At 69.4% G+C, this 53,575-nt stretch carries 58 protein-coding genes, 1 tRNA gene and 1 riboswitch (2 of these 60 running past the window's edge); of the genes, 30 read left to right on the forward strand and 29 right to left on the reverse strand.

The genetic code is table 11. The features are described from left to right. Window positions 1–33: transfer RNA gene (locus TSO352_RS33155), tRNA-Arg, on the reverse strand (it extends 67 nt beyond the left edge of the window). A 99-nt stretch (window positions 34–132) separates the two neighbouring features. Here TSO352_RS33155 and aroC point away from each other — a divergent pair. After that, window positions 133–1,209, forward strand: coding sequence for a chorismate synthase (gene aroC, locus TSO352_RS05550; protein WP_109106318.1), 1,077 nt, complete (start codon window positions 133–135; stop codon window positions 1,207–1,209). Between the two features lie 220 nt (window positions 1,210–1,429). Here the strand turns inward: aroC and cobW are convergent, their stop codons facing one another. From cobW to TSO352_RS05565, 3 genes are read right to left on the reverse strand one after another with little or no spacing between them, the layout of a single operon-like run. Beyond that, window positions 1,430–2,491: a cobalamin biosynthesis protein CobW gene (cobW, locus tag TSO352_RS05555; RefSeq protein ID WP_109106319.1), complete on the reverse strand. Its 1,062-nt coding sequence runs from the start codon at window positions 2,489–2,491 to the stop codon at window positions 1,430–1,432. Between the two features lie 14 nt (window positions 2,492–2,505). Then, a complete protein-coding gene (locus TSO352_RS05560) occupies window positions 2,506–3,264 on the reverse strand; it encodes a CbtA family protein (protein ID WP_109106320.1) in 759 nt (252 codons plus the stop codon). Between the two features lie 10 nt (window positions 3,265–3,274). Beyond that, the gene (locus tag TSO352_RS05565; protein WP_109106321.1) at window positions 3,275–3,481 is read right to left on the reverse strand and encodes a CbtB domain-containing protein; all 207 of its coding nucleotides are present in this window, start codon (window positions 3,479–3,481) and stop codon (window positions 3,275–3,277) included. Window positions 3,482–3,519: 38 nt separating this feature from the next. Continuing rightward, window positions 3,520–3,740: riboswitch (cobalamin riboswitch) on the reverse strand. A 321-nt stretch (window positions 3,741–4,061) separates the two neighbouring features. On the opposite strand from TSO352_RS05565, the gene TSO352_RS05570 reads away from it, so the two are divergent. From TSO352_RS05570 to TSO352_RS05610, 9 genes are all read left to right on the forward strand, one after another. Beyond that, window positions 4,062–4,826, forward strand: a complete 765-nt coding sequence (locus tag TSO352_RS05570) for an ABC transporter ATP-binding protein (protein ID WP_109106322.1) — start codon at window positions 4,062–4,064, stop codon at window positions 4,824–4,826. After that, complete coding sequence (locus TSO352_RS05575; protein ID WP_109106323.1) at window positions 4,819–5,541, forward strand: ABC transporter ATP-binding protein; 723 nt, start codon at window positions 4,819–4,821, stop codon at window positions 5,539–5,541. The genes TSO352_RS05570 and TSO352_RS05575 overlap by 8 nt, the downstream gene beginning before the upstream one ends. A 167-nt stretch (window positions 5,542–5,708) precedes the next feature. After that, window positions 5,709–6,917 (forward strand): ABC transporter substrate-binding protein, encoded by a 1,209-nt coding sequence (locus TSO352_RS05580; protein ID WP_109106324.1) that lies wholly within the window; start codon window positions 5,709–5,711, stop codon window positions 6,915–6,917. A gap of 127 nt (window positions 6,918–7,044) precedes the next feature. Further along, the gene (locus TSO352_RS05585) at window positions 7,045–7,932 is read left to right on the forward strand and encodes a branched-chain amino acid ABC transporter permease (RefSeq protein WP_109106325.1); all 888 of its coding nucleotides are present in this window, start codon (window positions 7,045–7,047) and stop codon (window positions 7,930–7,932) included. A 3-nt stretch (window positions 7,933–7,935) separates the two neighbouring features. Continuing rightward, complete coding sequence (locus TSO352_RS05590; protein ID WP_109106326.1) at window positions 7,936–8,919, forward strand: branched-chain amino acid ABC transporter permease; 984 nt, start codon at window positions 7,936–7,938, stop codon at window positions 8,917–8,919. A 364-nt stretch (window positions 8,920–9,283) separates the two neighbouring features. Beyond that, the gene (locus tag TSO352_RS05595; RefSeq protein ID WP_247871909.1) at window positions 9,284–10,711 is read left to right on the forward strand and encodes a sigma 54-interacting transcriptional regulator; all 1,428 of its coding nucleotides are present in this window, start codon (window positions 9,284–9,286) and stop codon (window positions 10,709–10,711) included. Between the two features lie 116 nt (window positions 10,712–10,827). Next, window positions 10,828–11,643, forward strand: coding sequence for an IclR family transcriptional regulator (locus TSO352_RS05600; RefSeq protein ID WP_109106328.1), 816 nt, complete (start codon window positions 10,828–10,830; stop codon window positions 11,641–11,643). A 97-nt stretch (window positions 11,644–11,740) separates the two neighbouring features. Beyond that, window positions 11,741–12,667, forward strand: a complete 927-nt coding sequence (locus TSO352_RS05605; RefSeq protein WP_109106329.1) for a pyridoxal-phosphate dependent enzyme — start codon at window positions 11,741–11,743, stop codon at window positions 12,665–12,667. 105 nt (window positions 12,668–12,772) lie between these two features. Beyond that, window positions 12,773–13,432 (forward strand): DedA family protein, encoded by a 660-nt coding sequence (locus TSO352_RS05610; protein ID WP_109106330.1) that lies wholly within the window; start codon window positions 12,773–12,775, stop codon window positions 13,430–13,432. Here TSO352_RS05610 and TSO352_RS05615 read toward each other — a convergent pair. Further along, a complete protein-coding gene (locus TSO352_RS05615) occupies window positions 13,429–14,070 on the reverse strand; it encodes a LysE family transporter (RefSeq protein ID WP_247871910.1) in 642 nt (213 codons plus the stop codon). The two genes, TSO352_RS05610 and TSO352_RS05615, sit on opposite strands and share 4 nt — an antisense overlap. Before the next feature lie 222 nt (window positions 14,071–14,292). On the opposite strand from TSO352_RS05615, the gene TSO352_RS05620 reads away from it, so the two are divergent. Together TSO352_RS05620 and TSO352_RS05625 are read left to right on the forward strand one after the other, a co-directional pair. Next, entirely contained in the window at window positions 14,293–15,270 is a 978-nt protein-coding gene (locus TSO352_RS05620) for a BMP family ABC transporter substrate-binding protein (protein WP_109106332.1), read from the forward strand. An 11-nt stretch (window positions 15,271–15,281) separates the two neighbouring features. Beyond that, the gene (locus TSO352_RS05625; RefSeq protein WP_109106333.1) at window positions 15,282–16,829 is read left to right on the forward strand and encodes an ABC transporter ATP-binding protein; all 1,548 of its coding nucleotides are present in this window, start codon (window positions 15,282–15,284) and stop codon (window positions 16,827–16,829) included. Window positions 16,830–16,990: 161 nt separating this feature from the next. Here TSO352_RS05625 and TSO352_RS05635 read toward each other — a convergent pair whose 3' ends face one another. Beyond that, window positions 16,991–17,419 carry a VOC family protein gene (locus tag TSO352_RS05635; RefSeq protein ID WP_109106334.1) on the reverse strand — a complete coding sequence of 143 codons (429 nt, stop codon included), beginning with the start codon at window positions 17,417–17,419 and terminating at the stop codon, window positions 16,991–16,993. A gap of 130 nt (window positions 17,420–17,549) precedes the next feature. Between TSO352_RS05635 and TSO352_RS05640 the strand changes: the two genes are divergently transcribed. Then, window positions 17,550–18,434 carry a LysR substrate-binding domain-containing protein gene (locus TSO352_RS05640; RefSeq protein WP_109106335.1) on the forward strand — a complete coding sequence of 295 codons (885 nt, stop codon included), beginning with the start codon at window positions 17,550–17,552 and terminating at the stop codon, window positions 18,432–18,434. A gap of 42 nt (window positions 18,435–18,476) precedes the next feature. Here TSO352_RS05640 and TSO352_RS05645 read toward each other — a convergent pair whose 3' ends face one another. From TSO352_RS05645 to rpoH, 4 genes are all read right to left on the reverse strand, one after another. Then, the gene (locus TSO352_RS05645; protein ID WP_109106336.1) at window positions 18,477–19,337 is read right to left on the reverse strand and encodes a DUF1989 domain-containing protein; all 861 of its coding nucleotides are present in this window, start codon (window positions 19,335–19,337) and stop codon (window positions 18,477–18,479) included. A 38-nt stretch (window positions 19,338–19,375) separates the two neighbouring features. Next, window positions 19,376–20,824, reverse strand: a complete 1,449-nt coding sequence (locus TSO352_RS05650) for a tetratricopeptide repeat-containing glycosyltransferase family protein (protein ID WP_109106337.1) — start codon at window positions 20,822–20,824, stop codon at window positions 19,376–19,378. After that, window positions 20,821–21,030, reverse strand: coding sequence for a hypothetical protein (locus tag TSO352_RS05655; protein ID WP_109106338.1), 210 nt, complete (start codon window positions 21,028–21,030; stop codon window positions 20,821–20,823). Before TSO352_RS05655 ends, TSO352_RS05650 begins: the two co-directional genes overlap by 4 nt. A 182-nt stretch (window positions 21,031–21,212) precedes the next feature. Then, window positions 21,213–22,088 (reverse strand): RNA polymerase sigma factor RpoH, encoded by an 876-nt coding sequence (rpoH, locus tag TSO352_RS05660; protein WP_109106339.1) that lies wholly within the window; start codon window positions 22,086–22,088, stop codon window positions 21,213–21,215. Window positions 22,089–22,326: 238 nt separating this feature from the next. Here rpoH and TSO352_RS05665 point away from each other — a divergent pair, with 238 nt between their 5' ends. Beyond that, window positions 22,327–22,707, forward strand: coding sequence for a NifB/NifX family molybdenum-iron cluster-binding protein (locus tag TSO352_RS05665; RefSeq protein WP_109106340.1), 381 nt, complete (start codon window positions 22,327–22,329; stop codon window positions 22,705–22,707). An 18-nt stretch (window positions 22,708–22,725) separates the two neighbouring features. On the opposite strand, the gene TSO352_RS05670 is transcribed toward TSO352_RS05665, so the two are convergent. Next, window positions 22,726–23,457, reverse strand: a complete 732-nt coding sequence (locus TSO352_RS05670) for a sensor histidine kinase (RefSeq protein ID WP_109106341.1) — start codon at window positions 23,455–23,457, stop codon at window positions 22,726–22,728. A gap of 211 nt (window positions 23,458–23,668) precedes the next feature. On the opposite strand from TSO352_RS05670, the gene TSO352_RS05675 reads away from it, so the two are divergent. Beyond that, on the forward strand, window positions 23,669–24,733 hold the full coding sequence (locus tag TSO352_RS05675) for an esterase-like activity of phytase family protein (protein ID WP_109106342.1): 1,065 nt from the start codon (window positions 23,669–23,671) through the stop codon (window positions 24,731–24,733). 148 nt (window positions 24,734–24,881) lie between these two features. Next, on the forward strand, window positions 24,882–25,787 hold the full coding sequence (locus TSO352_RS05680) for a DMT family transporter (RefSeq protein ID WP_109106343.1): 906 nt from the start codon (window positions 24,882–24,884) through the stop codon (window positions 25,785–25,787). Window positions 25,788–25,806: 19 nt separating this feature from the next. On the opposite strand, the gene TSO352_RS05685 is transcribed toward TSO352_RS05680, so the two are convergent. The 3 genes from TSO352_RS05685 to TSO352_RS05690 form a co-directional block, all read right to left on the reverse strand. Then, entirely contained in the window at window positions 25,807–27,594 is a 1,788-nt protein-coding gene (locus TSO352_RS05685; protein WP_247871957.1) for an ATP-binding protein, read from the reverse strand. 168 nt (window positions 27,595–27,762) lie between these two features. Continuing rightward, on the reverse strand, window positions 27,763–27,885 hold the full coding sequence (locus TSO352_RS34225) for a hypothetical protein (RefSeq protein ID WP_282183828.1): 123 nt from the start codon (window positions 27,883–27,885) through the stop codon (window positions 27,763–27,765). 124 nt (window positions 27,886–28,009) lie between these two features. Beyond that, complete coding sequence (locus TSO352_RS05690) at window positions 28,010–28,189, reverse strand: DUF3553 domain-containing protein (protein WP_109106345.1); 180 nt, start codon at window positions 28,187–28,189, stop codon at window positions 28,010–28,012. Between the two features lie 169 nt (window positions 28,190–28,358). Here TSO352_RS05690 and TSO352_RS05695 point away from each other — a divergent pair, with 169 nt between their 5' ends. Further along, on the forward strand, window positions 28,359–29,042 hold the full coding sequence (locus TSO352_RS05695) for a histidine phosphotransferase family protein (RefSeq protein WP_109106346.1): 684 nt from the start codon (window positions 28,359–28,361) through the stop codon (window positions 29,040–29,042). Window positions 29,043–29,051: 9 nt separating this feature from the next. Here the strand turns inward: TSO352_RS05695 and TSO352_RS33430 are convergent, their stop codons facing one another. Further along, entirely contained in the window at window positions 29,052–29,225 is a 174-nt protein-coding gene (locus TSO352_RS33430; protein WP_199231492.1) for a hypothetical protein, read from the reverse strand. A 203-nt stretch (window positions 29,226–29,428) separates the two neighbouring features. Here TSO352_RS33430 and TSO352_RS05700 point away from each other — a divergent pair, with 203 nt between their 5' ends. The 5 genes from TSO352_RS05700 to TSO352_RS05720 all read left to right on the forward strand — a co-directional run bounded on the left by TSO352_RS05700 (window position 29,429) and on the right by TSO352_RS05720 (window position 35,229). Further along, a complete protein-coding gene (locus TSO352_RS05700) occupies window positions 29,429–32,206 on the forward strand; it encodes a hybrid sensor histidine kinase/response regulator (RefSeq protein ID WP_109106347.1) in 2,778 nt (925 codons plus the stop codon). Next, the gene (locus TSO352_RS05705) at window positions 32,203–32,703 is read left to right on the forward strand and encodes a chemotaxis protein CheW (protein ID WP_109106348.1); all 501 of its coding nucleotides are present in this window, start codon (window positions 32,203–32,205) and stop codon (window positions 32,701–32,703) included. The genes TSO352_RS05700 and TSO352_RS05705 overlap by 4 nt, the downstream gene beginning before the upstream one ends. Window positions 32,704–32,773: 70 nt before the next feature. Continuing rightward, window positions 32,774–33,139 carry a response regulator gene (locus tag TSO352_RS05710; protein ID WP_109106349.1) on the forward strand — a complete coding sequence of 122 codons (366 nt, stop codon included), beginning with the start codon at window positions 32,774–32,776 and terminating at the stop codon, window positions 33,137–33,139. A 93-nt stretch (window positions 33,140–33,232) separates the two neighbouring features. Next, the gene (locus TSO352_RS05715) at window positions 33,233–34,393 is read left to right on the forward strand and encodes a chemotaxis response regulator protein-glutamate methylesterase (RefSeq protein WP_109106350.1); all 1,161 of its coding nucleotides are present in this window, start codon (window positions 33,233–33,235) and stop codon (window positions 34,391–34,393) included. Further along, window positions 34,390–35,229 carry a protein-glutamate O-methyltransferase gene (locus TSO352_RS05720; protein WP_109106351.1) on the forward strand — a complete coding sequence of 280 codons (840 nt, stop codon included), beginning with the start codon at window positions 34,390–34,392 and terminating at the stop codon, window positions 35,227–35,229. The genes TSO352_RS05715 and TSO352_RS05720 overlap by 4 nt, the downstream gene beginning before the upstream one ends. Before the next feature lie 108 nt (window positions 35,230–35,337). On the opposite strand, the gene TSO352_RS05725 is transcribed toward TSO352_RS05720, so the two are convergent. From TSO352_RS05725 to TSO352_RS05740, 4 genes are all read right to left on the reverse strand, one after another. Then, window positions 35,338–35,541, reverse strand: a complete 204-nt coding sequence (locus tag TSO352_RS05725) for a hypothetical protein (RefSeq protein ID WP_348770548.1) — start codon at window positions 35,539–35,541, stop codon at window positions 35,338–35,340. 76 nt (window positions 35,542–35,617) lie between these two features. After that, window positions 35,618–35,860 carry a hypothetical protein gene (locus TSO352_RS05730; RefSeq protein WP_109106353.1) on the reverse strand — a complete coding sequence of 81 codons (243 nt, stop codon included), beginning with the start codon at window positions 35,858–35,860 and terminating at the stop codon, window positions 35,618–35,620. 96 nt (window positions 35,861–35,956) lie between these two features. Then, complete coding sequence (locus TSO352_RS05735; protein WP_045583537.1) at window positions 35,957–36,166, reverse strand: cold-shock protein; 210 nt, start codon at window positions 36,164–36,166, stop codon at window positions 35,957–35,959. A 249-nt stretch (window positions 36,167–36,415) separates the two neighbouring features. Next, window positions 36,416–37,150: a response regulator transcription factor CtrA gene (locus TSO352_RS05740; protein WP_109106354.1), complete on the reverse strand. Its 735-nt coding sequence runs from the start codon at window positions 37,148–37,150 to the stop codon at window positions 36,416–36,418. Window positions 37,151–37,404: 254 nt separating this feature from the next. On the opposite strand from TSO352_RS05740, the gene fliI reads away from it, so the two are divergent. Together fliI and TSO352_RS05750 are read left to right on the forward strand one after the other, a co-directional pair. After that, on the forward strand, window positions 37,405–38,742 hold the full coding sequence (fliI, locus tag TSO352_RS05745; RefSeq protein WP_109106355.1) for a flagellar protein export ATPase FliI: 1,338 nt from the start codon (window positions 37,405–37,407) through the stop codon (window positions 38,740–38,742). After that, the gene (locus tag TSO352_RS05750) at window positions 38,739–39,173 is read left to right on the forward strand and encodes a flagellar export protein FliJ (RefSeq protein WP_109106356.1); all 435 of its coding nucleotides are present in this window, start codon (window positions 38,739–38,741) and stop codon (window positions 39,171–39,173) included. Before fliI ends, TSO352_RS05750 begins: the two co-directional genes overlap by 4 nt. Window positions 39,174–39,262: 89 nt before the next feature. Here TSO352_RS05750 and ahpF read toward each other — a convergent pair whose 3' ends face one another. Both ahpF and ahpC read right to left on the reverse strand, forming a co-directional pair. After that, on the reverse strand, window positions 39,263–40,861 hold the full coding sequence (gene ahpF, locus TSO352_RS05755) for an alkyl hydroperoxide reductase subunit F (protein WP_109106357.1): 1,599 nt from the start codon (window positions 40,859–40,861) through the stop codon (window positions 39,263–39,265). 365 nt (window positions 40,862–41,226) lie between these two features. Then, window positions 41,227–41,790, reverse strand: coding sequence for an alkyl hydroperoxide reductase subunit C (gene ahpC, locus TSO352_RS05760; protein WP_109106358.1), 564 nt, complete (start codon window positions 41,788–41,790; stop codon window positions 41,227–41,229). Between the two features lie 193 nt (window positions 41,791–41,983). Here ahpC and TSO352_RS05765 point away from each other — a divergent pair, with 193 nt between their 5' ends. Together TSO352_RS05765 and TSO352_RS05770 are read left to right on the forward strand one after the other, a co-directional pair. Then, complete coding sequence (locus tag TSO352_RS05765; protein ID WP_109106359.1) at window positions 41,984–42,889, forward strand: hydrogen peroxide-inducible genes activator; 906 nt, start codon at window positions 41,984–41,986, stop codon at window positions 42,887–42,889. Between the two features lie 146 nt (window positions 42,890–43,035). Then, window positions 43,036–43,926: a prephenate/arogenate dehydrogenase family protein gene (locus tag TSO352_RS05770; protein ID WP_109106360.1), complete on the forward strand. Its 891-nt coding sequence runs from the start codon at window positions 43,036–43,038 to the stop codon at window positions 43,924–43,926. 113 nt (window positions 43,927–44,039) lie between these two features. Here TSO352_RS05770 and TSO352_RS34230 read toward each other — a convergent pair whose 3' ends face one another. Next, on the reverse strand, window positions 44,040–44,663 hold the full coding sequence (locus TSO352_RS34230) for a cold-shock protein (protein WP_109106361.1): 624 nt from the start codon (window positions 44,661–44,663) through the stop codon (window positions 44,040–44,042). A 268-nt stretch (window positions 44,664–44,931) separates the two neighbouring features. Then, window positions 44,932–45,450, reverse strand: a complete 519-nt coding sequence (locus TSO352_RS05780; protein ID WP_109106362.1) for a YchJ family protein — start codon at window positions 45,448–45,450, stop codon at window positions 44,932–44,934. 231 nt (window positions 45,451–45,681) lie between these two features. Between TSO352_RS05780 and TSO352_RS05785 the strand changes: the two genes are divergently transcribed. From TSO352_RS05785 to lhpI, 4 genes are all read left to right on the forward strand, one after another. Further along, window positions 45,682–46,335 carry a ribonuclease HII gene (locus TSO352_RS05785; protein WP_109106363.1) on the forward strand — a complete coding sequence of 218 codons (654 nt, stop codon included), beginning with the start codon at window positions 45,682–45,684 and terminating at the stop codon, window positions 46,333–46,335. Window positions 46,336–46,424: 89 nt separating this feature from the next. Continuing rightward, entirely contained in the window at window positions 46,425–47,507 is a 1,083-nt protein-coding gene (locus TSO352_RS05790) for a DNA methyltransferase (protein ID WP_109106364.1), read from the forward strand. Between the two features lie 78 nt (window positions 47,508–47,585). Beyond that, window positions 47,586–47,969 carry a dihydroneopterin aldolase gene (locus TSO352_RS05795; protein WP_109106365.1) on the forward strand — a complete coding sequence of 128 codons (384 nt, stop codon included), beginning with the start codon at window positions 47,586–47,588 and terminating at the stop codon, window positions 47,967–47,969. Window positions 47,970–48,018: 49 nt separating this feature from the next. After that, complete coding sequence (lhpI, locus tag TSO352_RS05800) at window positions 48,019–48,924, forward strand: bifunctional Delta(1)-pyrroline-2-carboxylate/Delta(1)-piperideine-2-carboxylate reductase (RefSeq protein WP_109106366.1); 906 nt, start codon at window positions 48,019–48,021, stop codon at window positions 48,922–48,924. Between the two features lie 39 nt (window positions 48,925–48,963). On the opposite strand, the gene pcaG is transcribed toward lhpI, so the two are convergent. From pcaG to pcaF, 6 genes are all read right to left on the reverse strand, one after another. Next, the gene (gene pcaG / locus TSO352_RS05805; protein WP_109106690.1) at window positions 48,964–49,521 is read right to left on the reverse strand and encodes a protocatechuate 3,4-dioxygenase subunit alpha; all 558 of its coding nucleotides are present in this window, start codon (window positions 49,519–49,521) and stop codon (window positions 48,964–48,966) included. 5 nt (window positions 49,522–49,526) lie between these two features. Further along, window positions 49,527–50,249, reverse strand: coding sequence for a protocatechuate 3,4-dioxygenase subunit beta (gene pcaH, locus TSO352_RS05810; RefSeq protein WP_109106367.1), 723 nt, complete (start codon window positions 50,247–50,249; stop codon window positions 49,527–49,529). Between the two features lie 129 nt (window positions 50,250–50,378). Beyond that, entirely contained in the window at window positions 50,379–51,761 is a 1,383-nt protein-coding gene (locus TSO352_RS05815) for a 3-carboxy-cis,cis-muconate cycloisomerase (protein ID WP_109106368.1), read from the reverse strand. A gap of 3 nt (window positions 51,762–51,764) precedes the next feature. Continuing rightward, window positions 51,765–52,172, reverse strand: coding sequence for a 4-carboxymuconolactone decarboxylase (gene pcaC / locus TSO352_RS05820; RefSeq protein ID WP_109106691.1), 408 nt, complete (start codon window positions 52,170–52,172; stop codon window positions 51,765–51,767). Between the two features lie 20 nt (window positions 52,173–52,192). Further along, on the reverse strand, window positions 52,193–52,993 hold the full coding sequence (gene pcaD, locus TSO352_RS05825) for a 3-oxoadipate enol-lactonase (RefSeq protein WP_109106369.1): 801 nt from the start codon (window positions 52,991–52,993) through the stop codon (window positions 52,193–52,195). A gap of 174 nt (window positions 52,994–53,167) precedes the next feature. Next, window positions 53,168–53,575, reverse strand: the 3' end of a protein-coding gene (gene pcaF / locus TSO352_RS05830) for a 3-oxoadipyl-CoA thiolase (protein WP_109106370.1). It continues 792 nt past the right edge of the window; the window shows 408 of its 1,200 coding nt (coding positions 793–1,200); its start codon lies beyond the right edge, outside the window; it ends in the stop codon at window positions 53,168–53,170.

The raw sequence follows: 53,575 nt of genomic DNA on the forward strand, positions 1-53,575 counted from the left end.
TCCCCCTTTTAAAAACTCCCCCGCCATTGGCGCATCGCCTCCTTGACCTTGCCGCCGAAAGGCCGCAAGAAACGCGCGCGTTTTCACAGTTGTGAAGTCGCAGGCGCGGGTTCGTTTCGGGAGGATGTCACCATGGCCGGCAACAGCTTCGGCACGCTTTTCCGCTTCACCACCTGGGGCGAGAGCCACGGCCCGGCCATCGGCGTCGTGGTGGACGGCTGCCCGTCGCTGCTCGACCTGACCGAAGCGGACATCCAGCCCTGGATGGACAAGCGCCGGCCGGGCCAGTCGCGCTACACCACCCAGCGCCAGGAACCCGATCAGGTGAAGATCCTGTCCGGCGTGTTCGAGGGCAAGACGACCGGCACGCCGATCTCGCTGCTGATCGAGAACACCGACCAGCGCTCCAAGGACTACAGCGACATCGCGGCCAAGTTCCGGCCGGGCCACGCCGACTACACCTACTGGCAGAAATACGGCATCCGCGATTATCGCGGCGGCGGCCGCTCCTCGGCGCGGGAAACCGCCTGCCGCGTCGCCGCCGGCGCGGTGGCGCGCAAGGCGCTGGGCGCCGCCATCCAGGTGCGCGGCGCGCTGGTGCAGATCGGCCCGCACAAAATCGACCGCAGCCGCTGGGACTGGGCGGAGATCGACAACAACCCCTTCTTCTGCCCCGACCCGGTGATGGCGGCGCAGTGGGCCGAGTATCTCGACGGCATCCGCAAGAGCGGCTCGTCGGTCGGCGCGGTGGTGGAGGTCGTGGCCTCCGGCGTGCCGGTCGGCCTCGGCGACCCGCTCTACGACAAGCTGGACAGCGATCTTGCCCGCGCGATGATGACGATCAACGCGGTGAAGGGCGTGGAGATCGGCAACGGCTTCGCCGCCGCCGAGCTGACCGGGGAGACCAACGCCGACGAGATGCGCATGGGCGCCGACGGCCGGCCGCAGTTCCTGTCCAACCAGGCCGGCGGCATCCTGGGCGGCATTTCCACCGGGCAGGACGTCGTCGTCCGCTTCGCGGTGAAGCCGACCAGCTCCATCCTGACGCCGCGCCAGACGGTGGATACCGCCGGCAACGACACCGACATCCTGACCAAGGGCCGCCACGACCCCTGCGTCGGCATCCGCGCCGTGCCGGTCGGCGAAGCGATGATGGCCTGCGTGCTGGCCGACCACCTGCTGCGCCGGCGGGCCGAACGGCGGGAGTGAAGGGGCGGCAGTCCCGGATGCCCCCTCCCCATCCCTCCCCCGCCTTCGGCGGTGGAGGGGGTAGGACACTCGTCAGCGCAAAGCTCCGCAAAGGAACGGCGGAGTTCCCTCTCCCTCCGCTCTCGCGCCAGCTACGCTGGCGCTGCCGCGTCAGACGGACCTTCGGTCCGCTGAGAGCGGGGGAGGGTTAGGGAGGGGCGGGCGCCGCAGCAATTGCACGTTACCCGGCAATCGCCCGCGTCACCGCCTCGCGGTCCAGCCCTGTCTCGCCGATCACCACCAGACGGCTGCGGCGGTCCTCGCCGGGCTTCCACAGGCGGTCGTAGTGGGTCTGCACCCGGGCGCCGACGCCCTGCACCAGCAGGCGCATCGGCTTGCCGGGCACGTCGACGAAACCCTTCAGCCGCAGCACGCCGTGCAGGGCGGCGACCCGTTCCAGCGTCGCCGCCAGGGTGGCGGGGTCGGGCTGGGGCGGCAGATCCACGATGAAGCTGGTGAAGTCATCGTGGTCGTGGCCCTCTTCCCCGTCATGGTGGCTGGGCCGGTTGGCGAGGTCGTCCTCCACCGCGGCGCCGACGCCGAGCAGCACCAGCGGATCCACCGCGCCGTGGGACGCGCGCACCAGCTTGGCGTCGCGGTGGACCACCTCGTTGAGGGCGCCGCGGATCAGATCCTCGACGCGGGCGAGGTCGGACGCCGCCACCAGATCGGTCTTGTTGAGGATGATCAGGTCGGCGCAGAGGATCTGGTCCTCGAACACCTCTTCGATCGGCGTTTCGTGGTCGACCGTGCCGGCGGCGTCGCGCTGGGCGGCCAGCGCCGCCGGATCGGGGGCGAAACGACCCTCCGCCGCCGCGGCGGCGTCGACCACGGCGATGACGCCGTCGACCGTGACCCGGGACTTGATCGCCGGCCAGTGGAAGGCCTGGATCAACGGCTTGGGCAGGGCGAGGCCGCTGGTTTCGATGATGATGTGTTCCGGCGGTTCCGACCGGTCCAGCAGCTTTTCGATGGCCGGGACGAAATCGTCGGCGACGGTGCAGCACAGGCAGCCGTTGGCCAGCTCGATCACGTCGTCTTCGGTGCAGGTCGGGTTGCCGCAGGCGCGCAGGATGTCGCCGTCGATGCCGACGTCGCCGAACTCGTTGATGATCAGCGCCAGCCGGCGGCCGTCGGCCTTTTCCAGCAGGCTGCGGATCAGCGTGGTCTTGCCGGCGCCGAGGAAGCCGGTGATGACGGTGGCCGGAACCTTGCCGGCGGCCGTCTTCAGGGATGCGGACATGGGTCTTCCTCTCCTTAGCGCGAGCCGGCCTGGGGCGCCACGGTCGATTGCCGCTCGGCAGCCGTACCGGCCGTGGTCCCGACGAGGAGGCCGCTCATCAACCAGCCGCACACCGCGCCCAGCACCGCCCAGAACAGGGCGGCGGCGCCGAGCGACGAGGTGACGAAATGGGCCGCCAACTCCGGCGGGACGGCGCCGTCGATGGTTTCCGGGTGGGGGGCGCCGACCAGATGGGGCAGGGCGGCGACGACGACCCCGGCGGCCACGGCCAGCCGGTGACGGGCGAAGGCCATGGCCAGCAGCCCGCCGCCGGCGCACAGCGCCGCCGCCAGCCACCACATCTGCCGCGCCTCCAGCGCCGCGCCGGCCATGCCCGGCAGCTCCGGCGGCAGGCCGAAGGCGGGGGCGAGCGCGAAGGCGACGAAGCCGCCGGCACCCCAGACCAGGCCGCGACGGGCGTCGACCGGCCGGCCGACCAGCAGCATGACGCCGCCGACCAGCAGGGCGTAGCCGACCCCGGCCAGCAGGTTGGCGACGATGGTCAGCCCGACCCGCTCCATCGCCTCGCCGGTGGTGACCGGCACGCCGTCGCCGACGTTGCGCACGGGGGCGTGCTGGTGACCGTCCGCGCTGGGCGGCTGGGCCAGCACCTCGTATTTTTCGGCTTCCAGGATCAGCGGGACGGTGGTCGCCTGCTGAACGACGGACGCGGCCGTGCCGGAAAGCACGCCCGCGACCAAGGCGGCTGTGAACAGCCGCCGAACCAGATCCATGGTCCTGCGCTTAGTGGCAGGGGAACGCGAAGGAGTGGCGGGCATCGTGCGCCGCGTCGTGGATCTGCTGCGGCTGGGCGAAGCCGACGCCGTACAGCAGGAAGCTGCCGAACAGGATCGCGGCAAAGGCGGCGGCCGCGGTCTGGGCGGCGCTGCGGGTCGCGGAACCGGCGGCGGTGTTGATGGCGGGCGTGGTCTGGATCGACTGGGTCGTCATCGTGATCTCCTTCTCCCGCCTCACCCGGCGGGTCGGAAAAGGGTGAACGGTCCGTCGGCAGGTTTCCTGGCTCGCGGGTCGCCGCTCCGCCGTCCGCCTTCCCGGTCCGGGGACCAGTGGCATGATGGACGCAAAGCTCGCCGCACACAGTTGCGGGGGCAGCCGCGGCATGAGGCCCGGCAAGCCGAACCCGAACCGCATTCCCTATTATCCCCGCCGCCCAAGGGGCGGACGGGGCACCGTCGGTCCGCCACCATCGCAGTGCGTCCGGTGTTTGGCAAGCGCAATAAGGCGTTCGCTAAACAGATGATCTTGCATACAGACTCTTTGGATGCTGTCATGTTTGCCGGACAGAGTGTCCGGGATTCCGACACTTTCTGGCGCAAGGGCCTGACGGGCGGCGCGGCGTGGAGGCGCCGCGGCGGCAGGAAACAAAGGAATCACCGCCTCGGTCGTAACAATCCGCACCGTGGCACGCTTCGTGCGTACCATCGTCGGCAAAACGTCCTGCCGCGCCGCGGACCGAAACCATAAGGACGAACCGGCCGCAACGGGCCAAGGGGAGGAGACTTCGCGACCGATGACCGCCGCACCCAACGACATCATCCTGGAAGCGCGCAACCTGACGAAGGAGTTCAAAGGCTTCGTCGCGGTGAAGGAGGTGAACCTGCAAGTGCGGCGGGGCACCATCCACGCGCTGATCGGCCCGAACGGCGCCGGCAAGAGCACGGTGTTCAACCTGCTGACCAAGTTCCTGACGCCGACCCGCGGCCAGATCCTCTACAAGGGCCGTGACATCACCCGGACCAAGCCGGCCGACATCGCGCTGATGGGGCTGGTGCGGTCCTTCCAGATCTCGGCGGTCTTCCCGCATCTCAGCGTGCTGGAGAATGTCCGCGTCGCGCTGCAACGGCCGCTCGGCACCAGCTTCCACTTCTGGAAGTCCGAATCGACGCTCTACGACCTGCACGACCGGGCGCAGGAGCTGATCGAGGCGGTGAACCTGACCCCCTGGGCCAACCACACCGCCGCCGAGCTGCCCTACGGCCGCAAGCGCGCGCTGGAGATCGCCACCACCCTGGCGCTCGACCCGGAGGTGATGCTGCTCGACGAGCCGCTGGCCGGGATGGGCCACGAGGACATCGAGGGCACCGCGGCGCTGATCAAGCGGGTCGCCGCCGACCGCACCGTGCTGATGGTGGAGCACAATTTGTCGGTCGTCGCCCATCTGTCGGACACCATCACCGTGCTGCGCCGCGGCGAGATCCTGGCGGAGGGGCCGTACGAGGTCGTGTCGAAGAACGCGCAGGTGATGGAAGCTTACATGGGGACCGGACATGCCTGACGGCGCGATCACGAAAACCGCCATGCTGGAGATCGCTGACCTCCACGCCTTCTACGGCGAGAGCCACGTCCTGCACGGCGTCAGCCTGGAGGTGCGGCAGGGCGAGGTGGTGACGCTGCTGGGCCGCAACGGCGCCGGCAAGACCACGACCATGCGCTCGATCATGGGGATCGTGTCCAAGCGCAGCGGCTCCATCCGCTTCCAGGGCACCGAGCTGGTCGGCATGGCCCAGCACAGGATCCCCCGCCTCGGCATCGGCTATGTGCCGGAGGAGCGCGGCATCTTCTCCAGCCTCAGCGTCGACGAGAACCTGACGCTGCCGCCGGTGGTGAAGGACGGCGGCATGACGGTCCAGCAGATCTACGACCTGTTCCCCAACCTGAAGGGCCGCGGCTCGACGCAAGGCACCCGCCTGTCGGGCGGCGAGCAGCAGATGCTGGCGATCGCCCGCATCCTGCGCACCGGCGCCAACCTGATCCTGCTGGACGAGCCGACCGAGGGGCTGGCCCCGGTCATCATCGAGCAGATCGGCGTCGCGGTGCGGGCGCTGAAGGCGCGCGGCTTCACCATCGTGCTGGTGGAGCAGAACTTCCGCTTCGCCGCCACCATCGCCGACCGCCATTACGTGATGGAGGAGGGGCATGTGGTGGACATGATCCCGAACGACCAGCTCGACGCCAACATGGACAAGCTCCACACCTATCTCGGCGTCTGAGCGGAGTTTTCCCAAACCATCGCAACGCAACCGCCGCTCCGCCCCCCTCCTGTTGGAAATATTGGGGCCGGGGCGGCGGCACGCCCGGCCTTTGCCCGGCCGGATCCCCAAAGCCGCATCCCCAAACCAAGAACCAACGCACAAGATCACGAGGGAGAGACCCGTCCATGCGCAGCCTTCTTCTTGCCGGCACCGCCCTGCTGACGCTCGCCGCCGCCGCCGCTCCGGCCGCCGCCCAGGTGTCGGACAACGTCGTCCGCATCGGCGTGCTGAACGACCGCTCCGGCATCTACGCCGACCTGGCCGGTGAAGGCTCGGCCATCGCCGCGCGGATGGCGGCGGAGGAGTTCGGCAACAAGGTCGCTGGCGCCGCGGTCGAGATCGTCGTCGCCGACCACCAGAACAAGGCCGACATCGCCGCCTCGAAGGCGCGCGAGTGGGTGGACACCGGCGGCGTCGACGTGATTGCCGACGTGCCGAACTCCGCCGCGGCGCTCGCGGTGCAGGGCATCGCACGGGACAAGAAGCGCATCTTCCTGATGTCCGGTCCGGGCGCCACGGCGTTGAGCGGCGCCCAGTGCAGCCCCTACGGCTTCCAGTGGACCTACGACAACTACGCCATGGCCGCCGGCACCGGCCGCGCGCTGTACGAGCAGGGCAAGAAGAAGTGGTTCTTCGTCACCGCCGACTACGCCTTCGGCCAGTCGCTGGAGGAGGAGACCACCAAGATGGTCAAGTCGCTGGGCGGCACCATCGCCGGGGCGGTCCGGCATCCGCTCGGCACCTCCGACTTCTCCTCCTTCCTGCTGCAGGCGCAGGGGTCGGGCGCCGACGTGATCGGGCTGGCCAACGCCGGCGGCGACACCGTCAACGCCGTCAAGCAGGCGGCGGAGTTCGGCATCACCCAGTCGGGCCAGAGCCTGGCCGGCCTCTTGATGTTCATCACCGACGTGAACGCGCTGGGCCTGCCATCGGCGCAGGGGCTGATGCTGACCACCGGCTTCTACTGGGACATGGACGACCAGACCCGCGACTGGTCGAAGAAGTTTGAGGCCAAGGCCGGCAAGAAGCCGACCATGGTGCAGGCCGGCGTCTATTCGGCGGTGAAGCATTACCTGAAGGCGGTCGAGGCGGCGAAGACCGACGACGCCGACAAGGTTGTCGCCAAGATGCGCGAGTTGCCGGTGGAGGACATGTTCGCCAAGAAGGGCAAGATCGCCGCCAACGGCCGCATGTTCCACGACATGTATCTGGCCCAGGTCAAGACCCCGGCCGAGTCGAAGGGGGCCTGGGACTATTACAAGATCGTCAAGACCATCCCGGCCGACACCGCGTTCATGGACCCCAAGCAGAGCGGCTGTCCGCTGGTGAAGTGAGGGGCGCGCGCATTGCCATTGCCCCCTCCCTAACCCTCCCCCGCTAACGCGGGAGGGATGGGGAGGGGGCCTGCGACGCAACAACCAAAACAACAACCAACACCAACACACCGGGAGAGACGCGGACATGTTCAACCTGCTGGGGGTGCCGCCCCAAGTGCTGTTCGGCCAGCTGCTGCTCGGCCTGATCAACGGATCCTTCTACGCGCTGCTCAGCCTGGGGCTGGCGGTGATCTTCGGCATGTTGAACGTCATCAACTTCGCCCATGGCGCGCTCTACATGGTCGGGGCCTTCGTGGCGTGGCTGCTGCTGACCTATCTCGGGCTCGGCTACTGGTGGGCGCTGCTGGTGGCGCCGACGGTGGTCGGGCTGGTCGGCATCGCGCTGGAAAAGACGATGCTGTCGCGGCTGTACAAGCTCGACCACCTCTATGGGCTGCTGCTGACCTTCGGGCTGGCGTTGATCTTCGAGGGCGCCTTCCGCCACCAGTACGGCGTGTCGGGCCAGCCCTACCCGATCCCCGACGCGCTGAAGGGCGGGCAGAATCTGGGCTTCATGTTCCTGCCCAACTACCGCGGCTGGGTCGTCGTCGCCTCGCTGGTCATCTGCTTCGGGACGTGGTTCGCCATCGAGCGGACCAAGCTCGGCGCCTACCTGCGCGCGGCGACGGAGAACCCGACGCTGGTCCAGGCCTTCGGCATCAACGTGCCGGTGATGGTGTCGCTGACCTACGGCTTCGGCGTGGCGCTGGCCGGGCTGGCCGGGGTGCTGGCGGCGCCGATCTACCAGGTGTCGCCGCTGATGGGCACCAACCTGATCATCATCGTCTTCGCCGTGGTGGTGATCGGCGGCATGGGCTCCATCCTGGGCGCCATCGTCACCGGGCTGGGGCTGGGCATGCTGGAGGGGCTGACCAAGGTCTTCTACCCGGAGGCGTCCAACATCGTCGTGTTCGTCGTGATGGCGATCGTTCTTCTCATCAAGCCCGCGGGCCTCTTCGGACGGGAGCGCTGAGCCATGACCGCCAAAACCCACCTTCTGGGCAGCCGGCCCGCCGCGCTGACGGTGCGCGGCACCGCCACCGGCACCGCGCTGCTGTTCGGCGTCGGGCTGGCCGCCGCCGTCGCGGCGCCCTTCCTGCTGTACCCCGTCTTCCTGATGAAGGTGCTGTGCTTCGCGCTGTTCGCCTGCGCCTTCAACCTGCTGATCGGCTTTGCCGGGCTGCTGAGCTTCGGCCACGCCGCCTTCTTCGGCTCGGCCGCCTACATCGCCGCCCACGCGGTGAAGGAATGGGGCTGGGCGCCGGAGTTCGGGCTGCTGGCCGCCACCGGTGGCGCCGCCTTGCTGGGGCTGGTCTTCGGGCTGGTCGCCATCCGCCGCCAGGGCATCTATTTCGCCATGATCACGCTGGCGCTGAGCCAGATGGTGTTCTTCCTGGCCCTGCAACTCCCCTTCACCCATGGCGAGGACGGCATCCAGGGCGTGCCGCGCGGCCTGCTGTTCGGGCTGTTCGATCTCGGCCAGCCGCTGACCATGTACTACACCGTGCTGGCGATCTTCATCGCCGGCTTCGCCATCATCTGGCGCACCGTGCACTCGCCGTTCGGGCAGGTGCTGAAGGCGATCCGCGAGAACGAGCCGCGGGCGATCTCGCTCGGCTACCGCACCGACCGCTACAAGCTGCTGGCCTTCGTGCTGTCCGCAAGCCTCGCCGGGCTGGCCGGTGGGACCAAGGCGCTCGTCTTCCAGCTCGCCAGCCTGACCGACGTGACGTGGCAGATGTCGGGCGAGGTGGTGCTGATGACGCTGCTGGGTGGCATGGGCACGCTGTTCGGCCCCGTGGTCGGTGCCGGGCTGGTGGTGACGCTGGAAAGCTACCTTGCCTCCACCAGCCTGCCGGTGCCGGTCGTCATCGGCTTCATCTTCGTCGTCTGCGTCCTGCTGTTCCGCCGCGGCATCGTCGGCGAGCTGCTCGCCCGCCTGCCGGGCCGGAGCCGCTGAGTCCGAGCCGCCGAGTCCCGTCTCCATCCAAAACTCCCCCAGGGGGGACCGCGAGGTCCCCCTCTTTTTCCCGTCTCAAATCGGGGGCGTGTATCGGGCAGCCGATGGGTCCTATAGCGTAAGTTGTATGATCCGGGGCCGGCTCGCCAAAGCGAAAAAACGCGGGCCGGCGGCCAGAACGCCAAGACAACGCCGTGAACCGGAGGCGGAAACAACCCGCCCGTCCCGGCGATCCTGCGCGCCTTCCCTTTAATCCGACGGATGGGCTACTATGTTGACCTCTGATATTGTTGGCAAAATGCGCTGCGTTGCAGCAGGCCTCGATGCCGGGACAGCAAGACTCGGTCCTGTTTGGGAGGGTGACGTGGGCGACACCGTCGATTTCGAAGCGCTGCGCCAACGCGCCGTGCACTCCCTCTTCGAACATCTGGAGTCCATGTGCGTCGGCGCCGTCGCGGTCGACCACAACGCCCGCATCGCCTGGATGGACGACAAGTACAAGGCGCTGCTGGGTGTCCCCGGCGACCCGCGCGGCCGGCCGGTCGAGGACGTCATCCCCAACAGCCAACTGCGCCGGGTGATCGACAGCGGCCAGCCCCAGCCGCTCGACATCATGGAGTTCGGCGACCGCTCCTTCGTCGTGACGCGGATGCCGCTGTTCGGCACCGACGGGTCGATCATCGGCGCCATCGGCTTCGTGCTGTTCGACCGCGCCGAATATCTCCGCCCGCTGGTCCGCAAATACGAGAAGATGCAGGAGGAGCTGGCCCGCACCCAGCAGGAGCTGGCGCACGAGCGCCGGGCCAAATACTCCTTCTCGCAGTTCCTGGGCGCCAGCGAATCGATCCGCGAGATCAAGCGGCTGGGCCGCCGCGCCGCGCAGATGGACAGCACCGTCCTGCTGCTGGGCGAAACCGGCACGGGCAAGGAACTGCTGGCCCAGGCCATCCACGCCGCCAGCCCGCGGGCGTCCCGGCCCTTCGTCGGCGTCAACGTCGCCGCCATCCCGGAAACCCTGCTGGAGGCGGAGTTCTTCGGCGTCGCCCCCGGCGCCTTCACCGGCGCCGACCGCCGCCACCGCGAGGGCAAGTTCCAGCTCGCCAACGGCGGCACCCTGTTCCTGGACGAGATCGGCGACATGCCGCTGCCGCTGCAGGCCAAGCTGCTGCGCGTGCTGCAGGAGCGCGAGATCGAGCCGCTCGGCTCCAACAAGGTGGTGCGGGTCGATGTCCGCATCATCGCGGCGACCAGCCGCGACCTGCACGCGCTGGTGAAGGAGAAGCAGTTCCGCGCCGACCTCTATTACCGGCTGAACGTGGTGCCGATCACCCTGCCGCCGCTGCGCGACCGGCCGGAGGACATCGAGAGCATCGCCGACCGCATCCTGGAACAGCTGGCGATCCAGCAGGGCACGCCACCGCGCGAACTGCTGGAATCGGCGGTGCAGGTGCTGCGCGACTACGACTGGCCCGGCAATGTGCGCGAGCTGTACAACACGCTGGAACGGGTGGTGGCGCTGACCGACGCGCCGATCCTGACCGCGCCGCACATCCGCAGCGTCCTGCCCGGCCAGCATCCGGCCGGCGCCTCCGCCCTGCCGTTTGGTTCCCTGCCGCTGGCGGCGGGAGCGCGGCCGTTGCAGGAGGTGCTGCACGCCGCCGAACGCCACGCCATCGCCGCCGCGCTGGAGGAGGCCAACGGTGTCAAGGCCCGCGCGGCGAAGCTGCTGGGCATCTCGCGCGCGTCGCTGTACGAACGGATGATGACGTTGGGGCTGGGGGCCACGCCGTAGTGCTCCACCCATGGTAAATTCCGCATCACGGAACGGCGTTTCATTGACGCCCGCCGCCGCCGCTGGCAGGATCGCCCGATGGCTCCATCCCGGGCCGATGGTGGGAGTGACGTGTCATGCGCAGGCGGGAAGAGGCTCTGGTCGCCGACGATCCGATGGCGGACGAGGAGAAGGACCCCCGCTTCGTCACCGCGCTGGCCCGCGGGCTGGAGCTGCTGCGCGCCTTCCGCCGCAACGAATCGATGCTGGGCAACCTGGAACTGGCGCAGCGCACCGGCCTGCCCAAGCCGACGGTGTCGCGGCTGACCTACACGCTGGCCAAGCTGGGCTACCTTGCCTACGACCAGGGCACCGGCAAGTACCGGCTCGGCACCTCGGTGCTGGCGCTGGGCTATGCCAGCCTGTCGGGGATGGGCATCCGCCAGGTGGCGCGGCCGCTGATGCAGGATCTGGCCGACCAGACCGGGCTGGCGGTGGCGCTGGGCGGGCGCGACCGGCTGAGCATGATCTATCTGGAATGCTGCAAGGGCACCGGCCCGATCACGCTGTCGCTCGACGTCGGCTCCCACATCAAGCTGTCGACCACCGGCATGGGCCGCGCCTACCTCGCCGCCCTGCCGGAGGCGGAGCGCGCGCCCTTGATGGCCAAGCTGGAGGAGCATGAGGGCGACCGCTGGCCCGCCATCCAGGACGGCATCCTGCAGGCGATCGAGGATTACCGGACGCGCGGCTTCTGCCGCTCCATCGGCGCCTGGAAGTCGGAGGTGCACGCCATCGGCGTCCCCTTCGTGCCGCGCGACGGCTCGCAGGTGCTGGCCTTCAACTGCGGCGGCCCGGCCTTCCTGGTCGACCTGAAGCGGCTGGAGGAGGAGTTCGCCCCCCGTCTGGTCGCCATGGTCCGGCGGATCGACGCGACGCTGTTCAACGGGTGAGAATGGCGCGACTCCATCATCGACCCGCCGGCCCAGCGCTGCCAGGAATGGGAGCGGTATGTCCGGGAGGCCTTTCCACACAACGTCCGGAATCATCATGAAGCCGCTGCACATCGAGACGCCCCTGATCGAATCCCGCCCGCTCTCCGCCGCTGCGGAGCGCGCTGTGTGGCTGAAAATGGAAGCGTTGCAGCCGCCCGGGTCCTTCAAACTGCGCGGCATCGGGCGTGCCTGCCAGGAATACGCGCGGGCCGGGGCCGCCCGCTTCATCTCCTCGTCAGGGGGCAACGCCGGCATCGCGGTGGCTTACGCCGGCCGTCAACTTGGCCGGCCGGTGACGGTCGTGGTGCCCGAAACGACGTCCGATCACGCGAAGGCGCTGCTCCGCCAGGAAGCGGCCGAAGTGATCGTGCACGGCCCTTCCTGGCAGGAGGCCAACGCGCACGCCCAGTCGCTGATGGGCGAGGGTGACGCGTTCCTGCATCCCTTCGACAATGAATTGTTGTGGGACGGCCACGCCACCATGATCGACGAGGTCGCGCGGACCGGCTGGCGGCCCGACGCGGTCGTGGTGTCGGTCGGCGGCGGCGGGCTGATGTGTGGCGTGGTCGAGGGGCTGCGCCGCAATGGCTGGGCGGATGTGCCGGTGGTCGCCGTCGAGACGCACGGAGCCGACTCGCTGGCGCAGTCCATCGCAGCGGGGCACCGTGTGGAACTGCCGGGGATCACCAGCGTCGCCACCTCGCTCGGCGCCCGTCAGGTCTGCGCGCGGGCCTTCGAGTTCGCCGCGGCGCATCCCGTGGTCAGCGTCGTGGTTTCGGACGGCGAGGCCGTTCAGGCCTGCCTGGGCTTTCTGGACGACCATCGTGTGCTGGTCGAGCCGGCTTGCGGCGCCTCGCTGGCGTTGGCGTACCGGCGGCATGCCGCCTTGCAGCCCTTCGAGAAGGTGCTGGTGATCGTCTGTGGCGGAGCGACCGCGACCGTCGAGACGCTGCAGGCTTGGTCGTCGCAATTCGGGGGATAGCCGGCCGCTCAATCCTCCCCTGCCATTGGGGGCGGGAACCGCCCACCGCGGCAGGCCGTTTTCATGACACGGGTCATGGCGACCGGTGGCGGAGGGCGGAGCGGCATGGATGGCGGTTTGACGGACTGGCTGGTGCAGGTGATGCACCACCTCCACTACATCGGGATTTTCCTGCTGGTGGCGCTGGCGCGGGTGTTCCCGCCGCTGCCGGCCGAGTCGGTGATCCCGCTGGCCGGGATCGGGGCGGCGACCGGCGAGTTCACGCTGGTCGGCGTGGCGCTGGCCGGCGGGTTGGGCTCGCTGGCCGGGCAACTGGTGTGGTTCCTGCCCAGCCGGCTGATGAGCCGCGAGCGGCTGGAAGCGTTCCTGAAGCGATACGGGCCCTGGCTGACCATCGACCCGAAGAAGGTCCGGCGCAGCACCGACTGGTTCGCCAAGCGCGGCGGGCTGGCCGTGCTGTTCTCGCAGCCGGTGCCGGGGGTGCGCACCCTGATCTCGATCCCGGCCGGGGCGTGCAAGATGTCGATCCTGAACTACTCGCTGGCCTCGGGGATCGGGTCGGTGCTGTGGACGCTGCTGCTCGCCTGGACCGGCTACATGCTGTCGACCTGGCCGTTCGCCCACCGGCTGGTGGGGTACGTCACCGTCGGGCTGCTGGTGGTGCTGGTCGGGCTGTATCTGTGGCGGCTGGCCACCAACCTGCACCTGCTGCGCAAGGGCCGGGCGGCGGCGGCCCCGGTGTCGTCGACATCCGGCGGCTGTTAGGTCCCTGCCGCCATGGCGGCGATGCCGGTGGCGGCCATGCCCAGCGCCCACAGGCCGAAGGCGCCCAGCGCCACGCCGGTGCAGTGGTTCAGCATGGTCAGGCCGCGGTCGGAGATGCGGTGGCGCACCGCCGCCACGCCGGTGGACAGCGTGAACCACCACAGCGACGAGCCGATGAAGACCCCCAGCACCAGCGTCGACGCCTCCAGCCGGTCCAGCGTGCCGCCCAGGCCGAAGCCGGCGAAGATGGCGATGAAGGCCATGATGGTGGCCGGGTTGGTCAGGGTCAGCGACAGGCCGGTCATGAAGCCGGTGAACCACGACTTGCTGTCGGGGGCCGCCGCCGCCTCGCGCTCCTCGGCGTCGGGCTGCTGGCGGAAGGTGCGGACCGCCACCACCAGCAGGAAGATGCCGCCGATCAACTGGAAGGCGATCTCGTGCCCGCGCAGGAAGCTGAGCGCGGCCGACACGCCGAAGGCGGCGATGGCGCCGTAGATGGTGTCGGCGACGGCGGCGCCGAACCCGGTGAAGAAGCCCATCAGCGGGCCGTGCTGAAGCGTGCGGCGGATGCACAGCAGACCGATCGGTCCGACGGGTGCGGCGATGGCGAATCCCAGAACGATTCCCTGCAAGAGCACCCAGACTTCGTCCACCGAGCGTCGCCCCCCGAAGCTGTTTTCATGGTCCCGGCGTCGATTGACCGCACCGGTGTACCGGCCGGGGTCATAAACGTCCCCGTCCCTGTCGTCAACCGGGGCCGCCACGAATTGCTGCACCGGGGCGGACGCTTTCCCTGTTGTGTGGAATGATGGCGCGGTTATCCTTTGGGTCAAGTTTCCGCATTCGGGAGTGGGTGGGACATGAAGACGCGTATTCTTGCCGCCATGGTGGCGATGACGGCGCTCTGCGCACAGGCGCGGGCGGAGGACTTCGCGCCGGCCGTGGTGTTCGACCAGGGCGGCAAGTTCGACAAGTCCTTCAACGAAGCGGCCTACCACGGCGCCGAGCGGTTCAAGACCGAGACCGGCATCGCCTACCGCGAGTTCGAGATCACCAACGAGGGCCAGCGCGAGCAGGCGATGCGCACGCTGGTGCGCCGCGGCGCCTCGGTGATCGTCGCCGTCGGCTTCTCGCAGACCGCGGCGGTCGACAAGGTCGCCAAGGAATCGCCCAAGACCAAGTTCTGCCTGATCGACGACAAGCTGGACGCCCCCAACGTCCAGTCCGTGACCTTCAAGGAGGAGGAGGGCTCCTTCCTGACCGGCATGGCGGCGGCGCTGGCGTCGAAGACCGGCAAGGTCGGCTTCATCGGCGGCATGGACATCCCGCTGATCCGCAACTTCCTGACCGGCTACGAGCAGGGCGTGAAGCACGTCGCGGCGAACGACGAGGTGTTCGTCAACATGACCGGCACCACGCCGGCCGCCTGGAACGACCCCGGCCGCGGGGCGGAGCTGGCCAAGAGCCAGTTCTCCCGCGGCGCCGACGTGGTCTTCGCCGCGGCGGGCGCCACCGGCCTGGGCGTGCTGCAGGCGGCGGCCGACGCCGGCAAGCTGGCGATCGGCGTCGACAGCAACCAGAACCACGTCCATCCCGGCAAGGTCCTGACCTCGATGGTCAAGCGGGTCGACGTGGTGGTCTACGACTGCATGAAGTCGGCCAAGGACGGCAGCTGGAAGCCCGGCCACCGGGTCGTCGGCCTGAAGGAGGATGGCGTCGGCTACGCGCTGGACGACAACAACCGCAAGCTGATCACCCCGGAGATGGAAGCGAAGCTGGAAGAGGCGAAGAAGCAGATCATCGCCGGGTCGCTGACGGTGAAGCCCTACCAGCCGTAAGCGGGTCCTTGATGACGCAGGCAAACGCGCCGGCCGCTCCGGAGCCGATCGCCCTGGAAACGGTGGCGATCAACAAGTGGTTCGGCGCCAACCACGCCAACCGCGACGTGTCGCTGGCGATTCCCGCCGGGACCATCCACGGCGTGATCGGCGAGAACGGCGCCGGCAAGTCGACGATCATGAGCATCGTCTACGGCTATCTGCGCGCCGACGGTGGCGAGATCCGGGTGAACGGCCGGCCGGCCGCCATCCGCTCGCCGCGCGACGCGCTGGCCGCCGGCATCGGCATGGTCCACCAGCACTTCATGCTGGTCGAGCCGTTCAGCGTGCTGGAGAACGTGCTGCTGGGGGCGGAGGGCGGCGTCACCCTGTCGGCCGGCCTCGCCCACGCCCGGGCGGAGCTGACGCGGCTGGCCCGCGACTATGGGCTGGAGGTCGACCTCGACCGCCCGGTCGGCGAGCTGCCGGTCGGCGCCCAGCAGCGGGTGGAAATCCTGAAGGCGCTGTACCGCGGCGCCGACATCCTGATCCTCGACGAGCCGACCGGCGTGCTGACCCCGCAGGAGGCCGACCACCTGTTCCGCATCCTGCGGGCGCTGCGCCAGCAGGGCAAGACGGTGGTCATCATCACCCACAAGCTCCGCGAGATCATGGAGCTGACCGACAACGTCACGGTGATGCGGCGCGGGCAGGTGGTGGCCAACGTCGCCACCCGCGACACCAGCCGCGAGCGGCTGGCCGAGCTGATGGTCGGCCGCAAGGTGCTGCTGCGGGTCGACAAGACCCCGGCCCGGCCGGGCGCCGAGGTGCTGCGGGTGGAGGGGCTGACCGTTCGCGACCCGTCGGGGGTGGAGCGGGTGAAGGGCGTCGCCCTGTCGGTGCGGGCCGGCGAGATCGTCGGCATCGCCGGCGTGTCCGGCAACGGCCAGTCGGAACTGCTGGAGGCGCTGGCCGGCATGCGCCCCATCGCCGGCGGCTCCGTCCGCCTGCGCGGGGAGGAGTTGTCCGGCCGCCCCGACCGCTTCAACGCCCGGGCGCTGCGCCGGCTCGGCGTCGGCCATGTGCCGGAGGACCGGCAGAAGGTCGGGCTGGTCACCAGCTTCTCGGCGGAGGAATGCTCGATGCTGGGGTTCCAGGACGATCCGGCCTGGAACGGCGGCGTGCTGCTCGACCGTGGCGCGATCGCCGCCAACTGCGCCCGCCAGATGGAGGATTACGACACCCGCCCGCGCGACGGCTCGCTGGCGGCGGCCAACTTCTCCGGCGGCAACCAGCAGAAGATCGTGCTGGCCCGCGAGATCGAGCGCAATCCCGACCTGCTGCTGGTCGGCCAACCGACCCGCGGCGTCGACATCGGCGCCATCGAGTTCATCCACCGCCGTCTGGTGGCGCTGCGCGACCAGGGCAAGGCGATCCTGCTGGTGTCGGTCGAGCTGGACGAGATCCGCGCCCTGTCCGACCGCATCCTCGTCATGTTCGACGGCCACATCGTCGGCGAGGTGATGCCGGATCAGGCCGACGAGAAGACGCTGGGGCTGATGATGGCGGGGTGTGGGTGAGGGGGGATGCGGCGGCGAAGTTAGACCCCCACCTAACCTCCCCCGCTGGGCGGGGGAGGGACTGCCGCCGCTCTCCCGCATCGATACCGATCTCCTCCCCCGCCCAGCGGGGGAGGATTAAGGTGGGGGTCTAACGCCGCAAGGAGCTGACCCCACCTCCCTCACTTCGCAAACAGCTGCGACAGGTCCGCGAACGCCTTGAATTCCAGCGCGTTGCCGGCCGGGTCGAGGAAGAACATGGTCGACTGCTCGCCGACCTGCCCCTTGAAGCGGGTGTAGGGCTCGATCACGAACGTCACCCCGGCGGCCTTCAGCTTCGCGGCCAGCGCGTCCCAGTCGGCGGGCTGGAGCACCACGCCGAAATGCGGCACCGGCACGTCGTGGCCGTCCACCGGGTTGTGGTGGGCCGGGGCGGCGGCCGGGTCGCGCGGCTTCAGGTGGGCGACGATCTGGTGGCCGAACAGGTCGAAGTCGATCCACTCGTCGCTGCTCCGCCCCTCCGGGCAGCCCAGGACGGTGCCGTAGAAATGGCGGGCGGCGGCCAGATCGTCGACCGGAAAGGCGATGTGGAAGGGCGTGAGGGTCGTCATGGGATCGCGGCCTTTCGAAACCGTTTGGCGGTTGGCTGTCGGTGTCCCCAGCAGACCGCATCCCGGCAGGCTTGACAAACGAGTTCTCGGGCGGGTTTTTATGAGTTCAACTCATGATTCGGTTCCGCCCATGCCCGACCGCGTCCTGCCGTCGCTCAACGCCGTCCGCAGCTTCGTCGCGGTGGCCCGCCATCTCAGCTTCACCCGGGCGGCCGACGAGCTGTCGGTGACGCAGGGCGCGGTCAGCCGCATGATGCAGACCCTGCAGGCCGACCTGGGCGTCGAGCTGATCCGCCGGGTCGGCCGGGGGATCGAGCTGACGCCGACCGGCGCCGCCTTCTACACCGAGGCGTCGGCGGCGCTCGACCGCATCGCGGCGGCAGCCCGGGCGGCCCGCGCGCAGGACGGCGGGGTGCTGCGGGTCAGCGCGCTGCCGACGCTGACGCAGCGCTGGCTGATCCCGCGGCTGAAGGGCTTCCAGGCCGAGAATCCCGACATCCAGGTCGAGGTCAGCATCGGCGAGCACCGCGTCGATTTTGCCAAGGAGCGGATCGACATCGCCATCCGCTACGGCGTCGATGAGTGGCCGGGGGCCGAGATGGTGACGCTGATGCCGGAGACGATGGGCGTCTTCTGCGCGCCGTCGCTGCTGGAGCAGGGGCCGCCGCTGCGCCGGCCCGCCGATCTGGCGCAGCACCGGCTGCTGCAGCACACCACCCGGCCGGATTCCTGGCGCGGCTACCTCGCCGCCTTCGGCCTGACCCTGCCGGAGGCGGCGCTGTCGCTCGCCTTCGAGCATTTCTTCATGATCATCGAGGCGGCGTCGGCCGGCATGGGCGTCGCGTTGCTGCCGATCTTCCTGGTGCGGGAGGATGTGGCGTCGGGCCGGCTGGTCCAGCCGATGCCCGAGACGCTGCGCCCGCGCGGCCGCTACCTGATCGCCCACGCGCCGGGGGCGGAACGGGCGCGCCGGGTGCACCGCTTCAAGGACTGGCTGCTGGCCGAGGTGGAGTAGGGGCGCGCTCGCGCCGGCCGCCGGCGGGCAGGGTGGCCGGCGTTACGCCGGGTCCGTCTTCTCCCAGGCCGGCGTCTCCAGCCGCAGGCCGTGGTTGCCGCGGTAGGCCGCGACCTCCGGCGACGACCAGCCCGCCAGCAAGGCCGGGTCGAGCCGGTAGACCTCGACGCCGAGTGGCCGGCAGACCTCCAGCGGGTCGCGGGCGTCCGGCCCCCACATGTGCAGGCTGAGGTCGCCGCCGGGGCAGGTCGACAGGGCGCAGAGCAGGTCGATCTCGGCGAAGAACTCCAGGAAATCGCCCTTCTGGGCCGGGCAGGCCTTCATGAAATACTGGTCCTCGGCGTTCAGCCCGGTGACCTGGAAGACGTTCAGCACGTCGTGCACGTCGAACTCGGTCAGGCCATAGGGGGCGACGGCGCGGGTCAGGTTGGAATGGCAGTGGTGGTGGAAATCCTCCCCCGTCAGCATCCGGTTGACGTAGGGGTCGCAGCGGGTGCCCAGCAGGTCGTGGACCCGGCCGCCATGCTCGTCGATGCCGTAGTTCGCCAGCGTGTCGTGGGTGATGGTCGCCAGCGGCCGCAGATAGGGCAGGGTCGACCACAGCCGGTCGAAATTGCTGACATGCGCCTGCTGGAGCTGCCGGGTGCGCGAGGCCCAGAAGCGTTCGCGCGGGTTGTGGCGGTTCCAGATGTTGAGGTCGGCGACCTGCGGCCCCTCGATGGTGACGATGCGGAAGACATGGCCGGCCGGCACCGTCCAGGCCCGGCCGGAGCGGATCGGCACGACGAATTGGTCGACCAGTTCCCGTCCCTCGGTCTGCGCCCCGACGCGCCCGTAGAAGGCGCGGTCGACGTCGAGCGCCGATCCCTTGGTGGCTTGGTAGGCGGCGGGGTAGCTGGGCATGGCGGGCTCCGGGATGGAGATGGGGGCAGGGGGCCGGGTCAGGCCGGCCGCCGACGATGGTGATGCCGATGATGGCGATGTTGGTCCACCGCGCGCAACAGCTCTTCGCGCACCCGCTCCACCACGCCGTCCCAGTCGCCGGGCCGGGCCTGCCGGAACAGGCGCAGCGTCGGGTACCAGGGGCTGTCGTCGCGGTCGAGCAGCCAGCGCCAGCAGCCGCTGAAGCGCGACAGCACCCACACCGGCGTGCCCAGCGCCCCGGCGAGATGGACGACCGAGGTGTCGACCCCGATCACGAGGTCGAGCCGGCGGACGATGGCGGCGGTGTCGGCGTAATCCTCCACCGCGCCCATCGGGTCGAGGATCGCCGCGCCGTCCGGTAGCCCGTCCAGTTGCCGCGCCGCCGGCCCCTTCTGCAGGCTGACCCAGCGCACGCCCCAGCCCACACCCCAGCCCACACTGTTGAGCGCCAGCAGCGGGGCGAGCCGGTCCAGCCGCACGCTGCGGCGGGCGTCCATCCCGGCGAGGTTGGCCTTGCCCAGCTTCGGATCGCCGGCCCACACCAGCCCCACCGTCAGCCGGTCCGACGGCGGCACGACCCCGGCCCAGCGCGCCGTCGCCTCGGGCGGCGGCGACAGGTCGGGGGTGGGCGGGATGCGGTCCAGCGTCACGCCCAGCCGGTGCATCAGCGACATCAGCGGGATGCGGTAATCATAGGCGCCGTCGTCGGGGGCCGCGGTGACGACCGCGTCGATGGCGGCCATGCCGGACAGCAGCCGGACCAGCGGCGCGCGGCACTGCAGGATGATCCGGGCGCCCAGCGCCTTCACCAGCGGCAGCAGCCGGACGAACTGGAGGGTGTCGCCGAAGCCCTGCTCCTCGCAGACCAGCAGGGTCCGGCCGGTCAGGTCCTGGCCGGTCCACTCCCGCCGGTCCGGATCGGCCGGCCGGAAGCCCAGTTCCGGCAGGTGCCGGCGTGCTTCGTAGTGACGCCAGCCATTGGCGAAATCGCCGTGCTGGAGCAGTGCCTCGGCCAGATTGTAGCGCGTGCTGGCGGCCGTGGGGTTGAGGTCCACCGACCGCGCCAGCGCCCGATAGGCTTGGGCATGGTCGCCCAAATCCTGGAACGCGTGCCCGAGCGCCATGTAGGCGGTGTACAGGCCGGGGGCCAGCGCGATGGCACGGCGGCAGGCGTCGAGCGCCGCGACGGGATGGTCGGATTCCTGGAGGATGGCGCCGATGGTGGCGTAGGCTTCGGCCAGATCGGGGCGGCGGATCACCGCCTCGACGCAGGAGGCGACGGCGTCGTCCAGCCGGCCGAGCCGCCGCAGCACCGCCCCGCGGTTGGCGTAGGCCGCCGGCGCCAGCGCGCCGCACCCTCCGCTGCCGAGCAGCCGGTCGTAGACCGCCAGCGCCTGAGTCCATTCTCCCGAGCGGTGGAGGCGCAAGGCCGCCGCGAAGGCCGCCGTCGGCTCCGGCGCGGTCATTTCCGCGCCGCGCGCCAGTCGTTCAGGATGTGGGGCGGGATGCTGCCATGGTCGGCGATCATGTTGGCGTCGTCGGCCGACAGGCCGATGCTGACCAGACGGTTGATCACCTGCCACCGCCGGATCCTGTTCCCCTCGAACTGGTCGAGGGCGTCCTTGATGACCTGGATCTTCGACGTCCAGGGAATTGCGTGCGCTTTGGACATTCCACCCTCCCGGGAGACCGGCCGCCATGGCGGACGCAGGAGCGCGTCGCCGACCGTCTCAGCGGTGGTTCCACGGGGAAGGGCTGGATTCCTGGCGCGCTTTCCGCCACGCGCGGCCACACGAAAAACCGCCGCCTCGTTGCCGAGGGGCGGTTTCCAGCGCTGGGCGCGGTTGTCGATGTTTAAGCGGCGGCGGCCAGGACGCGGGTCTGGCGGGCGACCTTTTCGAAGGCGCGCTCTTCGATCTGGCGGATGCGCTCGCGGCTGACGCCGTAGCGGACCGACAGGTCTTCCAGGGTCAGCGGGCTGTCCGACAGGCGGCGGCAGGTCAGGATGTCGCGCTCGCGATCGTTCAGCACGCCGAGCGCCTCGTGCAGCAGGGCGCTGCGCTGGCGGGCCTCGCCGCGTTCGACCAGCGTGTCCTCGACCGAGGGACGCTCGTCGGCCAGCAGATCCTGCCATTCCGCCGAGTCGCCGTCCGCCGCGATCGGCGCGTTCAGCGAGGCCATCGGCGCCGACAGGCGGCGGTTCATCGCGACGACGTCGTCCTCCGGCACCGACAGGTCGGTGGCGATGGTGGTGACGCTGTCGGGGTGCAGGTCGCCGTTGCCGTACTCGCCCAGCTTCCGCTTCAGGCGGCCCAGGCTGAAGAACAGCTTCTTCTGCGCGGCGGTGGTGCCGATCTTCACGAGGCTCCACGACCGCAGGATGTAGTCCTGGATCGACGCCTTGATCCACCACATCGCGTAGGTGGACAGGCGGAAGCCGCGTTCCGGCTCGAATTTCTTGACGGCGGTCATCAGGCCCAGGTTGCCCTCGGCGATCAGGTCGGACAGCGGCAGGCCGTAGCCGCGGTAGCCGCCGGCGATCTTGACGACCAGACGAAGGTGGCTGGTGACCAGCTTGTGCGCCGCATCGACGTCGCCATGCTCCGACCAGGCCTTGGCCAGCATATACTCGTCCTCGGCCGCCAGGACCGGGTAACGGTGCGTGTCGGTGATGTAGCGCGACAGGGTTTCGCCGGAATCGGGCGAACGGAGGGCAATGGCGGTGCTCATGTCACATCCTCATGTGAAGCGATATGACGGGTTCGAAGCCCCCAGACGGCGAGCTTCGGCCTCTCCGAACGGAGCAGGCGTCCATATAGTACAAAATCGGTGCTGAAAGTCAAGCGTTGCGCTCGGGTATGGCACGGCCGGAGCCCGCGATTGACCTCTCTCAGTGCGCGCGGGGCGGGGCTGTGGCAAGACGGGCGGGTCGTCGGGAAACGCAGCGTCGGACAGGGACCCGCATTCCATGAAGATTGCCGTTGGTACCAAGGATTTCAAGACCATAGCCACCCATGGCGGCCGCACCCGCCGCTTCCTGGTCTATGAGGCGGAGGCCGGCAGCGACCCGGTCGAGACCGGCCGGATCGAACTGGCGGAGGAGGAGGTCCTGCACCTCTGCGGCGACGGCCGGCCCCACCCGATCGACTCGGTGGGGGCGGTGATCACCGGCTCGTCGGGGGTGGGATTCGTCGCCCACATGAGGCGTCGCGGGATCGAGCCGGTGACGACGCTGGAAACCGACCCGGTCCGGGCGATCCGCGGCTGGTTCGCCGGCACGCTGGCGCCGGCGCCCGAACCGCCGCACCCGCATGACCATCACGACCACGCGGACGGCCATCACCACTGAGTCGGGCGCGCGGGGGCTTCAGACCGGGAAGCTGACGCTGGCGGTGGTTCCGGCGGCGTCGCTGTCGGTGGACAGGGTGTCGCCGAGCTGACCGGCCAGCGCCTCCGCCAGCATCAGCCCGTCTTCCGCCGTGGTGTCGAACCCGGCGGGCAGGGCGCGGCCGTTGTCCTCCACCGTCAGGCGGGCACGGCCGCTGTCGCCCTGCTGGCGCACCGTCACGCGGATCCAGCCGTCGTCGGGGAAGGCGTGGTGCAGGCTGTTGGTCACCAGCTCCGCGATGATGAGGCCGAGCGGCATCGCCTCGTACAGGCCGATCTGGATCGCGTCGGAGTCCACCGTCACCGGCACGCGGGACAGCGCGCCCGGCGTGCCCTCGCGCACCGCCTCGGACAGGGCGGAGACGTAGCGGCCGAGGTCGACGTGGGTGCCGGTGCCGCTCTCGTGCAGTTGGCGGTAGAGGATGGCCAGCGCCTCGATCCGCAGCATGGTCTGCTCGTAGGCGGCGCGGGCGTCGGGGTCGCGGATGCGGCCGGCCTGGAGCTTCAGCAGGCTGATGACCAGCTGCAGGCTGTTCTTGGCGCGGTGCTGCAATTCCCGCAGCTCGGCTTCCAGTTCCTGGATGCGCGCTGTCAGCCGGTCGCCCAGGGAAGCCCCGGGGGACGCTTCCGGGGAGCCTCCCGCCGGCGTCGCGGCGTCGCCCGGCTGATCCGGAGGGCAATGGGCGGGCTGCGACCGTGGAAGCATAGGCATGGGAGCGGACCCGGCTGAATCATAGTGGGAAAGCATCGTCGAAAACTTCTGTCAATCTAAGCACATGTTCGCCCGACCCCACCGGTTCTGAGGGAGTAATCCGCCGCGCCTACCCGAGTAGGCCGAGCCCCCCGGGCCAGGACGCGACGGATGAGCCTTCGATCACGAAAGAAAGGTTGTGTCCGTCGGGTGCCACCGCAAGAGTGGCGGCATGATGACGCGCAAGACCATTCTGTCGGTTTTCCTTTTGCTGGCCCTGTCCGGCGGCTGCGCCGCGGTGGTCGGTGCCGGCGGCGGGCCGGGCCATCCGCAAATTGTCACGGCCGCCCCGGTGCCGCTGGACCGCGACCGGCCGGGCAAGGCGGCGGTTGGTCCGCTGCGCTTCCTCGGTGCGCTCGACATCGCGGGCGGCGACGCGGTCGGCGGGCTGTCCGGCCTGTGGGTGGCGCCGGCCGGCGACCGGTTCGTCGCGATCGGCGACACCGGGCTGGTCGTCGACGGCCGGCTGGACCACGATGGCGGCCAGGATCCGGGCGGGCGGCTGATCGGCGTCCACGACGTCCAGGCCCGCCCGCTGGCCGTCGAGGAGGGCGTCTCCCACCGCAAACGCCGCACCGACGCCGAGGATCTGACCCGGCTGCCCGACGGCGGCTGGCTGGTGACGCTGGAGCGCGACCACCGCATCCTGCGCTATCCGCCCGGCGGGAATGGTGGAGACGATGGCCCGCAGGGCAGGCCGAGCGCCATCCCGCTGCCGCCCGGCGTGGCCGAGGATGCGCCGGAGAATGGCGGGCTGGAGACGCTGACCCGCCTGTCCGACGGCCGCCTGCTGACGATCGAGGAGGGGGCGGACGATGGCCGGCAGGAGCGGCGTGCCTGGGTCACCCGCGACGGCATCCCCGGCGACGGCGTGCCGCGGTCGGCGGCGGATTGGCAGGGCTTCACCTACCGGGCGGCGCCGCGCTACCGCCCGACCGCCGCCGCCCCGCTGCCCGACGGCGGGGCGCTGGTGCTGGAACGCGAGGTGTCGCTGCTGGGCGGCTGGTCGTCGCGCATCGTCCGCCTGACCCGGCACCAGTTGCGGGCCGGCGCCGTCGTCGATGGCGAGGAGTTGGGCCGGCTCGAGTCGCCGCTGCTGAACGACAATTTCGAAGGCATGGCGACCCGGCCCGGGCGGGAGGGCGAGACGCTGGTCTATCTGGTGTCCGACAACAATTTCAGCAGCCTCCAGCGCACCTATCTGGCGCTGTTCGCCCTGCCGGGCCCGGCGCCGTAACGATCCCGATGCCGGCGCTTGCGGGTGCCGGTTGCGACCAAAGTCGCGGGCGATCCGCTTCGGCGAGCGTTTGACAGCGCGGCTGCGCTGCGGCTAGCTACCGGCTCGATCATCGGCAAGGCGAACAGTATCGGGGGAAACGATCGTGATGGCGACCGACAAGGCAGCACCGCTGCAAGCGCCCCATCCCGTGGTGCCGGGCCTTGCGCGGGCGGCGCTGCTCACCGTTCTGGCCATGCTGGCCTTCGCCGCCAACTCCATCCTGTGCCGGCTGGCCCTGACCCAGACCGCCATCGACCCGGCCAGCTTCACCCTGGTCCGCATCGCCTCCGGCGCGGCGAGCCTGTGGCTGATCGCCCGCGCCACCGGGCGGGGCGGCTCCCAAGGCGGCTCCTGGACGGCGGCGGCGGCGCTGCTGGCCTACGCCGCGGCCTTTTCCTTCGCCTACCTCTCGATGCCGGCCGGCACCGGGGCGCTGCTGCTGTTCGGCGCGGTGCAGGCCACCATGATCCTGGTCGGGCTGTACCGCGGCGAGCGGATGGCCGTCGCGCAGTGGGCCGGGCTGGCGTTGGCGCTGGCCGGACTGGCGCTGCTGCTGGCGCCCGGCGTGTCGGCGCCCGATCCGCTGGGAGCGCTGCTGATGGTGGTGGCCGGGGCGTCCTGGGGCGTCTATTCGCTGCTGGGGCGGACCAGCCGCGATCCCATCGCCACCACCGCCGGCAATTTCCTGCGCGCCCTGCCGATCGCGGCGGTGCCGGCCCTGCTGACGGCGCTGCTGTCGACCGGCGGTGCCCGGCTGGACGGGCAGGGGGTGCTGTACGCCGTGCTGTCGGGGGCCGTGGCCTCCGGCGTCGGCTATTCGATCTGGTACGCGGCGCTGCCCGCCCTGAACGCCGCCCGCGCCGCCTCGGTCCAGTTGAGCGTCCCGGTCATCACCGCCGTTGCGGCGGTGCTGGCGCTGGGCGAGCGCATCACGCTGGGATTGGTGATCGCGTCGGCCGCCGTGCTGGGCGGCATTGCCCTGGTCATCGCCGGGCGTCGGCGTCGGGTCTGACGCCGGTCCCCAGTGGTCTTCACGCGGAAGCGGTTTCCCGCCGATTGTCGCCAGTCCCGACCCTAGCCCCCTGGGCGGCGGCCTCCTCGATTCGGGTGCGCAGGCGGGAGGCCGGGAACAGCACGGTGGCGGTGGTGCCGCGCCCCGGCACGCTGCTCAGGGCGAAGCGGCCGTCCTGCATCTCCACCAGCGACTTGACCAGCGGCAGCCCCAGCCCGGTGCCGGCATGGCGGCGGGTGTGCGAGTTGTCGACCTGATGGAACGGCTCCATCACCTGACTCAGCTCGGTGGGCGGGATGCCGATCCCGGTGTCGATGACCCGCAGGCGCAGGTCGCGCGCCGAGCGGTCGACGGTGACGACGATCCGTCCGCCCGGCGGGGTGAATTTCACCGCGTTCGACAGCAGGTTCAGCAGGATCTGGCGCACCGCGCGGGCGTCGGCGAACAGGATGGGCAGCGGTTCGGCCAGCGACTCGGTCAGCGTCAGCCCCTTTTCCATCGCCTGCGGCTCCATCTGGCGCAGGCTCTCGCCGATCAGCTCCTCGATCGCCAGGATCTCCTGGTGCAGCACGTATTTGCCCGACTCGATCTTGGTGGTGTCGAGGATGTCGTTGATCAGGCTCAGCAGATGCTGGCCGGAGCGGCGGATGTCGGCGATGTACTCCGTCTGTTTGGGCAGCATGGCGCCGAAGATGCCGCTCTCCAGCGCCTCCGCGAAGCCGATCACCGCGTTCAGCGGCGTGCGCAGCTCGTGGCTCATGTTGGCGAGGAACTGGGTCTTGGCCCGGTTGGCGGCGTCGGACACCTGCTTGGCGGCGATCAGCTCCGCCTCGATCCGGTGGCGGGCGGCGATGTCCTGGATCAGCCGCTGCTGGCTGTCGCGCAGCGCCCGCTCGCTGCCCTGCAGGTCGGCCAGCGCGCGCTCGCGCCGCTCCGCCTCGCGCAGCAGCGCCAGCGTCATCAGCCCCAGCACCAGCGTTCCGGCGAGGTCGGCCGCCGCGGCGGTCATCGCCTTCGTCCACCAGGGCTCCAGCACAGAGTCGCGCGACGACGACACCGTCACCACCAGCGGCATCTCGGCCGAGGCGCGGAAGCTGAAGATCCGGCGCGGCCCGTCGCCGTTGGCATCCACCGTGTCGGTCCCGGCCTGCGCGCCCTTCAGCAGGCTGGTGAACAGCGGCAGCAGGCGGGCGGAGCGGCCGATGAAGGAGTCGTGGTCGGGGAAGCGCGCCATCACCGGCCCGTCGGCGTGGTACAGCGTCACCACCGCGTCGTCGCGCAGCGTCAGCGTCTGGTAGAAGCCGCGGAAGGCGGTCGGCTCCATCACCGCGACCACCACCCCGGCAAAGCGGCCCGCCGGCGTGTCGAGTCGCCGGCTCATGCTGAAGAACCAACTGCCGGAGGTGCGGCCGCGCACGGGAATCCCGACATGGACGCCGGCGGGGCCGCCGGACGCCAGCCCATCGCGGTGGGCCATCAGATAGTCGCGGTCGGACAGGTCGACGTCGGCCGGGGCCAGGGTCTCGGTGTCGTGGATCAGCCGGCCGTCGGCCGACACCACCAGGATGGCGCGGATCAGCGGCGACAGCGCGGCCTGCCGGCGCAGCAGTGCGTGGACGTCGGCGTCGCCGCGTTCCCAGGTGTCGGCGCGGACCGACAGCACCTCCGACACCCCGGCGAGGATCTTCGACACGCCGGCGAAGCTGTCGGTGGCGTGGCGTTCCAGGACCAGCGCCATCGCCCGGCTTTCGTCGCTTGTCTTGGCGATCAGCTCGTCGCGGTCGTGCAGCAGGCCGTAGCCGATCATGGCGTTCAAGCCAAGGATCAACGCCACCCCGAAAGCGCCCATTCCCCCTTTGAGACGCGAGATCACCCGAAGGCCTGCCATGTCCGGTCGCGGATCCTATGATCCTATACCGGGCGGCGGCCGTCGTGAAGTCGCCTTTTCGTGGAAGAGCTGGCGATCCTGTTCGCCTTAAAGGCGGACGGCGGGTGTCGAGAACCGCTCCGCGGTGGAGTGGCCGATGGCGTTCAGCGCCATGGCCGCCCCCAACGCGATCACCGCGGCGGCGGCGAAGCCCAGCATCATGGCCTTCATTTCGTCACTCTCCCTGTCAAGCACGCGCTGTTGTCCGGAGCGCATCAAAGCAAAGCGGCGGCCGGCGCGCAATCCGGCTCTCCCGCCAACGCCCGCCGCATCGCCGTCCCCAGGTGGGGCCGGATCACAGTTCGTCCGGGTCGACGAGGTCCAGGGTGATGACGTCGGAATCGATCAGCACCTTGCCGGCGTGCTCGAAATTCACCGTGATGCGGTTGCGGATGGCCGACTGGACCTGGCCCAGCCCCCAGTCCGGTTGCGTCGGGTGGCGCACCCAGGCGCCCGGCACCAGCGAATCGTCCATGTCCGTACCCCGTCCATCACGCTGTTTCACATAGGAAATGCGACCGCCTGTGCGGCGGCGGCCCGAAGGTGTAGAATTCGTCCTTATACGCCGTGCGGCGGCGTGCCGTCGCCCCCGCCGTTGCTGTTGTTGCGCCGTCCCCTGTCTGGTCCTGTCTGGAGAGCGTCTCGTGACCGAGTCCACCCCCATCGCCGTCGACCTCCGCGTCCTGGAACTGCTGGCGTCCAAGCTGTGCCATGATCTGGTCAGCCCGGTCGGCGCCATCCGCAACGGCCTCGAACTGATCGAGGAGATGCAGGACGACGAGGATGCCGGCGGTGGTCCGGCCATCGGCGGCTTCCTGGGCGAGGCGGTGAAGCTGATCGACCATTCCTCCGGCCAGGCCGACCGCCGGCTGCGGGTGTTCCGCCTCGCCTACGGGGTGGCCGGGCGCGACCAGAAGGGCTTTGGCGACGCCCGTGCCGCGGCGGCCGGCTGGGTCGAGGGCGGGCGCACCCGGCTCGACTGGCCGGAGCGGGTGCCGAACGACATGATGGCCCAGCGGCGCGGCGTGGTGAAGCTGCTGCTGAACCTCGTCCTCCTGGCGGACGAGGCGCTGACCCATGGCGGCCTCGTCTCCGTCGCCGCCGAGGGCGGGGAGGACAAGGGCCGGGTGACGGTGACCGCCGCCGGCCGGCCCGGCAACCTCAGCGCCGACGCGGCGGCGGCGCTGGCCGGCACGGTGCCGGCCGGCGGGCTGACGCCCCGCACCATCCACGCCTACCTCACCGGCCGGCTCGCCGAGAGCGACGGCTACCGCATCCTGGTGTCCCCGGAAAGCACCGAGCGGCTGGTCTTCAGCGCGGAGTGGTGAGGGCTCAACTCACAACTGCTTGAAGATCCGCGGCTCCACGACGATCTGCTCGACCCCGCCGGTCGTCTGGTGGGCGGTGGTGCGCAGCGTCACCGCCAGATTGTGGCGCGCGGCCTCCGCCAGCGCGGCGTTGAGGCGTTCCACGGCCTCGCGGATGGACTGGGCGAGTTCGGCGTCGGTCATCGTTCCTCCTGTGACAACGGAACCCCCGGTCCTGCGCTAGGGTGTTCGCGCGAATACCCTATCGGAAGAGGTAAGGTTCTCTTAATCAGTGTTTGACAGGCTCCGCCCTTACCTGGACTGGAGCGCAACCGGCGGCACACAACGCTGCCCGTTCGAGCCGCAGGCCGGCGCGGACCATAAACATTGGGCCTGGGGAATGCGACATGGATGATCTGCTTTCCGAATTTCTGACGGAAACAAACGAAAACCTCTCGGTGCTCGACGTCGAGTTGGTGCGGTTGGAGCAGAACCCCAACAACCCGGAACTGCTCTCGAACATCTTCCGACTCGTCCACACCATCAAGGGCACCTGCGGCTTTCTCGGCCTGCCGCGCCTGGAAAAGGTGGCGCACGCGTCCGAGAACGTGCTCGGCAAGTTCCGTGACGGCGAACTGACGATCAACCCGGAAGCGGTCTCGCTGATCCTTCAGGCGCTCGACACCATCAAGAGCCTGCTGGCCGTCCTGGAAGCGACGGAGGCTGAGCCCCCGGGCGACGACCTGCCGCTGATCGAGCGGCTGAACCTGTGCGCCGAAGGCAAGCTGGGCGGACCCGCCCCGGCCGCCGCCGCGCCGCCGCCGCCGGCCACCGCCCCGGCGGTCGCCGCCGCCGACTCCCGGCCGGCCACGCTGGACGAGTTGGAAGCGCTGTGGAACTCCATCCCCGGCCCCAACGACCCGCCGGCCGCCCCCGCCGTCCCGGCGAGCACCGCCGTGGTCGCCCGCGCCCCCGAACCGGTGGAAGAGCCGGCGCCGTCGCAGGATCTCGTCGTTCCCGACGCCGAACCGGCCGCCGCCAAGGTGCCGGCCGCGGTCGCGCAGGCCGCCTCCGGCGGCAACGCCGGTGGCGCCGACGCGGGGGCCGAGGCCGCGACCAAGGAATCGGCGGTCGCCGCCCAGACCATCCGGGTCAACGTCGACCTGCTCGAAAATCTGATGACCATGGTGTCGGAGCTGGTGCTGACCCGCAACCAGCTGCTCCAGATCCTGCGGTCGCAGAAGGAGAGCGAGTTCGCCGCCCCGCTGCAGCGCCTGAACCATGTGACGTCGGAGCTGCAGGAAGGCGTCATGAAGACGCGCATGCAGCCGATCGGCAACGCCTGGGCCAAGCTGCCGCGCCTGGTGCGCGATCTGGCGCACGAACTCAACAAGAAGATCGACCTCCAGATGCTCGGCGCCGACACCGAGCTGGACCGCCAGGTGCTGGAGCTGATCAAGGACCCGCTGACCCACATGGTGCGCAACAGCGCCGACCATGGGTTGGAAATCCCGGCCGAACGCCTGAAGGCCGGCAAGTCGGAGACGGGCCGCGTCACCCTGAACGCCTATCACGAAGGCGGTCACATCATCATCGAGATCCAGGACGACGGTAAGGGCCTGGCGATCGACAAGATCAAGCAGAAGGCGATCCAGAACGGGATGGCGTCGGAGATCGAGCTGGCCTCGATGACCGACCAGCAGATCATCCAGTTCATCATGAAGCCGGGCTTCTCGACCGCGGCGAAGGTAACCAACGTGTCGGGCCGCGGCGTCGGCATGGACGTGGTCAAGACCAACATCGAGAAGATCGGCGGCACGATCGAGATCAAGTCGGCCCAGGGCAAGGGCTCGACCTTCGTCATCAAGATCCCGCTGACGCTGGCCATCGTCTCGGCCCTGATCGTCGAATGCGCCGGCGAGCGTTTCGCCATCCCGCAGATCAGCGTGGTTGAGCTGGTGCGCGCCGCCGCCGACAGCGAGCACACGATCGAACGGCTGAAGGGCACCCCGGTCCTGCGCCTGCGCAACCGTCTGCTGCCGCTGGTGTCGCTGCAGGAGCTGCTGCGGCTGGACGACCGCGAAGGCGTGGCGAAGACCGAGGACGAGACCTTCATCGTCGTCACCCAGGTCGGCACCTACACCTTCGGCATCATGGTCGACCGCGTGTTCGACACCGAGGAAATCGTGGTGAAGCCGGTGGCGCCGATCCTGCGCCACATCGAGATGTTCTCGGGCAACACCATCCTGGGCGACGGGTCGGTCATCATGATCCTGGACCCCAACGGCATCGCGTCGGCCACCGGCGAGATGGCGATGGGCGAGGCCGCCGGCAAGGAGGCCGCCGCGGTCCAGACCCAGCGCAAGGAAGACAAGATGGCGCTGCTGCTGTTCCGCGCCGGCGACACGTCGCCCAAGGCGGTGCCGCTGTCGCTGGTCGCCCGCCTGGAGGATGTCGATCTCGCCACGGTAGAGCTGTCGAACGGCCTGCCGATGGTCCAGTACCGCGGCAAGCTGATGCCGCTGGTGCCGATCGACCCGAACTTCTCGCTGGGCAAGGAGGGCCGCCAGCCGGTCCTGGTCTTCGCCGACGGCGACCGTTCGATGGGCCTGATCGTCGAGGAGATCGTCGACATCGTCGAAGAGAAGCTGAACGTCCAGCTCGCCGCGGAGCGTCCCGGCCTGATGGGCTCGGCCATCATCGCCGGCAAGGCGACCGAGGTGATCGACGCCGGCTTCTTCCTCACCCAGGCCTACAAGGACTGGTTCGGCTCCGCCAGCACCGAGGCGTTCGACGAGGAGAAGCTGCAGCGCGTGCTGCTGGTCGACGACAGCCCGTTCTTCCGCAACCTGCTGACGCCGCTGCTGTCGGTCGCCGGTTACGACGTGACGGCGGTGGAGAACGCCAACGACGCGATGGCGCTGTGCGAGGCGGGCGAGGACTTCGACGTCATCGTCTCCGACATCGAGATGCCGGGCATGAGCGGCTTCGACTTCGCCGAGGCGGTGCGCCACGGCAGCCGTTGGCAGCGTGTGCCGATGGTGGCGCTGTCCAGCCACGCCAGCGCCCGCGACCTCGACCGCGGCCGCATCGCCGGCTTCAACGACTATGTCGCCAAGTTCGACCGTGACGCGCTGCTCTTCGCGCTGCAGCAGACGCTGACCGAACAGAAAGGTGCCGCATGAGCAACGCCACGCTGCCGTCCACCGTCCGGAAGTCGAGGGGCGACGATCTCGTCGTCTCGGGCAACCAGGACTTTGTGACCATGACGATCGCCGACCAGATGTTCGGCATCCCGGTCCTTCAGGTGCAGGACGTGCTGGGCCATCAGCGGATCACCCGCATCCCGCTGGCCCCGCCGGAGGTCGCCGGATCGTTGAACCTGCGCGGCCGCATCGTCACCGCCATCGACGTCCGCCTTCGGCTCGGCCTGACCGGCCGGCCGAAGGACAAGCCGGGCATGTCGATCGTCGTCGACCTGCGCGGCGAGTTGTACAGCCTGATGGTCGATTCGGTCGGCGAGGTGCTGAGCCTGACCAAGGAGGACTTCGAGCGCAACCCAGCGACGCTGGATCCGCGCTGGCGTGAGGTCTCGACCGGAATTTATAGGCTGAACGGCCAGTTGATGGTTGTGCTGGACGTGCCTCGTCTGCTCAACTTCACAACCATCGAGACGGCCTGACCGACGGCGGCGGCAACCGCTGCCGCCGGACGGCCCTGCCGGACGAACAGATGACCGAGGCCCTGCCGCAATGAAATCCTGCCTGGTGGTCGACGACAGCCGCGTGGTCCGCAAGGTCGCGCGCAAGATTCTGGAGGAGCTGAACTTCGCCTGTTCGGAGGCGGAGGATGGCAAGCAGGCGATGGAAGCCTGCGCGGCACAGATGCCGGACGCGATCCTGCTGGACTGGAACATGCCGGTGATGAACGGCATCGAATTCCTGCGCCGGTTGCGCAAGATGAGTGGCGGCGAGACGCCCAAGGTCGTGTTCTGCACCACCGAAAACGACCTCGCCCACATTCAGGAGGCGCTGTCGGCCGGGGCCAACGAGTACATCATGAAGCCCTTCGACAGCGACATCATCCAGACCAAGTTCGCGCAGGTCGGACTGCTGTGACGGCGGTCGCGCGCCGGCCGGGGATCATCGCCCCGGCCTTCGGCGCAGACGATGATGCATCGAACCCGTCGAGTTGAAAGGCGATTTGCCGTTATGTCGGACAGTTTTGGCAGAGGCTCCCTCACCGCCGCGCGACCGGCCAACCCGGATCCCGTCCGGGTCATGGTGGTGGACGACTCCGCCGTCATCCGTGGTCTGCTGACCCGTGCGCTGGAGGGCGATCCCGACATCCGCGTCGTCACGTCGGTCGGCGACGGCCAGATGGCGGTCAACTCGTTGCAGCGCAACTCGATCGACGTGATCGTGCTGGACATCGAGATGCCGGTGATGGACGGCCTGACCGCCATCCCGAAGCTGCTGGCGGTGGCGCCGCAGGTGAAGATCATCATGGCCTCGACGCTGACGCTGCGCGGGGCCGACGTCTCCATCCGCTGCCTGTCCGCCGGCGCGGCCGATTACATCCCCAAGCCGACCTCCACCCGCGAGATCGGCGGGGCGGAGGACTTCAAGCGCGAGCTGGTGGCGAAGGTGAAGGCGCTGGGCGCCGCCGCCCGCCGCGCCGGGTCGCGCTCGCGCGGGGAAATCCGCCCGCTGACGCCGTCCGCCGCGCCGTCGCTGTTCAAGCGCGAGGTCGGGCCGATCGTCACCCGTCCGGCCGCCGCCGGCGTCCCGGTGAAGCCGGACGTCATCGCCATCGGCAGCTCCACCGGCGGTCCGCAGGCGCTGTTCGAGGTGCTGTCGCACCTGAAGGGCATCAGCCAGCCGATCCTGATCACCCAGCACATGCCGGCGACCTTCACCACCATCCTGGCCGAGCACATCAGCCGCCAGTGCGGGATCGACGCGCGCGAGGCCAAGGACGGCGAGCCGGTGGTGCAGAACCGCTGCTACATCGCGCCCGGCGACTTCCACATGCTGGTGGCGCAACGCGCCGGGGTCAACGTGATCGCGCTGAGCAAGGATCCGCCGGAGAATTTCTGCCGCCCGGCGGTCGATCCGATGATGCGGTCGATCCTCAAGGCGTTCGGCGGCCGCAAGATCCTCTCCTGCATCCTGACCGGGATGGGCCAGGACGGGCTGAAGGGCTGCACCGAGGTGGTCAACGGCGGCGGCACGCTGATCGCCCAGGACGAGGCGTCCAGCGTCGTCTGGGGCATGCCGGGCGCGGTGGCGCAGGCCGGCATCTGCAACGTCATCCTGCCGCTCAAGGAAATCGGTCCCCACATCCGCAAGCTCGCGTCGAGGGCAGCATGAGAGTCGAAGATTTCGACATGTTCTCCACGCTGCTCAAGCAGCGTTCCGGCTTGGTCCTGACCCGCGACAAGGCCTACCTGCTCGAATCCCGGCTGATGCCGGTGGCGCGCAAGTGGAACATGAAGGGGCTGGAGGAACTGGCGACCACCGTCCGCACCCGCAAGGACGAGGCGCTGCTCCGTGACATCACGGAGGCGATGACGACCAACGAGTCGTCCTTCTTCCGCGACCAGAAGCCCTTCGACCAGTTTCGCCAGCTCGTGCTGCCGCGCCTGATGGAGGCGCGGGCGGCCAAGCGGTCCTTGCGCATCTGGTCGGCCGCCTGCTCGTCGGGGCAGGAAGCCTATTCGCTGTCGATGATCCTGAACGACGAGGCGGCGAAGCTGGCCGGCTGGCGCATCGAGATCGTCGGCACCGACATCTCGGCCGAAATGGTGGAGCGCGCCAAGTCCGGCGTGTACACCCAGTTCGAGGTGCAGCGCGGCCTGCCGATCACCATGCTGGTGAAGCACTTCAAGCAGAATGGCGACAAGTGGCAGATCAGCCAGCAACTGCGCCAGATGGCGTCGTTCCGTGAATGGAACCTGCTGGGCGACCTGTCGGCCCTGGGGCAGTTCGACATCGTCTTCTGCCGCAACGTGCTGATCTATTTCGACCAGCCGACCAAGGCGAAGGTGCTGGAATCGATCGCCCGCCAGATGCCGCAGGATGGCGTGCTCTATCTGGGCGGGGCGGAAACCGTGCTGGGCATCACCGACAAGTTCAAGCCGGTGGAAGGGCAGCGCGGTCTGTACAGTCTGGGCGGTTTTTCCGCCGCCGGCGCCAAGGTGGCGTGAGGCGGCCTGATGAAGGCGGCGGTCAGGCGCCGCCCCTTCATCAACATCGGTCAGGCAGGCAAGGCAGACAGAGTGTAACCGGACAAAGCGGGTGTCACCGGTTCGACGTCAGACGTCCGACGGCGTGATCGACTTGATCGGGCCGCGCGGGTTGCCGGACATCTCGGCGATCTTGCGGTCCTGCGCTTCGATGAAGGCGCGCACCGAATTCTCGCGGTCGTACTGGTCGATGTCGACGGTCGGCACCTTGCGGTTCGAGGTGCGCGCGCCATCCTGGTAGAGGATGTCGAACAAGGCATAGCCATTGTCCACGGGCTGTTTCTTTTGACGGGCCATGGTGTTTTTCTCCGTGATCGGGACGGTTGGGGCGGCCGGGAAGGCCGCCCGGTCAACCGTTGTCGCTGCGGGTCAGCGTGTCGTCCGGAGGCGTGCCGGTGGCATTGCCTTCGGTCTCGCCATCCTCGTCGTCCGCCGCGCCACCCAGTTCGCTGGTCTGGTCGTCGTCGCTGAGCCCTGCGGCGCGGCGGGCGGCGACCTCTTCGTCGCGGCGCTGCTTCTTTTCCTGCTTCTTCTGCTCTTTGGCGCGGTTGCGCTCGGCGCGCTGCTGGTTGTAGTTCGGCTTGAAGGCCATCAGCGTCTCCTTCGGGTCATCACCCTTTGGTCGGGAAGCACGGAAAAAGGGCATCGGTTTCCCGATGCCCTTTCCTCAGGACAGACTGACGACGGTTCAGACCGCCTTCAGGTTTTCCGCCGAGGTCTTGCCGCGCTTGGGATCGCGCTGCTCCTCATAGGAAATCTTCTGGCCATCAACCAGGCTGCGGAGCCCGGCGCGTTCCACCGCAGAGATGTGAACGAACACATCCGGGCCGCCGTTGTCCGGCTGAATGAAACCGAAGCCCTTGGTGCTGTTGAACCATTTGACGGTGCCGACGGGCATCTCTGTCTCCCATAACACAAAGGGCGCCGCACCACCGGTGCGGCGCATCAGACTGGGTGTGGGATTGGCTGCACTCAGGTCGCGCGCGAAAGCGAGAACGCTTGGCGCGGGAACAAGGGCGAAGCAGGGGCGGCGTGGCCCCGCAGTCCGAAGCAGAATGACCTTCTCAAGATGGGCGCGACGGCCCCCTCTTTCAAGGTGAAAGAAGGGGCAGGGCAAAAGAAGGGGCAAGGAACGGCGGCCGGCCGATCAGCCCGCGGCCTGTTGCTGCAGCCGCGGCGGCGGTGCGGCGCTTTCGACGATGTCCTCCTGCGGATCGCGCAAGACATAGCCGCGGCCCCACACCGTCTCGATGTAGTTGTCGCCCTGGGTGGCGGCGGCCAGCTTTTTGCGCAGTTTGCAGACAAAAACGTCGATGATTTTCAGTTCCGGCTCGTCCATGCCGCCGTAGAGGTGGTTCAGGAACATCTCCTTGGTCAGCGTCGTGCCCTTGCGCAGGCTCAACAACTCCAGGATGCCGTATTCCTTGCCGGTCAGGTGCAGCGGCGACTGGTCGACCTCCACCGTGCGGGTGTCGAGGTTGACGGTCAGGCGGCCGGTGCGGATGATGCTGTCGGAATGGCCCTTGGACCGGCGGACGATCGCCTGGATGCGGGCGATCAACTCCCGCTTGTCGAACGGCTTGGTCAGATAGTCGTCGGCGCCGAAGCCCAGACCCTTGATCTTGTTGTCCATCTCGGTCAGGCCCGAGAGAATCAGGATCGGGGTGGTTACACGCGCTGCGCGCAGGCGCCGCAACACCTCATACCCGTCGATGTCCGGCAGCATCAGGTCGAGAATAATGATGTCGTAGTCATAGAGCTTGCCGATTTCCAGCCCGTCTTCACCCAGGTCGGTAGAATCGACGATGAATCCTTCCGTATTCAGCATCAACTCGATGCTTTTGGCGACGGAGGAGTCGTCTTCAACCAGCAAAACCCTCATGGCGATATCCCGACGTTTGATGGCGCGCTTTCGCTACCCGACCCCGGAACGGTTCCCGGTCCTTCATGACCGATTTCCCCCATCCCGTTTACACAAATTAACAGACGATTCAGCTTAACGCCAGTGCCAAGCGCTTACACAACGTTAATCCTTCCATCGGAAGATGCGATGATGGTGGTTAACGGGGTGTCCGTCCACTGCCTTACCACTTAATGGGAGCTGCGTCCCGTCTTTGGGATGCATGCACTGCATCGATGCCGCTCGACATCAATCACCTGATCCGCGAGATCGACGACATTCCCGATTGCAGCCGCTTCGGCCGCGTTACCGCGGTGTCCGGGTTGATGGTCGAGGTCGGCGGCATCGAGAAGGAGCTGTCGGTCGGCGGCCGCTGCATCGTCGAGACGCGCGACCGCCGCGCCGTGCCGTGCGAGGTGGTGGGTTTCCGCCAGGGCCGGGCGCTGGCGATGCCGTTCGGCGCGCTGGACGGGGTGGGGCTGGGCTGCCGCGCGCTGGTGGCGGGCGACCAGCCGTCGATCTTCCCGACCGACGCCTGGCTGGGCCGCGTGGTGAACGCGCTGGGCGAGCCGGTGGACGGCAAGGGGCCGCTGCCCAAGGGACCGCGCGGCACGCCGATCCGCAACAACCCGCCCAACGCCCACGCCCGCGCCCGGGTCGGCCAGAAGCTCGACCTCGGCATCCGCGCCATCAACGCCTTCCTGACCTGCTGCCTGGGGCAGCGCATGGGCATCTTCGCCGGGTCGGGCGTCGGCAAATCCTCGGTCATGTCGATGCTGGCGCGCTTCTCCGCCGCCGAGATCGCGGTGATCGGCCTGATCGGCGAGCGCGGCCGCGAGCTGCAGGAGTTCATCACCGAGGATCTGGGCGAGGAGGGCCTGGCCCGCAGCATCGTCGTCTGCGCCACGTCGGACGAGGCGCCGCTGATGCGCCGGCAGGCCGCCTACATGACGCTGGCGGTGGCCGAGCATTTCCGCGACCAGGGCCGCAACGTGCTGTGCATGATGGACAGCGTCACCCGCTTCGCCATGGCCCAGCGCGAGATCGGCCTGTCGGCCGGCGAGCCGCCGACGACCAAGGGCTACCCGCCGACCGTCTTCGCCGAGCTGCCGCGCCTGCTGGAGCGCGCCGGGCCGGGTCTGGTCGGCTCGGGCTCGATCACCGGCCTGTTCACCGTGCTGGTGGAGGGCGACGACCACAACGAGCCGATCGCCGACGCGGTGCGCGGCATCCTGGACGGCCACATCGTGCTGGAACGCCAGATCGGCGAGCGTGGGCGCTACCCCGCCATCAACATCCTGCGCAGCGTGTCGCGCACCATGCCCGGTTGCAACACCGCCAACGAGAACGAACTGGTCGGCTACGCCCGGCGCCTGATGTCGGCCTACGACAACATGGCGGAGATGATCCGGCTGGGCGCCTACCGCCGCGGCTCCGACCCGCAGGTCGACGAGGCGATCCATTACCAGCCGGCGCTGGAGGCTTTTTTGAAGCAGGGCAAGCGCGAGTCCACCGATCTTGAGACGAGCTATGCCATGCTGGCTGAAATCTTTGGGGTGCAGTGGCCGCAATGAGCCTGAAGACGATCATCCGCCTGCAAAAGCTGCAACTGGACGAGAAGCGTCGCGTCCTGGCGGAACTCCACACGCTGGCCGACCGGCTGCGGGCGGAGATCGAGAAGGTCAAGCAGGACGTCCTGCACGAGCAGGAAACCGTCCGCGACGATTTCTCCGTCTCCTTCACCTACTCCAACTTCGCCCAGGCGGCGCTGGAGCGCGGGCGGAAGCTCGGCGAATCGCTGGGACAGGTCGAGGCGCAGATCAACATCGCCACCGACGAGATGGCCGAATCCTTCCAGGAGCTGAAGCGCTTCGAACTGGCGGAAGAGGAGCGTCTGAAGCGTGAGCGCGACAAGCAGAAGCGCAAGGACGCCAACATGCTGGACGAAACCGCGCTGGTCGGCTTCCGCCGCCGGCAGGCGGAGGAGGAGGCGACGGGGGGATAACGTATCGTCCCAATCCGTCAGCCGCGTCCTGTACAGAAAAAAGGCCGGCGGCCTCAGCCCGAGACCGCCGGCTTTCCTTTACCCGACCCTCACTCGGCCGCTTCCATCGCCGCCGGGCGCGATTCCTCGACCGGGACGGTGCGGATCAGGTGGTCGAAGGCCGACAGGGCGGCCTTGGCGCCTTCGCCCATGGCGATGACGATCTGCTTGTAGGGCACCGTCGTCGCGTCGCCGGCGGCGAAGACGCCGGGGATGGAGGTCTGGCCGCGGGCATCGACCTCGATCTCGCCGCGCGGGGCCAGCGCCACCGTGCCCTTCAGCCATTCGGTGTTGGGCACCAGGCCGATCTGCACGAAGATGCCTTCCAGATCCACCCGCTTCAGCTCGCCGCTGTTGCGGTCCTTGTAGGACAGGCCGACCACCTTGGCGCCGTCGCCATGGACCTCGGTCGTCTGGCCCGAGGTGATGACGGTGACGTTGGGCAGGCTGTGCAGCTTGCGCTGGAGCACCGCGTCGGCGCGGAGCTGGCTGTCGAACTCGATCAGGGTGACGTGGGCCACCAGACCGGCGAGGTCGATCGCCGCCTCGACGCCGGAGTTGCCGCCGCCGATCACCGCGACGCGCTTGCCCTTGAACAGCGGACCGTCGCAGTGCGGGCAGTAGGCGACGCCCTTGTTGCGGTATTCCGCCTCCCCGGGGACGTTCATCGAGCGCCAGCGGGCGCCGGTCGACAGCACCACGGTGCGCGACTTCAGCGAGGCGCCGCTCGCCAGCTTCACCTCGATCAGCCCGCCGGCCTGCGCCGGCGGCACCAGCGCCGTGGCGGTCTGCAGGTTCATGATGTCGACGTCATAGTCCTTGACGTGCTGCTCCAGCGCCGCCGCCAGCTTCGGCCCTTCGGTGTGCGAGACCGAGATGAAGTTCTCGATCGCCATGGTGTCGAGCACCTGGCCGCCGAACCGCTCGGCCGCCACGCCGGTGCGGATGCCCTTGCGGGCGGCGTAGATCGCCGCGGCGGCGCCGGCCGGACCGCCGCCGATCACCAGCACCTCGAACGGCGCCTTGGTCTTGATCGCCTCGGCGGCGCGGGCGACGGCGCCGCTGTCCAGCTTGGCGACGATCTGCTCGAGCCCCATGCGGCCCTGGGCGAAGGGCTCGCCGTTCAGGAAGACGGTCGGCACCGCCATCACCTGCCGCTGCTCGACCTCCTGCTGGAACAGGGCGCCGTCGATGGCGACGTGCTTGATCCGCGGGTTCAGCGCGCTCATCAGGTTCAGCGCCTGCACCACGTCGGGGCAGTTCTGGCAGGACAGCGAGAAATAGGTCTCGAAGCGGAAGTCGCCGTCCAGATCCTTGATCTGCGCGATCAGCTCGGCCGCTTCCTTCGACGGGTGGCCGCCGACCTGCAGCAGCGCCAGGACCAGCGAATTGAACTCATGGCCCATCGGCAGGCCGGCGAAGCGCACGCCGATGTCGGTGCCGACGCGGTTGATCGCGAAGGAGGGCCGGCGGGCGTCGTGGCCGTCGCGGACCAGGGTGATCTTGTCCGACAGCGACGCGATGTCTTCCAGCAGGCCCAGCATCTCCTGCGACTTCGGCTGATCGTTCAGCGAGGCGACCAGTTCGATCGGCTGCGTGATCCGCTCAAGGTAGCCCTTCAACTGGGTCTTGAGAGTGGCGTCCAGCATGGCTTTGGTTCCCAAGTTCTGTTTCCGGAGCGAACCGGGGGGCGCGGTGCGGCGGTTCGGGCGGGATAAAGGGGTGCGACGGGCGCAATGAGGCTTCCGGACAACGGCGTCCGGTTTTGAAACAGCGGAGATTTCAGAAAATCATCGTCCTCCCCGCGCAGGCGGGGATCCAGAATCGGCAAGGGGGGTGCGACGATAACGCACGTCTGGATCCCCGCCTTCGCGGGAAAGGGGCGAGAGCCCGGCAACGGGGGCGCTCGCAACAGGCAGGTCCGACGCCGGGCTGCGGCGGACGGGGTGGGGGCCGGCCGTGACCGGCCCCCGATCCCAAAGAACCTAAGGCCAAACCTTAGATCTTGAGATCCTTAGATCTTGCCGACCAGGTCGAGCGACGGGGCGAGGGTCTTCTCGCCTTCCTGCCACTTGGCCGGGCAGACCTCGCCCGGGTGGGCGGCAACATACTGCACGGCCTTGATCTTGCGCAGCAGCTCCTTGGCGTCGCGGCCAACGCCGCCGGCGCTGATCTCGACGATCTGGATCTTGCCGGCCGGGTCGACGACGAAGGTGCCGCGGTCGGCGAGGCCGACCTCTTCGATCAGGACCTCGAAGTTGCGGCTGATGGCGAGCGTCGGGTCACCGATCATGGTGTACTCGATCTTGCCGATCGCCGGCGAGGTGTCGTGCCACGCCTTGTGGCAGAAATGGGTGTCGGTGGAGACGCTGTAGATCTCGACGCCCAGCTTCTGGAATTCACCGTAGTTCTCGGCCAGATCCTCAAGCTCCGTCGGGCAGACGAAGGTGAAGTCGGCCGGGTAGAAGAACACAACCGACCACTTGCCCTTCAGGTCGGCGTCGGTCACGTCGATGAACTTGCCGTTCTTGAAAGCGGTCGCCTTGAAGGGCTTAATTTCAGAGTTGATCAAGGACATTATGTTCTCCGATGGGGTGCTATGTTTGAAAGGCGCCTTGCCCCCGGCGTCCGGCCGGATCGGGATTGGAGCAGCGGGGGCGGGCGGCATTCCTTGGTTCGGTTGACCCGTGGAGGAATACGGGAAATCTGTAATCATGAAAAGCAGAAAAAACCAATCGCATTGATCGAAAAAAACGATTACAGTGGGTGCCATGAAGCCATTGCCCACCCTGCGCCAGCTCCGCTACCTCGTCGCCGTCGTCGACCGCTGCCATTTCGGGCAGGCGGCGGAGGCCTGCCTCGTCAGCCAGTCCACCCTCAGCGCCGGCATCCAGGAGCTTGAGGATCTGCTGGGCGCCACCCTGCTGGAGCGGACCCGGCGGTCGGTGCTGCCCACCCCGCTCGGCCGCGAGATCGCCGACCGTGCCCGCGACCTGCTGAAGGGGGCGGAGGAGCTGGTGGACATCACCCGGTCCGCCGCCGACCCGATGTCCGGCGCGCTGCATCTCGGCGTGATCCCGACCATCGGCCCCTTCCTGATCCCCCGCGTGATGCCGGCCCTGCGCGAGGCTTTCCCGCGCCTGCGGCTGTATCTGCGCGAGGACCAGTCGGCGCGGCTGCTCGACCAGCTCAACGCCGGCAAGCTGGACGCGGTGCTGCTGGCGCTGCCCTATCCGATCGGCGACCTGGAAACCCAGGACATCGGCGAGGACCATTTCTCCTTCGTCTGCCCGACCGGCCACCGGCTGAGCGGCGCCGATTCGGGGCAGACGGTGCCGGCGGAAGACCTGCTGCTGCTGGAGGACGGCCACTGCCTGCGCGACCACGCGATGGCCGCCTGCGCGCTGGACGGCGCCCCCCACAACACGACGTTCCAGGGCACCAGCCTGCACACGCTGGTGCAGATGGTGGCGAACGGGCTGGGGGTGACGCTGCTGCCGCAGATGGCGGTCGATTCGGGGATCCTGCGCGGGCTCGACCTGGCGGTGCGGCCGCTCGACAGCAGCCGGCCCTTCCGCCGCATCGCGCTGGCGTGGCGCCGGACGTCGGGACGCAAGGACACCTTCCAGCGCCTGGCGGCGGCCCTGAAAGAGGTGGTGACGCAGAAGGAGGGTTGAGCGGGCGTCCGGCCGGGCGCATCCGGCCGGGTGGCGGCCCGCCGGTCAAAGAATCGCTTGGTCCCGCCCGCCCGAAGTGGTTTAAACGGAGCGGTTTTTCGCCTTCCAACTCCGCCTTTCCACCCCGTTTCCGGGACCAGACCGTCATGAGCGACACCGCCCCCCTGTTCGACCGCGTGGCCATCGTCGGCATCGGTCTGATCGGCTCCTCCCTGGCGCGGGCGCTGACGGAGTATGGGATCGCCCGCCGCGTCGTCTGCGCCGACCGCAGCGAGGCGGCCTGCGCCAAGGCGATGGAGCTGGGCATCGTCGCGCAGGCCACCACCGATCTGGCCGCGGCGCTGGACGGCGCCGAGCTGGTGGTGCTGGCGACCCCGGTCGGCAGCTTCGCCGCGGTGGGGGAGAGCATCGGCCCGCTGCTGAAGCCGGGCACCATCGTCACCGACGTCGGCTCGGTCAAGCAGGCCACCCTGCGCGACATCGGGCCGCACCTGCCCGACGGCGTCCACCTGATCCCCGGCCACCCGGTGGCGGGCACCGAGCATTCGGGGCCGGAGGCCGGCTTCGCCACCCTGTTCCAGGGCCGCTGGTGCATCCTGACCCCGCCGGCCGGCGCCGACCGCGCCGCGCTGGACAAGGTGACCGAGCTGTGGCGCCGCGTCGGCTCGGCGGTGGAGATCATGGAGGCCAACCACCATGACCGGGTGCTGGCCATCACCTCGCACCTGCCGCACCTGATCGCCTACACCATCGTCGGCACCGCGGCCGACCTGGAGGAGGACACCAAGTCCGAGGTCATCAAGTTCTCGGCCAGCGGTTTCCGCGACTTCACCCGCATCGCCGCCAGCGACCCGGTGATGTGGCGCGACATCTTCCTGAACAACCGCGAGGCCGTGCTGGAGATCCTCCAGCGCTTCACCGAGGATCTGTCGGCGTTGCAGCGCGCCATCCGCTGGGGCGAGGGCGAGCAGTTGCAGGACCACTTCACCAAGACCCGCGCCATCCGCCGCGGCATCATCGACGCCAAGCAGGCTTGATGGCGGGTGGCGCCTGCGCGGCGCCTCTCCGCGGCCAAGCGTCTTCCGGACACGAAAAAGCCCCCGCTCCGATGGAGCGGGGGCTTTTTCACATCACAACGACCGATGAGCGATCAGGCCATTTCGATGCGCTGCGCCTCGGGGCCCTTGGCGCCCTGGCGGATGGTCACGCGGACCTGCGCACCGTCGTCCAGACCGCTGATGCCGGACCGCTCCAGCGCGCGGATGTGGACGAAGATGTCCTTGCCGCCGGTCGACGGGGCGATGAAGCCGAAGCCCTTCGACACGTTGAACCACTTCACCGTGCCGTCCACCGTCTCGCCGTCGCCGCTGTCGGCATCGTCGTAGCCGCCGCCGTAACCGCCGCGGCTGCTGTTGCCGTAGCTGTTGCCGCCGCCGTAGCTGCCGCCGTCATTGCCCCACGAATCGCGGTCGCGCTGGGGACGCGGGCGGCTCGGGGCGGCGGTCGTGGTGTCGACCGAGTGGATGGTGGCGACCTGCGGGCCCTTCGGGCCGCGCGACAGGTCACAAACGATGGTGGCGCCTTCGGGCAGGCTGTCGTGTCCGCAGAACTGCAGAACCGTGGAGTGCAGGAAGGCATCCGGCGAACCGTCTTCGGGCGTGACGAAGCCGAAGCCCTTGGTGGCGTTGAACCACTTGACGGTGGCGCGGATGTCGCGCTGGGTGATTTCAGGAGCGCGGAAGGAAGAGGAAGAGCGCTGCGGACGGTCGAACATCAGTATCGTCTCATCTGTCGTGTCAAGCCCGGTCCCGGCAAACCGAAAAAGGGCGGCCCGGAACAGGGCGACCGAAGGATGATCGGTTCCGACTCATAATTCAATCGCCATCACGCGATTCCGGCGGCCGGGCACGACAAAAACGCCACCGCCACGCGCCGGGCGGGCATCGTGGCGTGGAATTCGCCGAAATTGTGCAGGTGCAGCGTGACGAGGCCGGGCCGACTCGAGGCTTTTGCTCTGGCCGGGACTCCGGCCCGGACCGGAATTACGCCGCGGCGCCGTGGCACTTCTTGTACTTCTTGCCGCTGCCGCAGGGGCAGGGGTCGTTGCGGCCGACCTTCGGGCCGCTGCGCGGGCGGGCGCCCAGCACGCCGTCGACGTAGTACCAGCGGCCGTCCTCGTGGGCGAAGCGGCTGGTCTCGTGGTGGGTCATCGGCTTGCCGTTCATGCTGAAACGGGCGACGAACTCGACGATGCCCTCGCTGTCGCCGGGCTGGCCCGCCTCGGTCGAGCGGATCTCGACACCGGTCCACACGCTGTTGTTGGCCCAGGCCTCGACCTCCTCCCGGTTGAAGTCGGAGCGGGTGCTGGGCAGCAGCGTGTCGTGCAGATAGTCGATGTTGTGGGTGGCGAAGGCCGAATAGCGCGACCGCATCAGCGCCTCCGCCGTCGGGGCGGGCATGCCGGCCAGATAGGGGCCGCAGCAGGCGTCCAGCGGCTTGCCGGACCGGCAGGGGCATTCGGCGGCGTGCTGGGTCGTGGTGGCGGCGGTGTCTGCGGTCATGGCCCGTCTCGTTCGTGGCGTGAATCGGCCCAGTCGGTCCGGTCCGGATCAATCCTGCCAGGATCGACCGGGCCGGGCGGCTGCGGGGCGCATCCATAGCGCAGCCCCGCGTCGCTTCTCAAGAGTCTGATTGGCAGAGGCGGGCGGGCGCCCGTCCGCCGGCCCCTTGCGCGCGGACTCCGCCGCCGCTATCAAGCGGCCACGTCCCCATGACTTCGTCCGAGTCCGCCGATGCCCCGCAAAGCCGCCGCGCCCCGGGCGCGCCCCGATCTGTCGCTGGAGGCCGGCTTCGGCCCCGGCCGCCGTGTCTGCGGCATCGACGAGGTCGGGCGCGGGCCGCTCTGCGGGCCGGTGGTCGCCGCCGCGGTGGTGCTGCCGCCGGGCGGGCTGCCGCCGGAGATCGCCGCCCGGATCGACGACAGCAAGGCGGTCACCCGCCGCCTGCGCGAGGAGATCGAGCCGGCGATCCGCGCCCACGCCCTGGCCTTTGCCATCGCCGAGGCGTCGGCCGAGGAGATCGACGACCTGAACATCCACAAGGCGACGCTGCTGGCGATGAAGCGCGCTTTCCTGGCGCTGCCCGGCGCCCCGCCCGACGCGGCGCTGGTCGACGGCCGGTTCACCCCCGACATCGGCTGCGAGGCGGTGGCGGTGGTGAAGGGCGACAGCCGCAGCCAGTCCATCGCCGCCGCCTCTATTCTCGCCAAAGTGGCGCGTGACAGCGAGATGTTGCGGTTGTCGGCCGAGTATCCACACTATGGCTGGGACCGCAACGCCGGCTATCCGACGCCGGAGCATCTGGACGCGCTGGCCCGCCACGGTGTCACGCCGCACCACCGAGTCAGTTTTGCACCAGTGAAACGCCAAAAGGCGCTAGGCGGCTGACCCTTCGTCACTTGCCGAAGAAAGCTGTTGACGGCGACTCGGCCGCGACTCATTGTCCGGCCGAGTCCCAGTTCTTTGCCGGTCGCACAATGCTCCCTGAAAACCGTATCCTGATCGGCGATTGCATCGCTCTTATGAACGACCTGCCGGCCGCGTCGGTCGATCTCGTCTTCGCCGATCCGCCCTACAACTTGCAGTTGGGCGGAGAACTTCTGCGGCCGAACCACACCCGCGTCGCCGGGGTGGATGACGAGTGGGACAAGTTCGACGATTTCGAGACCTACGACCGCTTCACCCGCGACTGGATGACGGCGGCCCGCCGCATCCTGAAGCCGGAAGGCTCGCTGTGGGTGATCGGCAGCTACCACAACATCTTCCGCGTCGGCGCCACCCTGCAGAATCTGGGCTTCTGGATTCTGAACGACATCGTCTGGCGCAAGACCAACCCGATGCCGAACTTCCGCGGCACCCGCTTCGCCAACGCCCACGAGACGATGATCTGGGCCGCCCGCGACAAGGACGCGCGCTATCGCTTCAATTACGAGGCGATGAAGAACCTCAACGAGGATCTTCAGATGCGCAGCGACTGGCTGCTGCCGATCTGCAGCGGCGGCGAACGGCTGCGCGACGAGGACGGCAAGAAGACCCACCCGACGCAGAAGCCGGAATCGCTGCTGTACCGCGTGATCCTGTCGTCGTCGCGGCCGGGCGACGTGGTGCTCGACCCCTTCTTCGGCACCGGCACCACCGGCGCGGTCGCCAAGCGGCTGGGCCGCAAGTGGATCGGGCTGGAGCGCGACGACAGCTACGTCAAGGCGGCGCAGGCCCGCATCGACGCGGTGGAGGAGGCGCCGGAGGCGGCGATCCTCGACACCCCGCCCAAGCGCAGCGCGCCGCGCATCCCCTTCGGCTGGGTGGTGGAACGCGGGCTGCTGCGCCCCGGCTCGACCCTGTTCGACCAGCGCCGCCGCGTCGCCGCCCGGGTGCGCGCCGACGGCACGCTGATCGGCTCCGGCCCGCGCGGCGACCATCGCGGCTCGATCCACCAGGTGGGCGCGGCGATGGCCGGGCTGCCGGCCTGCAACGGCTGGACCTTCTGGCATTACGAGGAGGGCGAGGAGCTGCGCCCGATCGACATCCTGCGCGAGCGCATCCGCTCGGAGATGCACTGAGTCCACCTCTGCCCTGTCCGACGGGCATAGGGGCGGTGGCTTGGCAGCGGTGGCACCGGCGTGTTAGGGCTGTCGCCCATGAACAAGCTCTTCGCCACCGTCACCGCCCCGGTGCCGCGCTCGGCCCCGGCGGTGCTGTCCACCCGTTGCTTCGTGCGTGATCTGGTGATGGACGCGCTGATCGGCGTCTACGCCCATGAGCGTCTGAAGCCCCAGCGCATCCGCCTGAACCTCGACCTGGAGGTGATCGCCCCCGGCGTCACCGGCGAGGACATGGCGACCGTCGTCAAGGGCGTGGTCACGCAAGGCCACGTCACGCTGGTGGAAACGCTGGCGGAGCGCATCGCCGAGCGTTGCCTCGCCGACGCGCGGGTGACGCAGGCCAAGGTGCGGGTCGAGAAGCTGGACGTCTTCCCCGACGCCGCCAGCGTCGGCGTCGAGATCGAACGCGCCCGCGCCTGACCCTTTCCCGTTCACAAAGCCCCCCTTACAGCCGAGGAAGCCGCCCCCCGTGTCGTCGCTCGCCGTCCTGACCGCCGAACAGACCGCCGCCCGGCTTCCCTTCGCCGCCCTGTGCGACGCGGTGGCCGCCGCCGCCCGCGACTACGCCGCCGGGCGCATCACCAGCCCGGAACGGCAGGTGCTGCCGCTGCCGAACGGCGGCGTGCTGCTGTCGATGCCGGCGACCGCGCCGGACATCGCCATCCACAAGCTGGTGAACGTCAACCCGCAGAACGGCGCGCAGGGGTTGCCGACGATCCATGGCGTGGTCAGCGTTTTCGACGCGCCGACCGGCGTGCCGCGGCTGATCCTCGACGGCCCGACCGTCACCGCGCGGCGCACCGCCGCGGTGTCGATGCTGGCGATCCGCACGCTCGCCCCCGCCGCGCCGCGCCACGTCGCGCTGCTCGGCGCCGGCAAGCAGTCGTCCGGCCATGTCGAGGCGCTGGCGGCGCTCTACCCCGGCATCCGCGTCGACGTCCACAGCCGCAGCCTGGACAGCGCGGCGGCGTTCTGCGCCGGGCACCAGGGGCAGGGCGTGGAACTGCGGCCGGCGAGCGGCGCCGTCGATCCGGCGGCCGCGGTGGTGATCGCGCTGACCACCAGCCTCGCCCCGATCTATGACGAGACGCCGCGGCCGGACCGCCTGCTGGTCGGCGTCGGCGCCTTCAAGCCGGAAATGGCGGAGTTCGGCCCGACCGCCGTGCATGGCAGCGAGCTGTTCGTCGACGACCCGGCCGGCGCCCACCACGAGGCCGGCGACCTGATCCAGGCCGGCGTGGACTGGAGCGTGGTGCGCTCGCTGGTCGAGGCGCTGGACGGCGGCGCCACCGCCGGCCGCCCGCGCCTGTTCAAGAGCGTCGGCTGCGCCGCCTGGGACCTCGCCGCCGCCCGCTGCGCGCTGGCGCAGGGCTGAGCGACGCCCCTCTCCCGGACGGGGAGGGGCGCCTGCCGTTCAGCAGTCGAAGAACACCGTCTCCTGGTCGCCTTGCAGGTGGATGTCGAAGCGGTAGACCGCGCCGCCCGGCACGTCGGCGCGCTGGGCGATCAGCGTGCCGCGGCGGTCGTCCGGGACGCTGGACAGCACCGGATCCGCGGCGTTGGCCGCCGCCTCGTCGGAGAAGTGCAGGCGGGTGAAGGCGTGGCTCAGCATGCCGCGGGCGAACACCGTCACCGCGATGTGCGGGGCCTGACCGTCGCCGTGGCCGCCCGGCTTCACCGTGTCGAAGAAATAGTAACCGGCGTCGTTGGTGCCGCAGCGGCCGAAGCCGGCCGCGCCGGGGGCGTGCTTGCCGTCGGCGCCGGCCTGCCAGATCTCGACCACGCAATCGCGGATCGGCGCCCCTTCGCCGTCATAGACGACGCCTTCGACGCGGATGTGCTCGCCCGGCGTCTCGTGGGTGGCGAGCCGGTTGGTCGCCAGCGGGCGGCGGCCGTAGAGTTCCGGGGTCCAGGCGTAGGCGAAATACGGACCGACGGTCTGGGACGGGGTCTGCTTCAAGGTCTGCGTCATGGCGATCAACGCTCCATCGGCGTGGCGAGGCGTCCGCGCAGGACGATGTCGAATTCATAGCCGAGCGCCCACACCGGCTCGGTCACGTCGATCGAGAAGCGGGAGATCAGCAGCTCGCGCGCGCCCTCCGGCACGCCGTTGTAGATCGGGTCGAGCGGCAGCAGCGGGTCGCCCGGGAAATACATCTGGGTGACCAGCCGGGTCAGGAAGGACGGCCCGAACAGCGAGAAATGGATGTGCGCCGGGCGCCACGCGTTGTGGTGGTTGCCCCAGGGATAGGCGCCGGGCTTGATCGTGGTGAAGCGGTAGCGGCCTTCCGCGTCGGTGATGCAGCGGCCGGCGCCGAAGAAGTTCGGGTCGAGCGGCGCGTCGTGCTGGTCCCAGCGGTGGACGTAGCGGCCGCAGGCGTTGGCCTGCCAGATCTCCAGCAGCGTGTGCGGCACCGGCCGGCCGCTCTCGTCCAGCACGCGGCCGGTGACGATGATGCGCTCGCCGACCGGCTCGCCGTTGACGCGGCCGTTCTTGGTCAGGTCGCTGTCCAGCGCGTCGACGCTGTCATGGCCGAACACCGGGCCGGTGCGGACCGACAGGCACTGCTTCATCGGGATCAGCGGCTTGCGCGGCGAGCGCAGGACCGTCGACTTGTAGAGCGGCGACAGGTAGGGCGGGTGCTGCGCCCAGTCGCGGGGCCCGAAATCGGCCTCCGCCTCGCGAACGACACTGTCCATCTCGGGACGCCTCCTTGGGGGAATGGGTGGTGAGTCCAGCCTTGAACGGCCTGTTGAAACCATTATGGACCCATGGTCCATTTCCGTGAAACGCAAAGACTGGACCGCGATGGTTCACTCTGCGGATGGTCAGTCGCGCTGACGCTGGCCCGGTCGACCGTGGCGGTGGTCCGTCAGCGCACGGTCGATGAAGTGCCCGGCCGATCCAATGTAGCGCAGCGGGTCGAACAGCCGGTCGAGGCCATCGCCGCCCAGCGCCTGCATCACCTCGGCGTCCTCGGCCAGCACGTCGCGCAGCGGACGGGCGGCCTCGGCGGCGCGGCGGCTGGCGTCGGCGACGCGGGCATGGGCGGCCATGCGGCCCATGCGCTCGCCCAGCGCCATGGTGACGGCTTCGGCCAGGATCAGGCCGCGGGTCAGGTCGAGGTTGGCGCGCATCCGCTCGGCGTCCACCGTCAGGCCGGCGATGGTTTCGCGGGCGTGGCGCGCGGCGCCGGCGACGATGCGGGCGAGGTCGGGCAGCGCCTGCCATTCGGCGTGCCAGCCGCCGAGGCCGCGTTCATGCTCCTGCACCTGGGCGGCGAGCAGCCCGCCGACCAGCGCCGGGGCGCGCACCGCCGCCGACAGCAGCACGGCGCAGGACACCGGGTTGCGCTTGTGCGGCATGGTGGAGGAGCCGCCGCGGCCGGGGCCGCTGGGCTCGAACGCCTCGGCGACCTCCATCTGCATCATCAGCGAAATGTCGCGCCCCAGCGTGCCGAGCGTGCCGGCGAGGATGCCCAGCGCGGCGGCCAGCTCGGTGATGCGGTCGCGGCTGGCGTGCCAGGGCAGGGCGGGCAGCGGCAAATCCAGCTCCGCCGCCAGCGCCTCGGCCACCCGCGGCCCGGCGTCGCCCAGCGCCGCCAGCGTGCCGGCGGCCCCACCGAACTGCAAGGCCAGCCGGGCGCGCGCCGCCGCCAGACGCTGGCGGTCGCGGCCCAGCGCGTCGAGCCAGCCGGCCGCCTTCAGCCCGAAGGTCGTCGGCAGGGCGTGCTGCAACCAGGTGCGGGCGACCATCGGCGTGGCGCGGTGGCGGTCGGCGAGGGCGGCCAGCCCGTCGGCGAGGCCCGCCAGATCGGCGTCCAGCCCGTCGATGAAGCGGCGCAGTTGCAGCACCAGCCCGCTGTCCATCGCGTCCTGGCTGGTGGCGCCCCAATGGACGAAGCGCGAGGCTTCCTCGTCGGCGTCCTTCACGCTGCGGGTCAGGTGCTTGACCAGCGGGATGGCGGTGTTGCCGGCCAGCGCCGCCTCCGCCCCCAGTGCGTCGAGGTCGTAGAGATCCGCCCGGCAGGCCGCCGCGATCGCCGGAACCGCGCGGGACGGGATGACGCCGACCGCCGCCTCCGCCCGCGCCAGCGCCGCCTCGAAATCCAGCATGCCCTGCAGGCGCGCCGTCGGGGTGAACGCCGCGGCCGCCACGTCGGAGCCGAAGAGCGGGTCGAGCAGCGGGTCGGCGTGGCGGATCTCGCTCATCGGTCAGCCCTTTGCGCTGTTGGCCGCGTCTTCGGCGTCCATCTCGTCATAGACGCCGCGGGCCAGCGCGACGGCGTGGTTGGCGGCGGGGATGCCGGCGTAGACGGCGGCCTGGAGCAGGATCTCCTTCACCTCGTCGCGGGTGACGCCGGTGTTGCGGGTGGCGCGGATGTGCAGCTTCAGCTCGCCGTCCTTGCCCAGCGCCGCCAGCATGGCGATGGTCAGCATGCTGCGGGTGCGGATGTCCAGCCCCGGCCGGGTCCAGATGTTGCCCCAGGCGGTCTTGGTGATGAACTCCTGGAAATCGGCGTCGAACGCGGTGGCACGCTCCAGCGAGCGGTCGACATGGGCGTCGCCCAGCACCGACCGGCGCACCGCCATGCCGCGGTCGTAGAGGTCCTTGTCCAGCATCTCGGTGCCCAGCATCTCGGTCATGGCAGATCCTTCAGGAAACCGTCGATCAGGGCGGCCAGCTCCGCCGGCTTCTCGACGCCGGGGATGTGGGCGGCGCCCGGCAGCACGGCAAGGCGGGCGCCGGGGATGCCGTCGGCCAGTTCGCGGGCCAGGGCCGGCGGGGTCGCCACGTCCTCCTCGCCGACGATCACCAGGGTCGGGGCGGCGATGCCGGCGTTGGCGGCGCGCAGGTCGGCGTCGCGGATCGCCATGGAGCAGCCGATGTAGCCATCCTCGGTCGTCCGCCCGACCATGGCGACATAGCCGCGGATCTGGTCGGGCCGCTCGGCACGGAACCGCTCGGTGAACCAGCGCGCCATGACGCCGTCGGCGATGGCGGCCATGCCGCGGGCGCGGATCGCCGCGATGCGGTCGGCCCAGATCGACGGCGGACCGATCACCCCGGCGGTGTCGCACAGGATCAGGCCATGGAGGCGCTGCGGCGCCGTGACGGCGAGGCGCTGCGCCATCATGCCGCCGATCGACAGGCCGCAGACATGGGCCCGCGCGATGCCGAGCGCGTCGAGCAGCGCCACGGCGTCGCCGGCCAGCGTGTCCATGCTGTAGCCGGCCTCCTCCGTCACCGGGGTGACCTCGGTCAGGCCATGGCCGCGCATGTCGTAGCGCAGGACGCGGTAGCGCTGGGACAGGTGCGGGACGACGGCGTCCCAGATCTGGAAGCTGGTGCCGATGGAGTTGGCGAACAGCAGCACCGGCGCGCCGGCGGGGCCGGTCAGGTCGTAATGGACGGTGATGCCGGCGGCTTCGATGAAGGGCATGGGATTCTTCCGCCTTTGGTGGTTGTGACGGTGGCGTGTCGGCTGACGGTGCCCCGTCCCCGACCCTCCCCCGCTTCGCGGGAGAGGGAGTTGAGTGCAAGGGCGGCGGAGTTCCCTCTCCCACCAAAGGTGGGGGAGGGTTAGGGAGGGGGCATTCGGAATGCCCGGGTCAGGCTACACCCGCTCGATCATCACCGCGATGCCCTGGCCGACGCCGATGCACATGGTGCACAGCGCCGTCCGGCCGCCGGACTGCTCAAGCTGGTAAAGCGCGGTGGTCGCCAGCCGGGCGCCGCTCATGCCCAGCGGGTGGCCGAGCGCGATGCCGCCGCCGTTCGGGTTCACATGCGCCGCGTCGTCGGGCAGGCCCAGCTCGCGCAGCACCGCCAGCGCCTGGGCGGCGAAGGCCTCGTTCAGCTCGACCAGGTCGATGGCGCCGATGGTCAGGCCCAGCCGCTCCAGCAGCTTGCGGGTGGCGGGTGCCGGGCCGATGCCCATGACGCGCGGCGGCACGCCGGCGGTGGCGCCGCCGACGATGCGGGCGCGCGGGGTCAGGCCGAAACGCTTGACCGCCGCCTCCGA

This window comes from Azospirillum sp. TSO35-2, from assembly GCF_003116095.1.
In the GTDB taxonomy this organism is placed as follows: Bacteria; Pseudomonadota; Alphaproteobacteria; order Azospirillales; family Azospirillaceae; genus Azospirillum.

What these genes read in the sequence shown, in the direction of transcription:
- aroC (WP_109106318.1), top strand. Translation starts at nt 133, where the DNA reads ATGGCCGGCAACAGCTTCGGCACGCTTTTCCGCTTCACCACCTGGGGC.
- cobW (WP_109106319.1), bottom strand. Translation starts at nt 2,491, where the DNA reads ATGTCCGCATCCCTGAAGACGGCCGCCGGCAAGGTTCCGGCCACCGTC.
- TSO352_RS05560 (WP_109106320.1), bottom strand. Translation starts at nt 3,264, where the DNA reads ATGGATCTGGTTCGGCGGCTGTTCACAGCCGCCTTGGTCGCGGGCGTG.
- TSO352_RS05565 (WP_109106321.1), bottom strand. Translation starts at nt 3,481, where the DNA reads ATGACGACCCAGTCGATCCAGACCACGCCCGCCATCAACACCGCCGCC.
- TSO352_RS05570 (WP_109106322.1), top strand. Translation starts at nt 4,062, where the DNA reads ATGACCGCCGCACCCAACGACATCATCCTGGAAGCGCGCAACCTGACG.
- TSO352_RS05575 (WP_109106323.1), top strand. Translation starts at nt 4,819, where the DNA reads ATGCCTGACGGCGCGATCACGAAAACCGCCATGCTGGAGATCGCTGAC.
- TSO352_RS05580 (WP_109106324.1), top strand. Translation starts at nt 5,709, where the DNA reads ATGCGCAGCCTTCTTCTTGCCGGCACCGCCCTGCTGACGCTCGCCGCC.
- TSO352_RS05585 (WP_109106325.1), top strand. Translation starts at nt 7,045, where the DNA reads ATGTTCAACCTGCTGGGGGTGCCGCCCCAAGTGCTGTTCGGCCAGCTG.
- TSO352_RS05590 (WP_109106326.1), top strand. Translation starts at nt 7,936, where the DNA reads ATGACCGCCAAAACCCACCTTCTGGGCAGCCGGCCCGCCGCGCTGACG.
- TSO352_RS05600 (WP_109106328.1), top strand. Translation starts at nt 10,828, where the DNA reads ATGCGCAGGCGGGAAGAGGCTCTGGTCGCCGACGATCCGATGGCGGAC.
- TSO352_RS05605 (WP_109106329.1), top strand. Translation starts at nt 11,741, where the DNA reads ATGAAGCCGCTGCACATCGAGACGCCCCTGATCGAATCCCGCCCGCTC.
- TSO352_RS05610 (WP_109106330.1), top strand. Translation starts at nt 12,773, where the DNA reads ATGGATGGCGGTTTGACGGACTGGCTGGTGCAGGTGATGCACCACCTC.
- TSO352_RS05620 (WP_109106332.1), top strand. Translation starts at nt 14,293, where the DNA reads ATGAAGACGCGTATTCTTGCCGCCATGGTGGCGATGACGGCGCTCTGC.
- TSO352_RS05625 (WP_109106333.1), top strand. Translation starts at nt 15,282, where the DNA reads ATGACGCAGGCAAACGCGCCGGCCGCTCCGGAGCCGATCGCCCTGGAA.
- TSO352_RS05635 (WP_109106334.1), bottom strand. Translation starts at nt 17,419, where the DNA reads ATGACGACCCTCACGCCCTTCCACATCGCCTTTCCGGTCGACGATCTG.
- TSO352_RS05640 (WP_109106335.1), top strand. Translation starts at nt 17,550, where the DNA reads ATGCCCGACCGCGTCCTGCCGTCGCTCAACGCCGTCCGCAGCTTCGTC.
- TSO352_RS05645 (WP_109106336.1), bottom strand. Translation starts at nt 19,337, where the DNA reads ATGCCCAGCTACCCCGCCGCCTACCAAGCCACCAAGGGATCGGCGCTC.
- TSO352_RS05650 (WP_109106337.1), bottom strand. Translation starts at nt 20,824, where the DNA reads ATGACCGCGCCGGAGCCGACGGCGGCCTTCGCGGCGGCCTTGCGCCTC.
- TSO352_RS05655 (WP_109106338.1), bottom strand. Translation starts at nt 21,030, where the DNA reads ATGTCCAAAGCGCACGCAATTCCCTGGACGTCGAAGATCCAGGTCATC.
- rpoH (WP_109106339.1), bottom strand. Translation starts at nt 22,088, where the DNA reads ATGAGCACCGCCATTGCCCTCCGTTCGCCCGATTCCGGCGAAACCCTG.
- TSO352_RS05665 (WP_109106340.1), top strand. Translation starts at nt 22,327, where the DNA reads ATGAAGATTGCCGTTGGTACCAAGGATTTCAAGACCATAGCCACCCAT.
- TSO352_RS05670 (WP_109106341.1), bottom strand. Translation starts at nt 23,457, where the DNA reads ATGCCTATGCTTCCACGGTCGCAGCCCGCCCATTGCCCTCCGGATCAG.
- TSO352_RS05675 (WP_109106342.1), top strand. Translation starts at nt 23,669, where the DNA reads ATGATGACGCGCAAGACCATTCTGTCGGTTTTCCTTTTGCTGGCCCTG.
- TSO352_RS05680 (WP_109106343.1), top strand. Translation starts at nt 24,882, where the DNA reads ATGGCGACCGACAAGGCAGCACCGCTGCAAGCGCCCCATCCCGTGGTG.
- TSO352_RS05685 (WP_247871957.1), bottom strand. Translation starts at nt 27,594, where the DNA reads ATGATCGGCTACGGCCTGCTGCACGACCGCGACGAGCTGATCGCCAAG.
- TSO352_RS34225 (WP_282183828.1), bottom strand. Translation starts at nt 27,885, where the DNA reads ATGAAGGCCATGATGCTGGGCTTCGCCGCCGCCGCGGTGATCGCGTTG.
- TSO352_RS05690 (WP_109106345.1), bottom strand. Translation starts at nt 28,189, where the DNA reads ATGGACGATTCGCTGGTGCCGGGCGCCTGGGTGCGCCACCCGACGCAA.
- TSO352_RS33430 (WP_199231492.1), bottom strand. Translation starts at nt 29,225, where the DNA reads ATGACCGACGCCGAACTCGCCCAGTCCATCCGCGAGGCCGTGGAACGC.
- TSO352_RS05700 (WP_109106347.1), top strand. Translation starts at nt 29,429, where the DNA reads ATGGATGATCTGCTTTCCGAATTTCTGACGGAAACAAACGAAAACCTC.
- TSO352_RS05705 (WP_109106348.1), top strand. Translation starts at nt 32,203, where the DNA reads ATGAGCAACGCCACGCTGCCGTCCACCGTCCGGAAGTCGAGGGGCGAC.
- TSO352_RS05710 (WP_109106349.1), top strand. Translation starts at nt 32,774, where the DNA reads ATGAAATCCTGCCTGGTGGTCGACGACAGCCGCGTGGTCCGCAAGGTC.
- TSO352_RS05715 (WP_109106350.1), top strand. Translation starts at nt 33,233, where the DNA reads ATGTCGGACAGTTTTGGCAGAGGCTCCCTCACCGCCGCGCGACCGGCC.
- TSO352_RS05720 (WP_109106351.1), top strand. Translation starts at nt 34,390, where the DNA reads ATGAGAGTCGAAGATTTCGACATGTTCTCCACGCTGCTCAAGCAGCGT.
- TSO352_RS05730 (WP_109106353.1), bottom strand. Translation starts at nt 35,860, where the DNA reads ATGGCCTTCAAGCCGAACTACAACCAGCAGCGCGCCGAGCGCAACCGC.
- TSO352_RS05735 (WP_045583537.1), bottom strand. Translation starts at nt 36,166, where the DNA reads ATGCCCGTCGGCACCGTCAAATGGTTCAACAGCACCAAGGGCTTCGGT.
- TSO352_RS05740 (WP_109106354.1), bottom strand. Translation starts at nt 37,150, where the DNA reads ATGAGGGTTTTGCTGGTTGAAGACGACTCCTCCGTCGCCAAAAGCATC.
- fliI (WP_109106355.1), top strand. Translation starts at nt 37,405, where the DNA reads ATGCCGCTCGACATCAATCACCTGATCCGCGAGATCGACGACATTCCC.
- TSO352_RS05750 (WP_109106356.1), top strand. Translation starts at nt 38,739, where the DNA reads ATGAGCCTGAAGACGATCATCCGCCTGCAAAAGCTGCAACTGGACGAG.
- ahpF (WP_109106357.1), bottom strand. Translation starts at nt 40,861, where the DNA reads ATGCTGGACGCCACTCTCAAGACCCAGTTGAAGGGCTACCTTGAGCGG.
- ahpC (WP_109106358.1), bottom strand. Translation starts at nt 41,790, where the DNA reads ATGTCCTTGATCAACTCTGAAATTAAGCCCTTCAAGGCGACCGCTTTC.
- TSO352_RS05765 (WP_109106359.1), top strand. Translation starts at nt 41,984, where the DNA reads ATGAAGCCATTGCCCACCCTGCGCCAGCTCCGCTACCTCGTCGCCGTC.
- TSO352_RS05770 (WP_109106360.1), top strand. Translation starts at nt 43,036, where the DNA reads ATGAGCGACACCGCCCCCCTGTTCGACCGCGTGGCCATCGTCGGCATC.
- TSO352_RS34230 (WP_109106361.1), bottom strand. Translation starts at nt 44,663, where the DNA reads ATGTTCGACCGTCCGCAGCGCTCTTCCTCTTCCTTCCGCGCTCCTGAA.
- TSO352_RS05780 (WP_109106362.1), bottom strand. Translation starts at nt 45,450, where the DNA reads ATGACCGCAGACACCGCCGCCACCACGACCCAGCACGCCGCCGAATGC.
- TSO352_RS05785 (WP_109106363.1), top strand. Translation starts at nt 45,682, where the DNA reads ATGCCCCGCAAAGCCGCCGCGCCCCGGGCGCGCCCCGATCTGTCGCTG.
- TSO352_RS05790 (WP_109106364.1), top strand. Translation starts at nt 46,425, where the DNA reads ATGCTCCCTGAAAACCGTATCCTGATCGGCGATTGCATCGCTCTTATG.
- TSO352_RS05795 (WP_109106365.1), top strand. Translation starts at nt 47,586, where the DNA reads ATGAACAAGCTCTTCGCCACCGTCACCGCCCCGGTGCCGCGCTCGGCC.
- pcaG (WP_109106690.1), bottom strand. Translation starts at nt 49,521, where the DNA reads ATGACGCAGACCTTGAAGCAGACCCCGTCCCAGACCGTCGGTCCGTAT.
- pcaH (WP_109106367.1), bottom strand. Translation starts at nt 50,249, where the DNA reads ATGGACAGTGTCGTTCGCGAGGCGGAGGCCGATTTCGGGCCCCGCGAC.
- TSO352_RS05815 (WP_109106368.1), bottom strand. Translation starts at nt 51,761, where the DNA reads ATGAGCGAGATCCGCCACGCCGACCCGCTGCTCGACCCGCTCTTCGGC.
- pcaC (WP_109106691.1), bottom strand. Translation starts at nt 52,172, where the DNA reads ATGCTGGACAAGGACCTCTACGACCGCGGCATGGCGGTGCGCCGGTCG.
- pcaD (WP_109106369.1), bottom strand. Translation starts at nt 52,993, where the DNA reads ATGCCCTTCATCGAAGCCGCCGGCATCACCGTCCATTACGACCTGACC.